Here is a 55,612-nt window from a genome sequence, read left to right on the forward strand (position 1 = left end):
GCCTAGGACGAGTTCTAACCCTTACAGGTCAAAACTTCGGACCGATGGGCACGGTGAGCGTAGATGGTAGTGTGACTGCTAGAGTTGCCTTATCTTCTTCAAATGTCACTACGCAAGCTGCTGGTTCTAATGGTGTATTAGGTGTTCGTGCCGTTCAGACGGTCACCTTGTATGATCTCAATGCGGGTGATAGTGCAACAATTGGTGGTCTGACGCTGACTGCTAATACAAACTTAACGCCCTCTGAAGTCGCTTCATTATTTGCTAGCAAAATTACTGCGGGTAGAGAGCCAGGCTCAAATCTTGGAGCCTTCAGTGGCACATTCGTAGGTGGTTTTACTGGAGTGAGTACCGGAAGTACTTTGACCTTAACGGGAACCTCCTATGGACCAATGGCAACCGTGACTGCCAGTCAGATGGTTTCTGGGCAAGCCAATGCACCCAAAGCAATCGCTTTGATCAATCAATTTATTTCACAAATCTCTTCTACCCAAGCATCTTTGTCGGCTGCTAGTACAGATCTCAATAGCGCACTAGATAAGAGCACTAAATTGGTCACCAGTTCACAGAAAACAGTGGATGATATTCAGAATATTGATTTGACTGCCTTGCAAGCTAGTTTGCAGGCTTTAAGCACGCAACAAAGTCTAGATTTTCAGGTAATCTCGCAGATGAATAACGCGGCATCCTCCTTACTAGCGATTTTTAGATAATTCGCATCCAAAATTTTTGATGCACAAGAACTATTGATTTAGTTACTCAGTCTTATCTTCAGCATCTTCATCTTGATGGGCCTCAAATTGTTCGGGCAGGCCAGCAATCTTCAAAACCGCATTAGCAGTATGGTGCGAGAGTATTTTGCTATCTAAGGGGAAGTAGACACTGGTTACTGGTGAAAACCAAATATCGTGATTCCCTCTGTGAGCTGGCGCATGATAGTGGCAGCCAGCCTCTTTGAGTATTGCAACTAAATCTGTCGAAAAAGAGTTTCCCCGATAGGATCCGATGACTTTAGCCATGATTACGCCTCAGTTGGAATGTGAGCCGTAGCACATTTACGGGCCAGCACTTCATACACAATTTCAGCTTGATCCGTCAGTTTATTTAAGAGCATTAATTCTGGAAGCATGGAAGAGAGCTTATTAAAAAGGACTTCAATTGAATCAGCTTCGGTTGCTAATCCCACCACATCATCGGAGGTGGCCGACCAAATGCTGGCATCGCTGTCCCATTCTGCGCGGATGGTAAATACTTTTTGCATGTGATCTCCAGTAACTTGCATAGGGCAGCCTCAAAACGGCATCAAGACAATGTAAAGATAATATAATAGATTGGCGCGGAAAATGAACCCTCACACCACCTAAAATACCTATATAAATTAGTCACTAAGCTATGAAACCTACCAATATTCTAATTGTTGGTGATACCGCTGAAAATATTGATTTACTAAAGGCTGTATTGGAGAGTCGTGACTATGCTGTCAAAACAGCCTCTAGTGGTGCAGAGGCTCTCAAGTTAATAGAAGAATCCATTCCCGACCTCGTGGTACTCGATGTCATGATGCCAAAGATGTCCGGATATGAAGTGTGCCAAGCTATTCGTAACAAACCACAAACTGCATTGTTGCCAGTGGTGATGCTGACAGCGCTTGATCCCACAACAGAGAAAGTCAAAGGTTTGGAGGCGGGTGCCGATGACTTTTTAAGTAAGCCCATCAATCAAGCAGAATTATTAGCCCGTGTAGATTCATTGTTACGGATCGCTGGCTTACAAAAAGAGATCGCCGATAAAAATAGAGAACTGCTACAACTGAATCAAGATTTAGAAAAAAAGGTTGCACAACAAGTTCAAGAAATTGAAAGCCTCAATAAGCTGAAGCGATCTTTACCTACTGATGTCGCTACTAAAATAGTGTCTGACAAGCAAGAGGGTCTGCTGCAGCCCCATCGCAAAGAAATTACTATTGCCTTTTTTGAGTTGCGTGGCTTTGGTAACTTAGTAATGGATAGAGAGCCAGAGGAAGTGATGATTATTTTGAGTGAGTTTCATCAAATCCTAGGTAAGCTCATTAGTCAATTTAATGGCACCGTACAGCGTTTTTCCTGTGATGAAATCGTCATCTTTTTCAACGATCCCATTCCAGTTGATAACGCTCCGATGCAGGCTATCAATCTCGCTAAACGCTTTCAAACCGCTTTTGCTAACCTCAAAGTACGATGGGGCCAAAAGGGCTATAACCCAGCCTTATCGCTAGGAGTTGGTGTTGCTACTGGTTTTGCAACTTTGGGTATGATGGGTTTTGAGGGTCGTGAAGACTATACCGCGATTGGGGCTGTCACTGAAATCGTTTCTCGCTTGTGTCGCGAAGCCAAGGCTGGTGAAATCCTCTTGGATATGCGCACTCAGTCCCGCTTAAATGCAGATTCTGGTGCTAAACCCCGTGGATCTATTATGTTTAAAGACATTGATAAGTCTATTGAAGCATTCAAAATTTCTCAGTAGCCATCTTTTGCAATTTATCTCATTAGGAGTAATTGGTGCAGACACCTGAAAATCCAAAAAATGAGTCAGAAAGACTGGCTGGATTGCGTCAGCTTGAAATTTTGGATACTGAACCTGAAGAGCGTTTTGATCGGGTTACTAAACTAGCGCGCTCAGTATTTAATGTGCCCATTGCGCTGGTTTCATTGGTTGATAAAGATCGGCAGTGGTTTAAGTCTAGCTGTGGCTTGGATGCCTCAGAAACTCCACGGGATATTTCTTTTTGTGGTCATGCAATTTTAGGTGAGGGTATTTTTCTCATTCCTAACGCACAAGAGGATAGTCGTTTTAAAGATAATCCATTGGTTGTTGGCAAGCCATTTATTCGTTTCTACGCTGGTATCCCGCTTTATCTTCCTGGCGGTCTTGCTGCTGGCACGCTTTGCATCATTGATACTGAGCCGAGAACCTTTTCCGAAAAAGAGCAAGAGCATCTCAAAGATCTTGCGCTGGTAGTAGAGCAAGAACTTATAGCCCATTTTGGTAACTAGTGCGCTAGAGCTTGAGAATATTTCCCCAGATTGCAGCCGCTCAATTGAAAAATAACCGTTCAGTCATTATTGCCTCTGGTGTTGCGTTAGGCCTATTGGTTGTTGCCATAGCCATTGCTGCTAGTTTTTATCTGAAGTTCAATGCTGAATCTGATTGGAAGCAGCAGACCGATAATATCTCTCTCACCTTGTCTGAGCATGCTGCGCAAACGTTTATTTCAGCGGAAGTCGCTCTCAATAGCATCTATAGTGCCTTACCGCAAAGTAGCTTTTCCAATGAAGCAACATTTAAGCAATATGCTGCTCAGAAATCGGTTCATCAACTGCTTTCTGAAAAGATTAGCTCCAATCCCCTAATTGATGTAGCCTCTATTGCGCTTGATGATGGTCGTTTAGTGAACTTCTCGAGATCTTATCCGCCACCTCCGATTAATTTATCTGAGCGTGATTATTTTCAGGAGCAAAGAGATCATCCCGCAGGGAAAATTTACTTCAGTCTACCCGTCAAAAATAAAGGCACTGGTAAGTGGGTGTTTTATCTTGCTAAAAGATTACAAACCCCTAGCGGTGATTTTTTAGGCACCTTGCAGGTTGGAGTATCAGCCGAAAACTTTTCCGAATTTTACAAAAAGGTGATTAGCAATCTAGGCGATGGCGCTTCTGTTTCATTGTATCGGGATGATTTTTCTTTAATGACGGCATATCCTTTCAAGGATGATTTAATCGGTAAAAAGATTTTGACTGGTAGTACTTATAAACTGCTGTCGGATCCGAAAATTGATCATGCAGTTGCAGAAGTAAATTCCCCAAGAGCCATCCAGGACAATCTTTCAGATACGCGTATCGTAGCTCCCAGACGAGTGGCTAATTTCCCCTTCATCGTTACTCCAGTAGTTGCTGACAATATTTTTCTAAAGACTTGGCTCAGGGCACTCTCTGCTATTTGGTTCATTGCTATTCTCAATTTAGTCTTGCTATTCATTTTTATCAAAATGATTCTGAATCGCAATGAGCAAATTCATAATGAATTACTACAAATTAGTAAGGCTGAAAGTGCCTTGAGGGAGTCCAATGAAATTATTGAGAGGCAGAATCGCGATTTAGATCACAAAGTACGTGAGCGTACTCAAGAGCTCGAGGATAAACAAATTCGCTTACAAGAAAGCAATCTTTTATTAGATAGTGCCAATCGGCATAAGTCTGAATTCTTAGCCAATATGTCGCATGAACTTAGAACACCTCTGAATTCTATTATTGGTTTCTCAGAACTTCTGAAAGAAAAGATTTTTGGTGAACTCAATACCAAGCAGTCAGAATATGTAAAGAATATTTTTAATTCCGGCAAACATCTGCTCGATTTAATTAACGATATTCTCGACTTATCTAAAATTGAATCCGGTGAAGTAGAAGTGTTTCGAGAGATCTTCTCGCTCAATAAAACGATTCAATCTTGCGTGGCTATAGTCTCAGAGCGAGTAAAGAAGAACAAGTTAAAGCTAAATGTCTTCATTAGCGAGGGTGAAAATCTTGTTTATGCAGATGAGCGCAAGATGAAGCAAATCTTGCTCAACTTACTGACCAATGCTGTCAAATTTACGCCTGAGGGTGGCGACATTACTGTACGAGCTGAATCTACTGATGCCGGCATCAAGATTGTTGTCAAGGACTCAGGTATTGGTATTGATCCTAAGGACCAGGAAAAGATCTTCGAAGAATTTAAGCAGGTTGAAAATGACTACACCAGAAAGATGGAAGGTACCGGTCTTGGCTTAGCGATCGTGAAGCGTCTCATTCATCTCCAAAATGGTTGGCTCAAGCTGGACTCTGTATTAGGAGAAGGTGCAAGCTTTACCTTCTTCATCCCCAAGGTAGAGTCGGGAGTTTCTGAATGAAGCATGTATTGATTGTGGATGATAGCCCTCTCAATTTAACCTTGGCCAAAGATATTTTGCAGTCCTCTGGATATGAGACTAGTGAAATTGAGTGTGGCGAGGACCTGCAAGCACAGCTTGAAAAGCAGCGCCCAGATTTGGTGTTGATGGATATCCAACTACCAGGTATGAGTGGTTTTGATTGTTTGAAATGGATGCGTGCTGATGCTCGTTATGCCGCTATACCGATTGTTGCTTTTACAGCCTCAGTGATGCAAGATGACAAGCAGGCAATCATCGATTCTGGTTTTAATGGCCTGATTGAAAAACCTATCGGATTTAAAGAGTTTCTCAATACTATTTCATCTACGCTGCAAAATTCGCTTGCTTAAGTTATACATTTCATTCGCCAGAATTTCTGCTCTAGAATGAAGTTTTGCCAAAGCGGTGGGTAAATCTATAATTCGACCTTATGACTAGCTCTAATCATTCTCCCGATATTAGTAATCAAGCGGCGAAGTTACTCGAGGATCCCTCTTTTTCCATCGTTGATCGCGAGGAATTTGTCAGGTTAGCTGGCGTCGTGATTGCAAATACAAATGATATTGTCGTAATTACAGATATTCCCACTGACGATCAAGAGCCGCGCATTGTGTATGTGAATGAAGCTTTTGTCAAAGAAACGGGTTATGCGCCACACGAAGTGTTAGGAAAAAATCCTCGCATGCTTCAAGGGCCAAGATCTGACCCGGAGACCAAAAACAGAATTTTTAAAGCTCTGGGAGAGTGGAAGCATATTCGTGAAGAAATCTTAAATTACAGAAAAAATGGTGAAGAGTTCTGGCAAGAGCTCAATATTTTTCCGATTGCTAATGAATCCGGTTGGTTTACCCATTGGGTTTCTATTCAGCGTGATATCACAGAGCGCAAAGTATCCGAAAAGATTATTTTTGAAACCAAGAATCGCTTAGAGCTAGCAGCTCGTGCGGGTGGTGTCGGTATTTGGGAATACGACTTCTTTAACAATCGCTTGGTTTGGGATGGGCAAATGCTCAAGCTCTACGGCATTACTCGGGATCAGTTTACCGGTACCTATGCTGATTGGGCTGAAAGGCTTCACCGGGATGATAGGGGGAGTGCGGAGTCGGCAATTACCAAGGCTCTTGAGGGGGCTAGTGAATTTAATACTCAATTTAGAACGATTTGGCCCGACGGTAGCATCCACTTTATTCGTGGTTTAGCACTTGTAGAAAGAGACGCTGACAATAAACCACTACGGATGGTCGGCACTAATTGGGAAATTACTGAGCTAGTGCAGGCAAAGACCGATGCTGAGTCTGCACTCAATATTAAAACCCAGTTTTTAATGAATATGTCTCATGAGATTCGCACTCCTATGACGGGGATTATTGGCTTATCTGCTTTGGCCTTATATGAGCCTTTAAGCCCGGTAGTTCAAGAGTATTTGCAAGGCATTGAATCTTCAGCCAAGTTACTCCTTGAGATTGTGAACGATATTCTGGATTTCTCTAAATTAGAAGCTGATAAGGCGCACATTAATACTGCGCCATTCACCATTGAAGACCTCTTTACTAGGGTGCGTGCTTTATTTTTAGAAAGTGCCAAGGCTAAGGGCTTGCAATTGAATCTTATTTGCAACTTAGAACCTAAAACACAATTGATTGGTGATTTTTTTAATCTCAGTCTTGTAGTTAATAATCTTGTTGGTAACGCAATCAAGTTTACTGAACAAGGTTCAGTAGATCTATCGATTAAGACGCTTAAGCTAGAGAATTCCACATTGACTTTGCGCTTTACCGTCAAAGATAGCGGGATTGGTATTTCACAAGAGGCTCAACAAAAAGTACTTGAGCCATTTGCTCAAGCCGATGGTTCAATCTCTCGGCGCTTTGGAGGTACGGGCTTGGGCTTGACGATTGGCAATCGTATTTTGGAGTTGATGGGTAGTAAGCTCAATATCCAGAGTATTGAAGGGCAGGGATCAAGCTTTAGTTTTGACTTGGTATTGATCCAAGAGCGTCGTAAATAAAGAATATCTAAACAAACTTACTAGCTTATTTGGGTCTGCACAAATAAGTAAACGCTTTGAAATTTAATACATTGGGTGGAATGCTGATCCAATTTTCTGGTTTGTTAGATGAAAAGATACGATCACCTTCCCCATTCTTTTCGGTATAGGCATATTTTTCTAGAAATCGGACTTTATTTTCTGTGCAGTCATATTCGTAAAGCGCTACCCCAGAATAAAAATCTCTATCGCCTTCAAAGATTTGTTGTGGTTTCTTAAGGTCGTATAAAACCCAAGCTTGAATGGAGTAGGGGTTACGTTTAATCGTGCTGGTATCGATCTTGATCACGGCGGTATCGTTGCTACCCAGTTCTAACCAATTAGCCATAGCTACAGAACTAAAACAACACAGCATGATGATGACTAATTTTTTCATTGAGGCGCTCTCATTCAATTAAAGAATTGGATACTTCAAAATATTTTATTCTGTATTTTATGATCAATGTAGTCCTCATCTTTGATTTGGGTCCAAGCCATTCCCTGGAAGAGGGTATCAAGCCAATCTGGATATGACCTCAAAGAGGAAAAGGGTTCGGATTTAGTGCAGATAAACGGCTAAATTATGAGCCAATTGTGGTAAAAATGAGGTTAATGCTTTACTCGTTTTTATTACTTTAGTTATGGCACTCTTCAAGAAAAAAGCGCAATCTGAACCAATTCAGGCTCCCAAGGGGCCTGAGAAAATTGCGCCTGAAAATCCTTATCTTGGACGTGAGCCCATCATCAATAGAGAACAAGCGATTATTGGGTATGAGCTTTTCTTTCGACCGTGTACCACACTCAAAGCTAAACGGCTGAACGATCGTAATGAGGTATTGGCACAAATTGCTAAACGCCTAGCTGAGGACCCTAAAGCCGAAGTAAGTTACCCAGAAGAGGTGACTGACGCCAACCTGAGAGATGACGATGGCAAAGAGGTGACCCAGGTCACTCTCCCCGAAATCTTTTATTCCCTCAAGACCAAGGGCGTCACCCAATCTCTAGGTCAGCATTTAGGTTTTATTGATATTCGCGTCGATCAACTAGGTGATGAACTCAGAGGTTTTCCGGCGATTAAGTTTCCGCTACAAATTCATCTTGCAGAGATCTTAGAGGTAATCAAGACAGAAGCAAGTCAGGTTACAGAAACTGTAGAAGATCCCGAGGTCAAGAAAGATCTTGATGATTCTGGCGAGCCCCCCGTTCCTGAAGTTTTACAAAAGCTCGAGAGACTGAGAAGCGCTGGCTATAAATTTGTATTAACGGGACTGACCGAAGTCTTTGATGGCCTTGATGACATATTGCCCAAATTTCGTTATATCAAATTGGATCTACAAAAAGTCGCTAAGCCATCCAGTCTGATTGATTACTGCAAAGGCATTCCACTGCCGCGCGATGAAAAGTCCAAGGGCGCTACTAATGTATTACAAATTATTGCAGTGAACGTTCATGAGCCAGAAGAATTTCATCAGGCGCGTGATGTAGGTTGTGATGCATTTGAAGGTTTTTACTTTGTTAAGCCCGATCCTGAGCTTTCTTTGCATCGAGGTGAGGAGTATCGCAAGTTATTACAGCTCTTGACCTTGTTGCTTTCTTCTCCAGAGTTAAAAGACTTAGTGACTGCAATTGAGGCTAACCCAGTTGTTTCTAAGCATCTGATGGTAATTGCTGAGATTGACTCGCGTCGTAAGCGCGATAAGCCTGAAAATATCCGAGACGCTGCTGTGATCTCTGGCGTCAAGCGGATTACTCGCTGGACGCAGCTTTTGCTTTATGCGGATGCTAAAGCCAAGGTAGCTTTGGATGCTACGCCTTTGTTGCAACTGGTTTGTGTGCGAGCTTTCTTCATGGAATCTCTGTCAACCAAGTTGGGTGCAGGTGGCGGTTTAGGCTCTAGCGACTTAGCCTTCTTGGTAGGCGGCTTATCTTTAATTGATAATCTGTTTGATGAGTCAGCACGTGAGTTGCTATCGCACTTCAATCTTCCCGGTGTGGTCGTAGACGCCATTGTTGATCGGTCAGGCATTTTGGGTCAGTTGCTCTCTCTAGCTGAAGCGGCAGAAGTGGGTGATCTGGAAAAATGTCGTCACCTGTGCGCCGATGAGTTAAAGACGGTGACCTTGGATGATGTTACCCAAGATTCATTATTGGCAATTAAGAACTTCGTCTCCCAAACCCAGTTTGCACCTGAAGAGGATGTTTGGGAAAACGCCAATTCGGTGCCTGAGGAATCAAGCCAAGAGCTATGAGGCTCTTGAACGCCCGATCACTCATGCTGAACCTAAAAATTGTCATCCAATTGAAATACTTGCATTGTGACAATTAGTGTATACACTATCCTAAGTTCATGATTGTTATGGGCAATGTGCAGCAGGATCCGGTTTTCCATATCCACTATTGATGGTCATGATTGCTAAAAATATGTTTCGACATCAGTTGATTTAGCGATGGCGTTGTTGGGCAAGCAATCGATGATTTGCTAACCCTTTAAGGAGATTTTGTTGTCCGACAAGCAGAAAAATCCATTGCCCAAAATCCTGGGAGAGCGTTTTAAGGATGCTAGAGAAACTCTAGGCTTGTCGGTCGAGGAGTTAGCAAAAAAAGCCATTCTGTCGAATAGTCAAATTCGGCAAATTGAAGGTAAAGAGCAGGGCGCATTTTATTCACCGCTCATCAAGTATTCGAGCGCTCAAAAGGTTGCCAAAATTCTGGGGCTACCTGAAGATCAAGCATTTGATGCAAGCCAAGCAGTGCTAGAAGATGAACAAACACTCCAAGAGCAAAAAGAGCTTAAAGAGATTGAAGCTATGTTGGCTCAAAAAATGATCAATGAGCTTAAATTTGAAAAACCTAGCTTGATTCAAAAGATCATTGGCAAGCAAACCTCTGCGCAATTGCCAATCCAAGGCATTGAGGTGCCCAAAACTACTCCATCTAAATCATTTATTAAGCTCGCCGTCTTTATAGTATTGTTGATTGCAGCGCTGGGATTTGGATATTGGTTTCTCAACCCCTACTTAAATATCTCTTAAGCAAAAACTCATGCTAGGTATCTTCAATACATTAGGGAGTCATTTCTGCGAAGGGTTGGCACGTGATTAAACGATTTTTGTTGCTTGTATTGATGATGTTTGCTGGCCTGGCCTACGCTGATTGGACTAAGGTGACCGCCAATCAAGATATTTCTGTTTATATAGATGCTCAGGCTATACAAAGGAATAAAGGCCTAGTCAAGGTCAAAGTATTAGTCAATGAAGCTAAGGAATTAGTTGTCGATAAAGACAAGTATTCCTACCAATCTTTTAGAACTTACATTGAGTACAACTGCAAAAAAGACCTCCAAAGAGCGCTTTCGACTAAATGGTTTTCTGAGCCAATGGGGGAGGGCAATATGATTTATCAAGATAAGCACCCTTATCCCTTTGCGCCTGTAGCTGAAGGCACCCTTGGCCTAGTTGTAATGAAGCGTGTTTGTAAGGGAAGTTGATGCGTAATCCCTTGCCAGTTGAACTCCAGACTGCTCTGATATTTAATCCATTAACATCTTCTGATTCTTTTTATTTCTGCTAAAACATGCAAACACCAGTCAATCTATACCTCCCCATTGGCATTGCAATTGGAATTCTTCTCATCGCTGCCTTTTTGTATTGGTCTTGGTCAAAGGTTATTTCTCAATCTAGCACTGAAATTAAAGATCTTGCTACTGGGCTTAATGGCAAGGATGCCGCCGGCAGGGATATTTTCACAACAGCTATTGGGTCGACAAGCAATACGCGTATCATCGATTTACTCCAAGAGAGTCAAAGAAATCTCATTACGATTCGAGGGGATTTGGGGTCTAAAAAATACTGCCTGAAACCCTACTCAGATATTTGGACTGCCAGAAACATCCTAGCGGGAAAAATTAATCTCTCGCTCTATGAAACCATGCCTAATATATTGATTGGTGTGGGCTTGATGTTTACCTTCATATTCCTGGCATTAGCATTAAATGATGCAGGTCAGGCAATGACAGGCAATCAAGAATCTCGTGATGCAGCGCTCAAGGGCTTGATTGCTACGGCAGGTGGTAAGTTTATTACCTCGATTGCCGGCTTGCTGTCTTCCTTAGTCTGGAACTGGGCTGCCAAGCTCATGCTGGAAAAGTTAGAAGCGTCCATTGATGATTTACAGACTCAGCTTAGAACTATCGTTCCTGATAATGCCCCGCAAGCAGTCATTCAAGCACAGCTAGGTATGTTCCATGAAATGCTGCAGCAAAACCGTGAACAAGTAAATCAATTAAAACGTTTTGAAACAGATTTTGCACTCTCGATCTCTAAAGCAATCGGTAATGCATTCGAGCCTTTATTTAACGATCTCAGTGTCAAGCTGATTGATGCTTTTGATAACTTAACGGAGCGGATTAGTCGCATTAATGAAGAAGCTCTCAAAAATATTATGGAGAAATTCTTAGAGGCGATTAAAGGTGACTCTGCAAAAGAGATGGAGCAGTTCAGAAAAACCCTGGTTGAAGTGACTGAAAAACTCAATACTGCTGGGGTAGGCGCTGGAGTCTCCCTTGCCCAGGCTGGCGATTCTTTTGGAAGCGCCATTAATGCCCTCGAAAAAACGGTTACCAAGACCAATGAAACCATGCTTGGCTTAGAGTCTGGTTTGCAAAGAGCAAAAGAGTTCACCAGTGAAGGGGCTACCAAATTAGAGTTTGTCTTGGGTGGATTAATCGGTTCGGTAAACGGTATTGATAAAGTCATTGTAAATGTTGACTCTTTTGTGAAAAAAATTCAGTCGAGCACAGAGTCTCTTGGTTTAATAGCCCGCAGTTTAGATGGCACAGTGGCCTCGCAAGAAGTCATTAGTAAAGAGTTTGGGGTGGGTATTCCTGCGATGTCGAGCGCCTTAAAAGATGCTGTTAATGAAATTAAACTAGGCACTGACGCTTCTCGTGCAGCGCTCAGTTCTTTGCGCACCGAGTTTGAGGCGACTAAGAGTTCGATTGATCAAACCGTCAATCATTTAACTAGCGGAGTATCAGATTATTCCAATAAGGTAGTGCAGCTGCACTTTAAGTTAGATGAAAAATTAGCCCAGGCCATTACATCGATCCACACCACCATTACGACCCTAGAGCAAACGATGGACGATTTTGTTGAATCATTGCCCAAAACCTAATCAAATCTAAAGTAAAGTTAGAGTATCGCAATGATCTTTTTGCCATCTAGTCATAATAAGCAAGCTGAACGGGTTGAAGAGGCGGGTTATCTCGCCTCTGCGAGTGATTTGATGATCGGTCTATTGTTTGTGTTCATCATCATGGTAGTGATGCTCTCTCAAAGAGTGGATTCTATTCAAAGAGGTGAGAGTGTGAATGATCCGCTGGCTAGTGCTGTGCTGATCATTGGGCAAAAGTTTAAAGAAGCAGGTTTGAATGTGGTGATTGACCCGCAATCAGGCGTTATTGGTCTACCAGCAGATGCCTTGTTTGGATTTAATAGTGCTGTCCTGAATGACAATTCAACTCAAACCTTAAAAAAGGCTAGAGAGTCCCTCATTAAGATTCTGCCTTGCTATGTTCACTCTGAAAGAGCAGCTAGACCACTAGACTGCCCACCAAATGATGAGCAAGCCGAAATTGAAACTATATTCATTGAGGGGCACACTGACTCTAAGCCACTTCAACAAGGCAATTACACTAACTGGCACTTAGGCCTAGATCGTGCGCGGGCGGTATACGAAGTTCTTACTGAAGGTAAGCCTCAGTCCTATCAAAATGAACGCAAGTTAGATGTCTTTGGTATTAGTTCTTATGCCGATAAGCGGGTAGTCAAAAGCTTTGGTTTAGAAGATGCAGAAAAAAGCCGGCGGGTAGAGTTGCGCTTTATCTTGGCGTTCAAACCCGATTCTAAAAAAGGCAAAGCGGCGAGAGATGCTTTGGATGCCGCTAGCAGTTCATCGGCTCCCCTAACTCAAACAGCGCCCATCATGCCCGCAACTTCTATTGCTCCCGGCTCTAATACCAAGCCTATTACTTTACCAAAATGAACTTAGCGGCGTTACCAGAAGATTTTCCTCTGCTAGCTAGTGCTGTTCAAAGTATTGCTTCACAAAAAATATCAATCGAAAGAATTGGTCTGCCACCGGATATTTTTGCAGTGGGTGAGCGCACTTTTATTCGTTTTTCCTTAGCGCAGCTCTCGGGCCATCAAGTCGATCAACGCTATTGGCGTTATTTTCCCTATGCGATTTGGCTGGAGCCAGAGCGCAGCTTATCCACCCGAGCTGATTATTTAAACGAATACTTCGAGATGCATCTTCCTCGTTCTCTGAAGATTGCCAAAAGAGCGATGAAATGGGCTGAGCCCCTGTTCTATGTTTATCTCTACCATTTCAAGCCGAATGATCCCGTGTTTGAAAAGCTGGCTCAAACAGCACAGCGTTTTTTTACCAGCGGTGCCATTAAATTTGGTTCTCCACTGAAATCCTTAGCGCATGAGTTAAATTGTTTTAATACTGCTGATGGCCCGCGTTTGGTAGCTGAGTCGATCCTTAAAACAAAACGCGGATTAATGGGGTGGATCAATCAATTTGATCTCTGGCCCGGATTTACAACCACTCCCTTTGCTAAAAGTGCCTTCATTGAATTGCTGAAATTTCCTAAAGAAAAAAGACGGCAAACAGACTATATCCATCTAGCATTTGATTGGGGCATTGATGCACAAAATCAATTTCGCTATCCTGAAGTGAAAGCACTCTTTACTGATGCCTTACTATTAGCTTGGAAGGGAGTTAAGCCGCCAGAGGATTTGAAGATAGCTATGAGTGCAAAACTGACCAGTGTGATTGGTGACCCCAGGGTTGATCAAGAAGCCTGGCTTGGTACTAGTAATGAGGCAGTGCAGGTACTCGTGGGCTGGGTGAATACGAAAACAAGCCAAGAATCTTCAGTAAGTGGTCAAAATTGAATCATGATGATGATTTAAATCACATGCTGACATGATTTCTCCGCATACTAAAGGTATGCTGAGCTAGTTACTTTTTATCAATTGTGGAGAGCGTTATGACAAAAGCATCAAAATCGGAATCAAAATCAGAGTTAGGCCCTGATGGCCTGCCAGGTCACGATTATTTCCTAGATGCCGTCAATCATATTGATGAAGCAGTAGCCAACCAGTCGATTGCAATTGGTGCGGCAAAGGGCATTGTCTTTAGTCTAGTGGAAACATTGGGTGCCATGGTTGGAGACCCTGATTTACCAGCTCACCTCAAGTCTGGTTACATGGGAGCTCTTGATTTGGCCGTTGAGTTAGAGGCAAAACTTTCTAAATAAGTTGTAACTAATCTGCAAGGATTTTAGAGTTAGGGCAGCTTAGGCTGCCCTGATACATTTAAAATCGAGAATATAGCCATTTAATTAAAGTTAATGATCAACATTCCAAAACGCCTAGCAGTTGCTCCCATGATGGATAGTGACGCAAAACCAACAAAATAGGGCGTCTCAGGGGTGTCGTGTGCACAGGCATGTGCAGATTATCTGATTCACCATGCTGTGGGCTGCCAGGTGGGGATAAACTTTAAAAATAATAACTAATTGAAGGGGTAATCATGAGCGAACAATCAAAAGGCTTCTTTGCCGCTAACTGGTTTAAGTTGTTTTTCGTTGCCTTGAGCATCCTTGTTGTTGGCATCTATTTCAGCCGGGAGAGTGATCTCGATGGTTGCCTTGAAAACGCAACAAAGAATTACCAAACTGATTGGGCATTCCAGTGCAAGCAAGCCAAACAGGAAGCCGCATGCTCATTGCCTAGACTGATTGCCGAGGGCGTTGAGAAACATAGGGATAGACGGGCTGAGCTGTGCTTAAAGCGATATAGCTTTAGCCGCTAAATAAAACCAGGAGCCCAGCAGCTCCCGGCAAGAATAAATAAAACCAAGGGCTCCTCCTTTTTATTCAAAAGACCCTTGGTGGCTAGGTAAAAAAAAGCCAGGAATCACCCTGGCAGACTATAAGGAATTAAAGCTAAATCACACCACAGCGGCAGACTTTTGATCTTCCGCTGTCATGTTTAATGGATGGCGCAAGGTATCGCCCCCAGTAATCGTTTCAAGTCCAAGCCATGCTCTAGCCTCATTAGCCGTCACAGTGCCTGAGAGCATCACAGAGCTAATGAATGCTGCTAATTCAGCGCCGCTGCCTCTTTGTGCGTCAGACACATCGAACCCGATGAATACGCCATTTGATCTTTCGCCATTGGATAGCATCTTGGCTGCGATGGAATCGGCAATTAAAACCAATAAGCCCGACAAAGATGATTGGAGCCAGGATAAGCGCTCAGCTTGCGCTGTTGATCGATTGATGTCAGCCATCTCGCCAACCAGTGAAGCAGGCACGCCATACGCTCTGGCTATATCTAAATTGACTGCACTTTTGAGCGCTGTCAGTTGAAGATTTAAAAGATTAGGAATGTCGATTGTGTTGAGTTTGAGGCCGTTATCGAGCACCAGGGCTTTGCCCAGGGATGTGCCAGAGAATCCGGATGTAAATCGCTCACGCAAGCGCTGCGCCACTTCTGGCGTCAATGCTTTCTCAGTCTCCATCACAACGCTAGGCGCTGCCACATTGGCGAAAACAGATAATTCAGCACGCTGAATCTGCAAGCCCAGATTGATTGTCTGTGAGAGCTTTTGAATCGGGCTTTCTCCAGTCAATGCATTTTGAGCAGGCCAAAATGGTGTGTGGATGACTTCTGAATCTCTCAGTGTCATAAATTGCGTGCCCAGGATCACAGAAGCTGCTACCTGGTAAGCAATCGAGCCATCACTCATTCTTAATTTGGTCACTAAGCTTGCCGGCAAATGAGTGAGCGATGTGCCCACCATACGCAGATAGCCGTTGCCATATAAAACTAAATCGGATCCAAATGCTGCCTTATCGGCTGCAGACAGAGTCCTAAGAATCTTTTGCGCTGGATGATTCTCCAGCGGCTTTGATGTTGAATCTCCAGAGTAAACCCTGGGGAATGCTGCAGCCATCTGGCTGGCATACAGTGAGCGCACACGCTCCAGGGCAGGCAGCTTGACTGCTTGCTCTGGGCTGATGTTGATCACTGTGTTTGGCGTGGAGAGATCAGGGCCGAAATAAACCGGCTGATTCCCTCCAAGCCATCCAGAGATGACTGATCGAATGCTTAATGCCATTACTTGCCTTTAGTCAAACTGCCAACAAGCACCAAATTCGGATTCAAAACAGCGGCAGCGCCACGATTCTCGGCCAATACTGTCAAAGCATTTTGGGTGAACTGGTTGCCCGTATAGCCGAGCATTACTGACTCAACCTGGCGATCAAAGAATGCAACGGATGCAGGCTCGAATGCCAAGATCTTGCCAGCAGGCACTGCTGCAACAGGCACAGCTGTATAAGGCAATGAAGGCAAGCCCAAGTATTCACCGGAGCCAGATGCTTTGGCTGTCATTGTCACAAAGTAATCGGATGGATTAACTGCAACAATCACGCCCTGAGCACCTTGTGAAGTCAGTGCAAAACCAGCTTCTGCGATTTGATCTGCGCCAACAGTTGCAGATGGCACAAATGGTGTGCTGTTAGCTGCAATCTCAGCCCACAATTCAGCTTCAATCTTTGCAGATAAGCCCAAAATCATTTGGCTTGAGAGCAAAGCCTGGAGGCCTGCATCATCATCCAAAATTTGCTTACTCACGGAAATATGATGCGCAAATGTTGAAATCTGCTTTGTCACCAGCTCAGCTGATGGAGTGCTCTCTGGCTTATTGCCAAGCTCTTTCACATTTGCCGCTGCACTGGTGATGCCAATGCGTGCAAAGGAAACTGCCTGGCCGTTAGCTGCATAAGAGCTCACTAAGCTGCGCAATAAATTCGGGATCTGACGATTGATGCCAATATTGCCAACAAACTGAGCAGGCAAGCCCAATTGTGCGCCAGTGGTGGCATCCGTATTAGTGCCGCTTAATGCTTTGGTTGCTGTGAAGTTTTGACCGGCTTTAATTGTTGCCAGGTTGTCTTTCACTTGAGCAAAAATGCTCTTTTCTTGATTGCCGATAACGGCTGCAATGTCTAAGGTTTCCATTTGATTCTCCGAATTAGGAAGTTGATTGGTGGAGTCGAGCTGAGCCGTTTGAGGGCCACAATCAAGCGGCGCAGCTGGCTCGACTCCGTTGGATTTAATACGCAATGCATCTGGGTTTGCTGGGACAGCAACAATGCTGATCTCCAGTAATTCATTCGACGACAAGTCCATGCCACCTTTTGAATTCTCTTGGGCCTGCCCAGGGGCAAAGCCAATTGACACAGCACGCAAGGTGCCATGATCGATAAGGGTTTTAATTTCTTGGCCTTTAGCCGTTGGCGCCAGCTCGATGTCAGCAATCAGATTGCCGTTTTCATATCTGGCTGATGTGCACTTCCCGATGGGCGCAGAGTGATCATGACCAAAGAGCACCACAGGATTTTGCATATATTTTTCAAGATTGAAATCTTGAGAGACAGAATCACCAACACGATCAATTGATGGTGTCGATGCAATGAAAGAAAAACCAGATTCTGATTTTGTGATTTCAGCTTGAAAATTATTCATACCTGCAAAATATCAAAATCCGGCAATATTTCATCCAATATTTTTCTCTTTTTGAAAATTTAGCTATGAAGATTTATCAAGATGCATCAAGATCAATCAATATGCGATTTTCAAAAAATCAATCACGCTAAAAGTGACTCATCATCGCCAATCAGTTTGCGTGCTTCTTCTTCTGCTCTGCGAGCTGGCATCAGTGTCCTGATCTCTGCGATTGCACCTAGTTGCAGCAGCCGCATGTTGGAGCCCACACGCTTGATCGCCATGTCTAAGAGCTTGTGCGCAGGATGGGGATTTAAATCGCCTCTGTGATTGGGGATTACATCGCCATCTTTTGCGATGAGCTTGCGCATGCGATTGATCACCACAGAATCAGCGGCCACCTGGGCAGCCAGGTTGAGCTGCGCCGGTGTCCATTCTTGATGGGCTTTGCTCAGCACCAGGGCATCGAAAAAGGGCTTTGCTGCTTTGTCCATTGCAGGCGTTGGCAAGCCTTTATCCAGGTTTTGAAAGATGGCAATCTGGCCATCGATTGAATTGCACATTGTTTTTTTGTTGCTTTGTGTCATGGTTGTTTTTCCTACTTGTCGTTAAATTACTTGTCCACAGAGCGGTGCGGGCATGTGAGGCTTTGGGAAGTTTTGCCCCCTGCCCATCAGTGGAGATCACCAGGGATGTGCATGCCAGGCAAGAATGGCTCAATGGATGACTCATACACAATGCGAGCCATCTTCATCACACGCTCATGCGCCTCTTTGCCAGCGTCTGGCCACATCGCCATCAAGCCAATGGCCATTGAGTCAGGTATGGTCACATCAACATCCTGGGGCGATCTGATTGGATTGCCATTCATTCCCATCTTGACGCCAATGAGGAAGATGGCTGCAAACAATTGAGCAGTCTCTGGATGAAGCTGTGGCAATTGCGATTCATTCATTGTTTGATTCATCTGCTCCCCCCTGCCACATAGTGACCACAAACTGCATCATCACCAAATACTGCAGGGCGCACTGACGCAGTCAATACATCATGGTGATCAAAGCCAGGCATAAGCAGCGCAGGCAGTATGGATGGGGGCATGGCATGGCAATCGCCAATGCTCTCGTCTCCGTTGTATCTGATGCAGCTGCTGCATGTTGGATTGACTCTTTGTTTGTCGCTCATTTCTTTTTCCTTCTCTTTGATAGGTTTAGTAAGATCTCATCCGATCTCTCTTTCGCTTCTCTGGCCATATTTACAGCCTCTTTGATCACTCTGTTGGTGTAAAGCTCTGCCTGATACACCACAGTGTCAAGATCCTCCTCAGTGATGCCTGGATACATCTCCATGAGCTTGTCCTTGAGCCTTCTCATCCACAGTCTTGGCGCTCCTGGATGCCAGCCGATCTCATACATCAGCAGCAGCCCTGCGACCTCTGTGGCTCGTTTAAATTCATCTGGTGTGAGGCTACTCATGGGGCTTTCTTTCTTCATGGATCTCATTCTTGATTTCATCTAATTGCTGCATCCTGTGCATCAGTGACTCATACACGCCCACTGTGTTGGCTATGCCTCGATAACGCTCTTTGATCAGATGCGTGCTCATTGATTCGCCAATGAGGATCACACGCTCAAGCGCCTCATGCGTAATCGTTGGATACATCTCCAGCATCTTGTTTTTGACACGCTGTTTCCATGCCTTGGGCACACCTGGTTTGGCGCCCATCTCATAAAAGAGCAATAGGCCGGAAACGATAGAGGCATCAATCTCCTCTTTTCGTGTTTCAAAGGTGTCAGTCCTAAAAATGAATGTCTGCATTCTTTCTCCTAAAAAAATATTTAAAGACACAAAAGCCACCACACCACACACTCTCCTAGAGTGTTGTGGTGTGGTGTGGCGTTTGTAGTGTCCGGCTGTGGCTTTTGTGGCCACAATGTGGCGTTTGTGGCGTTTATTTGTGGCGGCAATGTGGCGGTTTTAGAAAACGCCACAATTGCATTTGTGGCGTTTTGTGTTGTGATTTTTGTCAATCGCATACTTTCTCCACTTCTGGAGATGTTGCAATTGGCAGCCTGTAAGAGCGATGAATTTCTGCATCAATCACCATCTTTGAGCCTAGCAATAATTTTTTGGCTCTGCGAAAAGCCTCACCCTTTGCCTTTGTATTCCTATCGCCCAAAAACTTATAAGACTCCCTGCGCCACTCTCTGTCTGTCACCAGCTCCTTTGTGCTGGCGCATAAAACAAATGCGTCAAACACAATCCTGGTGTCTCCACCAATCTCATCTGAGTTGTTTTCGATTGATTTCTCAGCATGTATGGCCACGACTGAGACAGCCTTATTGCCAAAGTTGTCATCAAAGCTATCAAGCTCAACCCTTTTGAGATCGAAATAGACTGGCTCAAATCCGCCGCCCCTAAACTTTGATGAGTGCCAGAATTTAATTTGCTTAGTGAATGGATCCTGCCATGCAAGTAATTCACCATCGACTTGGCCAGCAAATGCACCTCCGCCCCTGCTGCGCAAAGTATCTTGTGTGGCGCCCTGGGTGGGGTGCATGAATACCATCATTGCTGATTCACTAAAGTCATTGGCCATCTCTCGCATCGCTACTGCCACTTTATGCATCTTGCTATTGGCGTTTTCTTCCTCAATCTCTGAGTGAGCCGGGCCTGTATCAACAAAGATCAAATCCACACTGGTGATCTTCTTGACCTCTGTGACAAATTCATCTTTGATTGGTTTGTCATTGATGGCAAAAGACTTCTCACTGAAATAGATCCAATCCTTAATGTCCGATGGATTGATGCCATATTCCTTGCAGATGGTGATGGTGCGTAGCTGCACATCAGCCGGATTCTCGCCAGCTAGATAAAGCACCTTTGACCTTTTGACCTGGAATCCAGCAAAGTCAATCCCGGCTGCAATATGCATCGCCATAGTGAGGCCCAGAGCTGTTTTGCCATGACCCCATTTAGCTGTGAATGTGTAGATCTGACCCTTTTGAATTACCTTCTCCAGGATAAACTCTGGAGCTTTGGCGCTATTCATAAACTCCAGGCCATTGCGTATCACTGGAGAATCACCAAAATGAGATGCTGAGATGCTCTGCGATAGATCAAAATTCATGGCGCCTCCTTTGAGACATTCATCAAATCATTGAAGTCAGTCCATCCAGGCTGGCGATTGCTGCCAAATTGTGGCAATAGATAACGGCCACTGACTGCTTTGGCTGCTTCGATGGCAGCTGTCTTTCCAGGATTACCTGGCGTCATCCAGTCATCGTCACCAGCAATGATGATGGGGTGATCTGGCAGCATCTTGTGAAACTCCATTGCCACCTCTTTAAGATTCCAGGAGGTGAAACTAATCACTACAAAATTGCCATCAGCTTCATGAATACTGGCGCCGGTTGCGTAACCCTCGCAGATGATCGCTGGCTTGCCTTGATCAATCATGCCAATCATGTGGCAGCCGCCAGACATCTTGCCGCCAGTCATGAATTGCTTTTTGCCATCAGTGTCGATTGTTTGCAGTGACTGCATTTTTCCGGGCACTGAATACACCGGCACCATCAATAGATTGCCGACTTGTTTTAAGCCATGCGCTTTGACTTTCTTTGCTACCAGGTAGGCATGCCCCTGATCAGCTTCTCCGGCAGCCTCAAAACGCTTCTGAGCGAGATTGGCAGCCCTGGAATAATCTTCATCACGCTCTTTCTTTGCAAGCAGCTGCGCTTTGATGATCACTTCTTTGGGGATGGGCTTGCTGCCTGATTGCCAGACATGCTGCTCACCAGTGCGCCAATCGCCAAAGACTCCGCCAGTGCAATCATCAAATAATCGCGCCCAGGCTGATTTGTTTTTTCCAAAGCGCATAATCTTGCCTGGATCAATGTGCGTGGGCGGCTCGTAACCATGCCCAGCAATGAATGCTGAAAATTCATTCATGGCGCACCTCAGACTAAATGCCAGTGCTGGATTGTTCCTAAGTCGATCCACACCTCAGAAGCAGAGTGATCATTGGCTGTGCCAGTGATCGTGCAATCTTCCAGGCGCACAAAGTTGCCAGATGTTTCTTTGACTACGCCATCGATCCTCACTGGTGATCGCAGTTGGATCATCGTGTGGCGATTGCGGTAATTTAAGAGAGGATGCTGCGCTTTTGGTTTTGGAGGATTATTTCGTTGCATCTTTATTCCTTATTCGTGTAATGGCCGACATATGCCAGGCCGCAAATCTTTTGTTTGATGGCTACATGCATCAGATCTGAATGCACAAGTGAGCCGAATCCTGTTTTGACTAATGCGCCGTTGCTCTCCAATTCCTTCCGATAAACAGTGCAGAAGTTATGAAAGCTTTTAGCGCCCTTGGGGAAGAAGCCGCCATAAATGGCCTCGTTTTCTCGCCAAAATAAATCTCTACGCCTTAGCTGCTTGATGTCTATGACATCCGGATTTGGTAGCATTGAGGTAGATCCTTGTTTTGAGTGATTTCTGGCAGGGGTTTAGAGCTGACTTGGGGTGCAACCCTTGTCGGCTCGTTTTGATTTGAGATCTCATAAAATTCCTTTGAGCTGTGCAGTGCCTCCTGGGCGAGTGCGCTCAGCAATAAACACCTCAACATCTTTGACTCGATACAGAATCTGATTGCCAACCTTTGACCACGCTGGCGCCATGCCTCGATAGCGCCATGCTCTGCATGTGCTTTCTTCTACTTTCATCATCTGGGCAAGTTGCGCCTCAGTGATCAATCCTATCGAATTGAATACTTCCATATTTGTCGCTCCTTTTTAAAAAAATAATTTCGTGCTACTGGGTGAAATGTAATGAATTCTTATATTTTTGGTAAGCAAATTCATACTGGAGGATTTTTTTTATTTCTAAAATGTGATGAGATTAGTTGTGAATATCACAACATTATTTTTTTCATTACATTCATCTGATTGCATTTGTTTGCATTTGTGTGATTCTGTGAATTCATGTGTTGTGATATTCGTAACTTTTTAGAATATTTTTAATTAAAAAAAATCCGCCAACATGTGGCGGATCCGCAACGAAACTGATTGAATCTATATTTTTTTAGCGAGATCAGCAGCTTTGAGATTCACATATCGCTTGAGCATGTCATAAGACTTATGGCCGGATATGAGTGAGAGCTCTGGCAGTGAGAGCCCCTTATTTGCAAAGTTGGTGAGCGCATGATGGCGCAAATCGTGAAAGTGCAAATCAATAATCTGAGGATCTACTTGCTGGCAGCTGCGTGTGAATCTAGCGCTCACAGAGCGATGATTGAGCCCTGGGAATACTCTGCCATCACTGCGCTTGCCTGCGTGGCTCTTGAGCAGATCTATGGCCGCCTGTGTCACTGGAATGGTTTGATCATTGCCATGCTTATCCGTTGGTGATTTGCGATCTCTGATCATTACAGTGCGAGCTTTCCAATTGCAATCCTCAATGAGAAGATGGCAAATCTCAGCCAGGCGCATTCCAGTTTCAATCGCCAGGGTGGTGATGTCGGCCATTGGGATTTGCAGCTGCTCAGATTTATCTTTCCAGTGTTTGAATAGGGCAGCCAGCTCTGCTTTTGTTGGAGTCCTGGAGCGCTGCTTGCCTCTAGTTTTGACACCAGTGTGTGAGAGCGCTGCTTTGGCACTCTTTGCCAGGTTTGGATCTATATTGATCCTCCTGGAGTGATGGGCCCAGCCCAGGACAGATCCCAGGGTTGAGAGATAGCCGGCCAGTGTCACACCGGCAGCGCCAGACTTGGTGAGTTTGTCTAAGAATTCTCTGATGTGCACCTGGTTAAATGATCGCACTGGCACAGCTGCAAACTCTTTTGATAATCGTTTGAGATTGGCTGTCTTTGTGCGGCCCCATTTGATTTTTGGCTCTAGTAGGGCATAAGCATCAATAACCTGGGAGATCATCAAGCCTCTGGGTGGTGCAATCAATCCTGCGCTGCCAGTGCCTTCAATTTGCGATTCGATTTCAGCTGCCCATTTAGCTGCTTGAGTTTTGCTGGCAAATGTAGCTGCTCGATAGATTCCCTTTTTGCGGATCTGTGCTTGATAATTGCCAGAGGGTAGTTTGCTGATTGTGCTCATCAATCGCCTTTAAAATGGGGGTCGTATGCAAATAACTACTAAATCCTATGCATAAATCATACACATTTTATGCAGATCATATGCAATATGTATGCAATTTACATCCAAATTAACTAAATGACAGACAGCAAACCTATATCCAGTATGAAGCGCCTAGCCGTTGCACCGATGATGGAGTGGACTGATCGTCACTGCCGATCTTTTCATCGGACGCTCACTCAAGAGGCTGTTTTATATACCGAAATGGTCACAACAGGAGCGCTGATGCATGGCGATGTGCCACGTCACTTGGATTATTCACAGGATCAACATCCAGTGGTACTTCAGTTAGGTGGCTCAGAGCCTAATGATTTAGCAAGGTCAGCTGAGTTGGCACAGCAGTGGGGCTATGATGAGATTGATCTCAATTGCGGTTGCCCCTCAGAGCGAGTGCAACGCGGAGCCTTTGGTGCTTGCTTGATGGCTGAGCCTAATTTAGTGGCTGAGTGCGTTAAAGCAATGAAGAACGCGGTGGATATTCCGATCTCAGTGAAGCATCGCTTGGGTTTGGATTCGATGGATGCAGCGAGTTCACAAAAGGATTACCAATTTGCCTTAGATTTCATATTGGCGGTTGCTGACGCAGGTGCGAGTCAAGTCACCATTCATGCACGTAATGCGGTGCTCAAGGGACTTTCGCCGAAAGAGAATCGCAGCAAACCACCGCTACATTATGAAGTGGCTGCCAAACTCAGATTGGATGCTCAAAAACAATTTCCTGATCTTAAAGTCTTGCTGAATGGCGGCCTAGAAACCAATGAACAGGTTGCTGGACATTGGGATGACTTTGATGGCTTCATGGTGGGTAGGGCGGCGTATCACTTCCCGGCAATGTTGTTGGGTTGGGATGACCTGATAAATACGAATGGAGATGCCGCTGGTTATCTCTTTAGTGAAACTGAATGGCATAGAATTCAGATTGCACTGGTAAGGCAAGTACAGTCATGGTTTGAGGAATGCCAAGCAAAACAAAAACCGTTTTATATAGGCGCATTCACAAGACATATTTTGGGTTTAGCTCACGGCAGAGCAGGGTCGCGCTACTGGCGTCAACGCCTCTCGGATCATCATGCTTTAGCTAAAGTGCAGAGCAAAGCAGCCATTGCAGATTTCTTTCTAGATGCCAGCTTATGCCTTGGCGATTGGGCTGCTTTTGAGTTAGAAACCGCAGATTAAGGCTGTTTTAGTGGGATTTCTCCTAAAAAGGATATAATTTCTTCTTCTACAACGGCGGACGTAGCTCAGTTGGTAGAGTCCCAGATTGTGATTCTGGTTGTCGCGGGTTCGAGCCCCGTCGTTCGCCCCAAAAAATTCCCTGAGAGCCTCCATGAGGGGTTTTATTCAAAAGGGTGACCTAATCAGTATTGGCTGGCCTTTCATTTTCTGACATCAAATAGTCGATTCGCTCATGTGTAAGTCGTTGGTACCAATTGATCATTTGATTTTTAAATTTTGAATGCATCTACGATTTTTTGGCTACCACCCAGAAAAACTGAACGTTGACGAACAGGCGCTAAATCTGTTTTTAATTTAGACGCGGTACGGGCATCAATCAGAACTTCTCCTGCTTCTGCCTCATGGCATAACTTCAAAGCAAATTCTCTGACATCTCCAAGTACGGTATAAAACTCTTTATCTTGAATTTTTGTCATCTTTAGCGTGGCATAACCTGTAGCTATACCTATACTCAAAAATAAAGGCTCACTGTAGCCCTTTTGAGCCCAGCGCATTTTGAGATTGGTGAATGCTGTATTAAACCGTTTGGCTAAACTTGCTGCATTTAACATGGGGTTATCGATGGGGGTAGGATCATTAAAAAGGATCACGAATTCATCGCATGAGAAGCGTTGAACTTTACCAAAAAACTGACCAATCAGTTTACCGAGAACTTGATGCACCTCACTTAAAATGATTGCCACTTCTTCGGTTTGGCTACCTGTTACAAACTGACCGAAGTTGTGTAACTCAATGACAACCATCGTCACCTCACTGCGATGCGATTCCTCGGTATTGACTTGGTTTTCATCAACCATGATATCTGAGATTTCGGGTGACAAAGATAGCTTGAGGTTATTCAAATTTTCAATTTCATTTCCCTGTAGTGCAACTTTTTGCTCTAATTCTTTGCGTATATTAGAAATTCTCAGTAAGGAGTCAATCCTGGCAAATAATTCAGCTTGGTTCAGGGGCTTACCTAAAAAATCATCTGCTCCAGCCTCCAAACCTTTGACTTTTTCAAGGGCTGGATCGAGCGCTGATAGCATGACTACCGGCAGTAACATCGTCGTTGGGTCTTGTCGAATGGCTTGGCATACCTCATAGCCAGACATCTCCGGCATCATCACATCGAGCACTACCAAATCGGGAATCGATTCTTTAATGGATGCAAGTGCTTGGAGGCCGCTGGAGGCTGTTTTGATTTCATAGCTGTGACTTTCCAATACCGCTTTTAGTAAATCGATATTTTCAGGTGTGTCATCGACTATTAAAATAGTGCCAAGCTTCATGCCGTATCCGCTCTTTGTTTAAAAATTAAAATTAGGCAGCAATTTGATTGCGACCATTTTGTTTCGCTGCATACATGGACATATCAGCCTGATTAACTAGATCACTAAGTAGAACATCTTGAGCTATATTTAGATGATGATTTGGATTGAGCATTGCTAATCCAATACTCATCGTAATTTGCATTGGTATGGATAAGCTTGTTTTAAATGTTGCTTTAGCGACATCAGATCTAAGGCGCTCAGCAATTTCTATTGCACCCTCAATATTGGTTTCTGGCAAAAGAATGAGAAACTCTTCTCCACCAATACGGCCCATGGAATCAGTAGAGCGAAGGGTTGTGTGGATATGTCTCACGAGGCTAACTAAAACTTCGTCTCCTACTTGATGTCCATATTGATCATTTATATTTTTGAAGTAATCAATATCCATGACCATTAAAGATAAATAGTGTTTATTTCTTTGTGAGCGATCAATCTCAATAGAGAGTTGATGAAGGATTTCGGTGCGACTGAAGGATTTTGTTAATGGATCGTATTTGGTCAGGGTTTCCAAAAGATTTAGATTTTTTTCGGATTCTTTATGGATATTGGCAATTCTGAGTAAGGAACTAATCTTGGCGAACAATTCCGCTTGACGAATTGGTTTACTTAAAAAGTCATCTGCGCCAGCCTCTAGGCCCTTGACCTTTTCAAGGTCTGGATCAAGCGCTGATAGCATGACCACTGGCAATAACATTGTCTTTGGGTCTTGCCGAATGGCTTGGCATACCTCGTAGCCCGACATTTCTGGCATCATCACATCGAGCACTACCAAATCTGGTATCGAGTCTTTAATTGCTGCAAGAGCTTGAGCACCACTAGAGGCTGTTATGACTTTATAGTGACGACTTTCCAGCAAGGCTTTTAATAATTCAAGATTTGCAGGGGCATCATCGACTATCAGAATTGAAGCGTTTTGCATATATTTAACACCGCTTCTCACTATACATACTTACTTGATTGATACTAACTTATATATGTATTAAATAGTTTTATATTTTTGTAATACCGGCTTATTTTTTTACGTAGGTAATCAATAACCCTTTGTTTTAGGCTTTAAAGGGCATTTAAATCATTTTTAGGGAATTTTTGTTCGGCTTTAGGAGGGTCTGCTATCAAATCCCAAGCAGCTTAATCAGGCTGAGGTTTATTGTTTAAAACGACAAAACAAGACCACAAAGTAGTATTCTCGATGATTATAAATTTTGGATAAATTCTTTTGTATTTTTCAGTTAAGAGCAAGTTTTTCTTAGCCCTCATTTTTGCCCTATCTTGGATGGGTTTTTCCTTTTGGTATTCCCAGCCCTGGTATGAAGACCTTAGTAATGCAATAGGAGTATTTGCAGCCTATTTCATCATTACTTTCATAGCGATTATTCCCGGTTTTATGAATGCCTTTGTGGCAATGGCATTACTCATAGATAAAAGACCTAAGGTAATGGATCAGCAAAAGTATCCACCCGTAACGATATTGATTGCTGCCTACAACGAAGAAAAATCAATTGCCTCAACCTTATCAGGAATTTTTTTACAGGATTATCCAGAGAGTATTCGCATTATTGTTATTAATGATGGCTCAAGTGATAAAACCGTTGATTCTGTTCGCAATCTTCAGGCTTCGCACCAAAATTTAGAATTGATTGATTTAGGTCACAATGGGGGTAAGGCTTCTGCACTTAATCATGGTTTAAGAGAATGCAAAACAGACATCATTATTTCTATTGATGCAGATAGCTATATTCTGCAAGATGGAGTGAGGAATCTGGTTGGTCGCTATCTTTCTGATCCAGTGAATACCAAAGCAGTTGCTGGCGAGATCTTAATAAGAAACTCTCGAGAAAATTGGATTACCAAGGCGCAGGAGTGGGATTATTTTTTGGGGATTGCTACGATCAAGCGAATTCAGTCCTTATTTCAGGGGACCTTGGTGGCCCAAGGCGCATTTTCTTTGTATGACCGAGAAACAGTGATGGACTTGGGTGGGTGGCCTGAAATGGTTGGTGAGGATATTGTGCTTACCTGGAAAATCCTTGCTGCTGGCTATAGGGTAGGGCATGCCGAGAATGCCCTAGCATTTACGGATTGCCCAGATACCTTAAGTAAATTTATTCATCAACGGCGCCGTTGGTCTAGAGGCTTAATTGAAGCTTTCAAAGAAAATCCATCTATCTTATTTAAGCCAAGATATTCAACTCTTTACGTGTGGTGGAACACCTTATTTCCATTCATGGATATTGCCTTTACCTTTGGATTTATACCCGGAATTATATTGGCTTGTTTTGGTGTTTACTGGATTGTTGGCCCGATGACTTTGTCTCTCTTGCCGATGGCATTTCTTCTTAACTGGCAAATGTATTTGAAGGGAAAGACAATGTTCAACGAACAGAACCTTAAAGTGAGGGCTAATATTTTAGGTTTTATGTTCTATGTATTAGCCTACGGCTTAATTTTGCAGCCTGCATGTGTGTACGGCTATTTTTCTGAAATTTTTAAGCTGCGTAAATCTTGGGGAACCAAATGAAATCTTTTGTAATGGTTGCCCAGTCATCTTTAAGTATCTTATTAATCATATCTGTTGCTAATGCTGAAGGGTTGCCTTCAGCTAAGATGGCAATATCAGCTCCTAATACTTATATTGCCTCAGATAGTGAAGGCTTCTCTACCTATAAATACAATGCTGGTTTACTACCGCTTTATGAGCATGGTGAAAAATATACTGGGATTAGCTACCAACATAATTACTTTACGCAAGGTGGCTGGGATTCTTCAGCAGAGGTGTACACCATACTCACTAAAGCGATTAACCCAAGAACGGGACTTGGTTATAACGCTAATCTTGGCTACAACCTAGAGAATGGTCATAAACTCATTACCACTGATAGTAATTACGGATTTAGGGTGACTGATTCTACCAAGGCAGAGTTATTTATAAATCGTGATCGCGTAGAAACTCAAAATTCTCTCAATAATGGCATCTACTACACTATAGGTGGAGCCAGCATAGAGCAGCAAGTCACTGAGCGCTTTACGGCAGTGCTCATGGGTGCCAATATGTACTTCTCAGATACCAATACTAGACCAATAGCACGGGCTAAATTAATTTACGACTTGGTTCCGGAGTATGGCATAACGGCTCAACTGCGCTACCGACAATACTGGGATACCAATACAAGCGTAGTCAATAACTACTTTAATCCCAATCAATATATTGAAAACATGTTTGCATTCGGTACTCGCAAGCGCATCGAAGGTTGGATGTTTAGCGGCACTGCAGGCGTTGGTAGGCAATCGATTAATCAAGGACCCAGTACCACGACTCAACTGTATGAACTTGCGGCTACTAGTCCAGTAGCCTCCAATGATTATTACTTTAAAACGCGTGCAGGATATGGCAAGTCAGCAGGTTTTTTAGGACCCAATTACTTCTATCGCTACATCATGGAGGAGTTGATTTTTCCGTTCTAAGCCGATTTAACTTCTGAAATAGCAAATCTTTTTTCTGCGAACAGCTTAAATAGACAACTACTAACTTTGTATCATAGAGCGTGCCATGATGCTGTTTGATTTTAGTAACAGCAGTATCAATCACATCTGAGAAAGTAATAATTATTGATATAAGTTAAAATTCTCATGAGAATAAGATTTAAACTTAAATAATAACTGCCACCCTATGATTAAGTTTCAAATGAAAAAAATAGTAACGACTGATGATGAGATAGCACATATGGCTGCTGATCTTGTTATTGCCAATAAAGAGCTACTTTTCCAAAACGAAGAGAAGGCTAAACGTGTAGCTGAATTGGTTCTTGCCAATATCGAAAAGGCTAAGCTTGTGGCGGAGCTTGTGATTGCGAATAGTGATAAAGCGAAAAGAGCTGCAGAATTAGTCATTGCCAACGAAGAGCTCGCCTTTCAAAATAAAGAAAAAGCTAAACGAGTAGCAGAGCTAATTATTGCCAATGAAGAGAAGGCTAAACGTGCAGCAGAGTTAGTCATTGCTAACGAAGAGAAAGCCAGGAGAGCAGCTGAGTTAGTAGTCACTATGGATGATAAGGCCAAAATTGTTGCTGAATTAGTAATCTCTAAACTTGAAGCTATCCACAATGAAAAGCTACAACTGTCTTTAATGGAAACCATAGACATCACAAGACAGTTAGTGGAATTACGAGATCCGTATACTGCTGGACACGAAAAGCATGTAGGTGATTTGGCTAAAGCTATTGCTCAGGAGATGGGTTTAGATAGCATTCATCAAGAGGGTCTCATGGTGGCTGGTTACTTGCATGATCTTGGCAAGATTATTGTTCCTGTTGAGATCCTATGTAAGCCTGCCAAGATTTCGCCAGAAGAATATAATTTGGTGAAAAATCATGTTCAAGCGGGCTATGACTTACTGAAAAATGTAACTTTCCCTTGGCCTATTGCTCACTCTGTATTGGAGCATCACGAAAGGCTTGATGGTAGTGGTTATCCCAATGGATTGAAGGGAGATCAAATCAGTATAGAAGGCCGCATCTTAGCTGTATCTGATGTCATGGACGCAATGTCCTGCAACCGTCCTTACCGTACTTCGCCTGGAATTGAAGAGGCATTGGCCGAAATTGAAGGGGGTAGTGGCAGAATCTATGACGAGAGGGTCGTCCATGCTTGCCTGACCTTGTTTCGCGAGAAGGGTTACAAAATTCCGACTGCTTTAGCTTAACCTTTTAATTAGAGTCAGACATTCTGATTTCTGGTTGATTCCATCAAGGCCCGCTAGGAATCACGATACTTGCATTACAGTGTTAGTAAGCGGTCTTCATAAAATTAATATGACCCAATTCCACATCGGTCGATACCAGCTTCACGCGTAACTTGTTCCCGATCGAGGCATCTCGTGGAAGCTTTAATAACATGCCTTCTGCTGGCGGATTAAAAATTCTGACCCAGCCATAATTGGGAGTAATCCCAGTTATCACGCCATCAAAATCTTTGCCAATATAGGGTTCCAGAAAGAGAGCTGCCTCAGATTTTCGAACTCTGCGCTCGACTTTGCGGATAGCATCTTCTTGGGTCGTGCAGTGAAGTGCTAAGGAATACAGTTCCTGATGATCATAAGGGCTGGGGCGATTGGCAATAGCATGCTTGAGCATACGCAAAGTAATCAGGTCAGGATAGCGGCGATTTGGAGCGGTGGAGTGCATGTAGTCTTGCACTGCGAGTCCAAAATGACCTATCGGTTCGGTACCAGGGTTCTCAAGAACATATTCACCAGGACCCATGAGTTTGACTACGATTAATGAAAGATCAGGAAAGCGTAGGGGGTCAGCAAGATGCCGCTTCGCTAAAAACTCAGAGAGGGCCTTAGAGTCTGGATCGTTTGGGAGCGCCTCTCCATATTGCTTCGCAAGCTCAACAATTCTGAGCCAACGATCTGGGCTACGGACAATTCTACGAAGGGATGGAATCCCCTTTTTTTGCAGAAAATGAGCAGTCGATTCATTCGTAGCAATCATGAATTCTTCAATCAGTTGTCTGCCTCGGTTATGTTCTTGCTCTGCGATGCCAATAATTCTTTCGCCTTCAAAAATGGCTTTAGGTTGAAATATTTCCAATTGCAATGATCCCGCTTGATGTCGCTTGACTCTCAGTTTTTGCGCAATCTGGTCTTGGTTTTTGATCTGGATATCCATACCTGGCACAGAGGTGATGCCTAGGGGTGCAGGTGCGCTTCCGATAATCCAACTAGAGACAGCATCATAGGCCAACTTCGCTTTGTTCAATACTTTGGCGCGATAAATGGTAGAACCCTGTACATCACCATCATTACCAATCACTATCTCTGTAACCAGGGCTAAGCGAGGCTCATTAAAATTCAGTGAAGTTAAATTGGTTGACAGCTTTTCCGGAAGCATCGGGAAAATACGTGCTGATGTATAGACTGATGCGGTATTAAATTGCGCATGCTCATCGATGGGCGTATTCTTCTTAATGAGCACATCGACATCAGCGATTGCGATGAATATTTTATAAGAGCCATTACCGATTTCAGTACAGGTGGTCAGCTGGTCTAGATCTCGAGAGTCATCGTTATCCAGGGAGCACCATAGCAGGTGAGTCAGATCTTGTATCTTCGGGTCATCATCAACGCCAGGTGCATTGATAGTACTTAATTGAGCATGTACTTCTTTTGAAAAATCAGGCTCAAGACCTTTCTCTTTCATCACAATGACAGCAATTCTGGATAAATCAGAGCGTGTATATTGTTTTTGCTGATGCATCTCTTATAAATATATTAATGATGCGTTATAGGACACAGCTGCAATTTCTACCAGAGTCCTTTGCCAGATACATAGCTTGATCTGCTTTGTGAACTAATTCTTTTAAGAGTTCTTGCTTATTGCTGCCAATACAAGCAGAAATTTTAAAGCTAGTAATACCAATACTCACCGTGATTTGTATGGGCTCGCTCCAGCTGGTGTGATGTGAGATGCTAGCTATATGGGCACGAATGCGTTCGGCTACCTGTAGAGCTTCAATTTCTTTCGTTTCAGGCAGCAAGATTAAGAATTCTTCCCCCCCAATTCTGCCCAGAATATCCAGATCACGCAATGATTCTTGAATATGCTTGACTAGGCTAATTAGTATCTCATCGCCAACTTGATGGCCAAACTGATCATTCACTTTTTTAAAATAATCAATATCAATCTCCAGGATTGAAAAAGTATTACCCGTTCTAAGAGTGCGCTCAATCTCATTGGCAATTTTTGAAAATATTTCCGTACGAGAAAGACAATTCGTCAGAGGATCTAAAGCAGATAGCAATGAAAGGACTTGATTTTTAGTTTTTTCTGATTCAATGAGTTTGGTGATGCCGTATATGCCACCAGATATGCAAATTGAGATTGCTAATGCAAAAAAGGCGTCTATTAGCTTGAAGTTACCGCTTGTATAGATATCAATCACCGGGAATATCCTTCTTGATAGCATCAAGGTAAGTCCAATCGTAAGGCAGACCCATGCCCAACGAAACGCTCCGGCAATCTTAAAGGTGAGAGTAATGCAGATATATACCGCAACTATTTGAAACAGAAAGGAGAGTACATAGCATATTAATGCCAATAATTGCATGAGTTCCTCCTTATAGTCCCAAATACTAGATGATTTAAAATTAAACCCTTTTTAGATCACTTCGTAAAAAGAATGAGATTCATTGAATGTAAATACTGAAATCATTTTGATTGGTATCAAAAAAAGTAACCCTTAAGAATGATTTAAGATTAAGTTGCCTACCTTAAGCAGAAGACATTAGACTTTTCTTTTTTCAAAGTCCTCAGGATAAGTAGGCGCCGCCCCTTTTTTAGAATTATGCTTTTCTCTTAGGAAGGCAGAATCTAAAAACTCAAATATCGGCTTTCTGGAGACGAATTCAATATGACGATTAGTGGATTTGATGGCGCCCACTTTTTCTAATTGGGTAATAGAGCGACTTAAAGTTTCAATTTTCACGCCTAAATAACTTGCTAAATCAACCCGATTCATTGGTAAGGTGAAATTATCACGATCAAAGCCAACGGTACTAATTCGGTTCGCATATTCAATTAAGAAATCAGCCAACTTTTCTGTGGCATTCAGATTCACTAGATCAAAAATATGGACATTAGTGGTATTGAGTAGGGCGCTTAAAGAATTCTCGAGATTATTCATCAGCGCTGGAAATTCGCTAGTCAATTTTTTCAAGTTGGTATACGTTATTGAACACACTTCACTATTACTAATGCTCACTGTATCTACTTGATGCTTACCATTGGCAATCCCATCTAGTCCAAGAAGCTCACCAGGTAATGAAAAATGGGTGACTTGTCTCATGCCATTGGACATAATTATTTCGCTCTTTAACGATCCAAATCTCAAGTTATAAACATGAGTGAGGGATTCTCCTTTGCGATAGAGAAATTGCCCCTCCAGTAAGGTTGAGCGGATAATAAAATTTGCTGGCAGACTATTGACTTCCTCTGTAGTCAATTTGCCATTCAGACACTGGCTTCGAGTGCTGCAGTTCACGCACACTGCCTTCGGGTGTTGGGAGACTTTAGAGAGACCATTGAGTGCAGAGTTCATAGTTCATTATAGTTTTTAAATTAAATAATCTATAATTATTTTTACCACTGGTGTGCTGTGTAGGAATTCAGTTTTGGGGTATGAAATAAATGGCCCTGGAACTGTGAAATACCGATGCTGGTCAAATATTGAAAGTCATTTTCATGTTCAATGCCTTCAGCTACTACCGAAATCGCTAAACTATCAGCGCAGTCATGTATGGCTCTGACAATAGACTGCTTAGGACCGCTTGATGAGATCGATCCGATCAGGCCACTATCGATTTTAAGTATGTCTGGCTGAAATTGAGCTAAAAGTGAGAGACCCGCATAACCGGCGCCAAAATCATCGACCGCTAATTTAACGCCACTGGCCCTTAATTTTGCAATGATATTTGGAGCTAGATGATGATTTCCAATGAAGTCTGACTCAGTAATCTCAGCTACCAATTGATTAGGATTAAACCCATACCGCTCAAGCATCGCTCCTAGCTTATCTGCGGTATCAATCGATTGAAAGATGGTATTTGGACTAAAGTTCACTGAGAGTTTCTCAATGCCAAGTTGCGCGGCAAGACTGATGGCATCTTCGGTTGAGTGCATGTCATAGTGTGCGAATTCAGCCTGACTCATGCTAGAAAGATACTCTTTAGCGCCCTGACCATCAGGCCCTCTAGCAAGTGCTTCTACGAATACTGTTTTTCTTTGACGGCAGTCGATCACTGACTGGAAGGCAAATGCATAGCCATTTGGAGGCTCTGCTATAGAGTTTGAATGTTCTTGTATAACGGGATAAGAAAATTGTTTCAATCCGTTAGCGATTGCATGACGCAGATTGCTTTTGTATTTGTACTCTATGAACTGGCAAATAAACTTCTCAATTTTAGAATCAAAATTATTATTTGCTGGATTCAAATGATTTTTCTCGCGATATTCTGCTAACGACAAATCGATACTTTTTATCTTCTCAATATCCAGGAAATGCATTCCCAGGTTCGGATATTGACGTGCTTTAATCGTTTCATCTACAAGTAACACCACATTGCTGTGTCTTGGGTCTTGCAAGATTTTCCTGTACAAGGCTTTGATGGATTCTTGAGGGCCTTCAAGCACCTGAAAGAAAAAAGGCGCATCAAAAAAAAGCAGACCTGAAATCTCCCGCTTTTTATTGCGATGATTAGCATTTTTAACCACTTCCAAAATCATCTCTTTATCTACATTCTCGATAATTTGGCTGCGGTATATCAAGCTAGCTAGCATGTTTTTCCTGATCTTTTGAATTTAGTCGTTGATTGGTAAATGCTGGCGTTAATACTGTTTAATGCTCGTTAATGCTCACTGTCTAAGGATGCATTTTCTAACGAGAAATAGACCCGTTTTTGATTTAAATCAAAAAAGGTTCAGTAATTACCAATAGACTGCACTGGTGTGATGAAGGAGGGCTATATCAACCTTTTATGAATCACTGTATATCAGAGCATTGCTATTTATTTTGGAGTGAAGTTATGCATACAAACCATGCAGTCATCTGGGTTGATCATCATGAAGCCCATGTCTTATTTTATGATCCAGAGCACAATCAGATCATTCGTAGTAATGCCAAGCAAGCGCACTTACACCATAAAGCCAATGTTATTGGCAGCGGTAATGCGCCCGAGGATCGTCATTTTTTCGACGAAATCCTAGCTCAAGTCGCTGATGTTAGTGAAATCTTGCTTGTGGGGCCTGGGTTTGCGAAGGGCGAGCTACAAGAATATGCTACTGAACATCATGCTGCGATAGCTAAAAAAATCATTGGCGTTAAAACAGTTGATCATCCAACCGATGGCCAGGTATTAGCCTATGCTAAGGAATGCTTTCAGCGCTTTGAGCAACTCAAAGGCTATACATGATAGCTGGGATGACATTATGAAACTGCGCATTACTCAAGGGACCTTATCCCGCAAACATGGAGCAGATGGTCAAGACCTTGGCTTCATGGTGCTATTTGCTGGAGAGTACCCTGCATCCATAGACGATTCTGGAGAGCTAGAGATCAAGATTGGCGAAGAGCAGTGCGCCTATCTTTCCTTGCGCAAGATGGAAGAGAAGATTCAGCAAGGTGAGTTGGTTGTGATTGAAGCGTAATGACTCTTGATCTCCATGATTAGCAACTAAACAATAAACTAGGAAAATATTATGAAAATACTTGTAGCTGTGGATGGTTCATCGAATTCTTTGAGGGCTGTGAAGTCTGCAGTCAATTTAGTTAAAGATCTGCGCTCTAAATCCTCTATTACCTTGATTAATGTCCATGACGATGATCCGCTGGGTATGGTAAAGCGCTATGTCGGCAGTCAAGTAGTGAAAGATCATACAATTGAGATGAGTCAAAAGGAATTGAAGTCTGCACTTAAAATTCTAGATAAATCTCAAGTTAAGCATAGCTGCATCATCGAATTAGGGCATGTTCCCACGATGATTTGTAACATCGCCAAAGCTGAAAAGTCTGACATGATTATTATGGGCGCCAAAGGCCGTTCCAGCGTTAGTGGTATCGTCCTTGGTTCTGTTTCTCAAAGAGTCTCTGTTTTAGCCAAGCAAGCAGTGCTACTGGTCAAATAAATGCGTGCTAAAAAATACTGGTGTTGTCATTGAGCGTGTAATGGGTCTTCATCGGTATTAACCTTCATTAAATTACCCTAACTAGTGCGTTTTGGAAGGCTTAACTACTTCCTACAACTTAAATGGTTATTTCGCAAAGGTTTCGGCGAGCATTGGGGTCGCTATTTATCTGGTAGATAATGTCAGCTCTGCCTATGAATTAATTGCCCATGCAGATGAGGCGATGTGTAAGGCTAAAGAATTGGGTAAAAATCGCTCTTATTTTTATTGCTAAACATTGAGCTAATGCGTTGGAATACCGGCGCACAAGCTATTTTCTTTGATGATCACTTGATGTGCTAACGAGATTCTTTCATTAGAATAGTTTCTTTGCCCTAGCTCACATCCCTATATGAAAAAGTTTGATATTTACCAAATCCTTTTCGGTCTATTACTCACAGTCATTGCTCTGTATTTCATGCTGCGTCCCTCTAGTGGTCAAAGTACTCCTGCATCCTCTATTCCTACTGTGCAAATTGGTAATCTCATTTGGGATCAAACCGAGATGAATATCGCTGATGTCAAAGTCTTTGCTGCTACCGGATTTGTGAGTGCTGCCGAGAAGAATGGTGGGGGTCTTGCTTATGAAGGCGGCTTTGTGCAAAAGCCAGGTTGGACGTGGAAGACACCTTATGGTGTTCCTGCAGGGGATTTTGAGCCTGCAGTGCATCTCAATCAAAAAGAAGCAGAGTCAATTTGTCGTTACTACGGCAAACGTTTGCCAACAGAGGCTGAGTGGATTTCAGCGGCATTCCTAGAGCAAAGAGCGAATCCGCCAGCTGGATATACCAAAGGACAGCGTTACCCATTTCCAGGTGGCAGTACACCAGCAGTTTCTCATTGCCTAAGCGGCTGTGGTGACTATAAGGGTTTAGCTCCTGCTGGGGCTCTGAATCGCGGTACAGGGCATGTCACCACTAAAACGACTAACCCTGGTGTCAATGGTATGTATGACATGGGCGGTAACGTTTGGGAGTGGACTGCTACTGAGCGTAACGGTGGATACATCACCCGCGGTTCTTCATGGTGGTATGGCCCAGAAAGACAGCAAGAGTCTGATATCGAATCTAAATCAGGTGATATTGCCGTGGTGTATATCGGATTTCGGTGTGTAGCCGATGCCGTGAAACAATAGGGGATGACTAGTCCTGTAGTAGATTCATCCGAAATTGAAGTTACCCCCGATTACGAGGCGGTAATAGAGGCCATTGAGCGTCATGATCCTTATATCTTTGTCAGCGGTAAAGCCGGCACTGGTAAGACAACTCTGATTGGTTACCTCCGAGAAACGATTTCTGGCAACGTTGTCGTGGTGGCGCCAACAGGCGTTGCAGCACTCCAGGTAAAAGGAGTGACGATTCATTCCTTCTTTCGTTTACCACCCCGTTTAATTTTTCCGGAAGAAGATATCAAGCCATTGCGCGATAAGCGTCTTTATAAAGATATCCGCTTACTCATTATTGATGAGATTTCAATGGTACGCGCCGATGTGGTCGATGCGATGGACTTGTTCTTACGTGAGAACGGTCCGCAAAAAGGCAAACCTTTTGGGGGTATTCAGGTGATGTTTGTCGGGGACTTATTTCAACTACCGCCAGTCGTATCGAGCGGTGATATGCAAGTCCTGGCTGATCGTGGCTACGAGGGGCCGTATTTCTTTTGCGCAATGGCTCTGCATCGCAAAGAAGTCACTATGGTGGAATTGTCTAAGATCTTTCGTCAAAAAGATGAGCACTTTGCCAGCCTTCTGAATCGCATCCGTATTAATCAAGATGTCGATGAAGCTATTGATACGCTCAATGCTCAGTGTTATCGAGCAAATCAAGCAGTAGATGAAGAAACGATCACACTGACCACCACCAATGCAAGAGCAGATCAAATCAATGGAGCAGGATTACGCGCCATTGATTCAGATATCAAGGTGTATATCGGTAAAACGACTGGTAAGTTTAATGTTGATGAGCGTAACTTACCTTCAGCAAATAACCTAGCGCTAAAGGTGGGTGCCAAGGTGATGTTTACTGCAACTGACTCAGTTTTTCCGAAGCGTTGGGTGAATGGCACGATTGGGGTTGTTAGAGAATTGCTTGCCGATAAAGTCAAGGTGATGGTTAAAAACGGACCATATTCCAATACGGTTGAAGTTACTGTTCATCAATGGGAATCGTATCGCTACGATCATGACATGATGTCTGGCAAGATCACTCCCAGCATTATTGGTACCTATGTACAGATTCCCTTAATGCTCGCTTGGGCAGTCACTATTCATAAAAGCCAGGGTAAGACGCTTGATAAGGTGAAGGTAGACTTATCTTCTGGCGCCTTTGCATCAGGGCAGGTCTACGTAGCACTCAGTCGCTGTAAAACGATTGAAGGGATTTCTCTGCAAAGACCGATTGAGCCCAGAGACGTCAGCTGTGATCAAGAGATCAAACGGTTTTATATGAACTGCTTGCCCTCTAAATAGGGGTATTCGCTCTTATTTGACCTCTTTCGATTTATGTAATAACATTGTTATTACTATGAATAAAAGCTATAAATCTAATGTTGCAACCAGAGTACCACTACAGGTGGCTATTAGGGCTATTGGCAACTCTAAAGGCGTGGTCATTCCAAAGATTATTCTTGAGCAATCTGGAATACAGGAGCTCGTTGAGATGTCGGTCGATGGAGAAAAAATCATTCTAAGCAAGCCAAAAAATACCGTGAGAGAAAATTGGTCTCAGGATGCGCAAAGTCTTGCAAAATCTGGCGAGGATAAATTAGTGCTTGGAGATTTTTCTAATGATGAAGATGGAGATTGGGTTTGGTAAGAAGTATTGTTTCTCGTGGAGAAATTTGGCTTATCAATTTAGACCCAACAATTGGGAGTGAAATTAAAAAAACACGCCCATGTATCGTGGTGTCACCTCAAGAGTTAAATGACCATTTGCGAACAGTCATTATTGCTCCCATGACAAGCAAGGGCAGGGCGGCAGGATTTCGAGTGCCTATTACGCATGATGGCAAGAAGGGTCTTATTCTTTTGGATCAAATTAGAGCTGTTGATAAAGCACGCTTAGTCAAAAAGGTGGGGAAGGCTAATCCCAAAACCTTAACTACTAGTCTTGGCGTACTGCAAGAGGCTTTTGCGATTTAGCGAAAACTTAAAACCCAGCCGCTAATCCATCTCGGCGGTGGTCACTACCAGCGATATAGACAGAGTCAATCTCTTCGCTTAACTTCGCAATCGCTTGAGCGCTACCAAAGTCCAAACTATTAGCGGGTTGTATAGCAACTTCATGACCCATTGCGATTAGTCCATCTACTACGCTTTGAGGCATGGATGCTTCTACCGTAAGCTTGCCTAAGTCATCTATACGCCAACGTGGAGTATCAGAACAAGCTTGGGGATTGAGATATTCATCGACAAAGCGCATGACAAATTGAATATGACCTTGTGGTTGCATATTGCCACCCATCACCCCAAATGCCATGCTAGGCTTACCAGCCTTGGTGAGGAATGCAGGCAAGATCGTATGGAAAGGGCGCTTACCAGGTGCCACTTGATTGGGGTGACCAGCAACCAAGCTAAAGCTCATACCGCGATTATGAAAGGCAATGCCACCAGGAGCAACAACACCAGAACCAAAGCCTTTGAAGTTCGACTGAATATAAGAAATCATCATGCCCGATTCATCAGCAGCGCAAAGATAGACGGTGCCTCCAGAGTGCGGGTCACCAGCACCATAACTACCAGCTTTAGTGTGATCAATCATGGCGGCACGGCTTGCGAGGTAATCTCTATCTAATAGGCTAGATACCGGCACCTCCATTGAGCGTGCATCTGATACATAGGCATAAGCATCGGCAAATGCCAGGCGCATAGCTTCAATCTGTAGATGAATACGTTGTGCTGAATTGGCAGGATATTGCTTGACATTGGCAGCTTGCAAAATTCCTAAAGCCATTTGTGCGGCAATGCCAGAACCATTTGGGGGAATTTCTAAGAGCGTGTAGTCACCATAATCAAAGGCGAGGGGCTCAACCCATTCTGGCCGGTTATCAGCAAAGTCTTGCATGGAAAAGCATCCGCCGGTTGCTTTAGCAAACTCGACCATGCTTTGGGCGAGAGGGCCTTTATAAAAAGATTCACCTTCGGTAGCGGCAATGTCTTTTAAGGTTTTTGCTTGAGCGTGGTATTTCCAAATTTGTCCTGCTGCAGGTGCTTTACCATCGATTAAAAATGATTCACTAAATCCCGGTTGATTTTTCAGAATCGGAATGGCTTCGCGCCATTGACGCGCGATTACTGGAGAAACCGGAAAACCATTTTCTGCGTAATTAATGGCGCGCTTAAATAATTGTGCAAAGGGAAGCTTGCCAAATTTTCTAGAGAGTTCAATCCAGCCAGCGACCATGCCTGGCACTGTGACCGTATTCCAACCAATGAGATCCATCGCAGTCTTACCTGCAAAATATTCTGGAGTCCATGCTGCAGGTGCACGACCTGAAGCATTGAGGCCATGAATTTTCGTACCATCCCACAAAATTGCGAAGCTGTCACCACCAAGACCGTTCATAGTAGGCTCAACAACGGTCAGCGTAATGGCAGTTGCTAGAGCGGCATCAACGGCGTTGCCGCCATTTTGCAGCGCCTCAATACCTGCTTGAGTGGCTAAGGGCTGAGAGCTTGCAACAGTATTTCTGGCGAGAACAGGGGCGCGACCGCCACCAAAAGGAGGGGAAATAAGCATGGATTTAGTAGTCAGAATAAAAGGTCAATCAACTTTGATATTGGCTGACTTTACTACTTTCCCCCACTTGTTCGCTTCGTTGGCTGTAATTTCAGTAAGTTTTTCTGAGTTAGCAAACTCTGGATGAATACCTTGTGCCGCCATACGCGCCTTAAAGTCAGGGTTAGTCAGAATCTTGCGAATCTCTCTTTCTAACTTGGCAACAATGGCTGGGGACGTTCCTTTCGGAACATAAACAGCATAGAAATTTTCCACGTCAAATTGCTTCATACCGTCTTGCCCTAGTGTTGGGACATTGGGCATCAATGGTGAGCGCTCTGCAGCAGCAATGGCAATGGGGCGCAGTTTGCCACTCTGAATATGGGGCAAAGAAGCCGTGACACTGTCAAACATCATGAGTGTGTTACCAGCAATCAAGTCGGGCAGAGCAAAGCTGCTGCCTTTATATGGAATATGGGTACCCTTAGCACCAATGCGTTGCATAAACAAAGTGGACTCTAAATGCGAGAGGCTGCCATTACCTTGCGAGGCGTAATTGAAGTCACCCTTCTTGGATTTAATATAGGCAATTAATTCAGGCAGATTTTTTGCAGGAACAGTTGGGTTGATCACAATTAAGTGAGGCACCGTTCCAATCAAAGCTACTGGTACAAAATCCTTTTGTAAATCAGCGGGCGGGTTTTTAAATAGCGCCGAAGAAATCGATTGGTTGGTGAGGGCGCTAATGTGAATCGTGTAGCCATCTGGCACTGCTTTCGAGGCGGCTTGTAAGCCAATCATGCCGCCAGCACCAGGTTTGTTTTCTACTACGATAGATTGGCCAAGCGCTTCAGCTAAGGGGGCGGTTACGCTGCGTGCAAAGATATCTGTAGAGCCGCCAGCTGGAAAAGCGAGGATAGCGACGATCGGTTTTTTAGGCCAATCGGTCTCTGGAGCCGCGAAAGCAGAGCTGAGAAAGCCAAGCAGGGTACAACTGATCAACAGAAGGAATTTAAAGATAGTCATTTCATGGTCCGTAAGGAGTCTATGGTGTTAATGGGTAATATAGTATGGGATATTCAAATAATGTTTCAACCAGACTCTAAGAGACGCTCATGACAGCAGCAAATCAAACTGTAAATGGTGTAGATATGTCAGCTTACTGGCTGCCATTTACACCAAATCGCTATTTTCATCAGCACCCCAAGATCATGCAGTCTGCCAAGGGAGCTTACTACTATGACGACCATGGGCGGAAGCTGTTTGATGGCCTTTCTGGGTTGTGGTGCTCCCCCTTGGGGCATGCTGATCCACGTATTGGTGCAGCGATCTCCAAACAATATGAAACCATGGACTATTGCCCAGCTTTTCAGATGGCAAGTGAGGCTACTTTTAGTCTGGCCACTCGCATTGCCAAAATGGCACCGGCCGGCTTAGATAAAGTCTTTTTTACGAACTCCGGTTCTGAGGCAGTAGATACTGCACTCAAAATTGCGATCGGCTATCACCGGGTGATGGGAAATGCCTCACGCATTCGGATGATCGGTCGTGATCGTGCCTATCACGGTGTTGGTATCGGTGGCATCTCTGTTGGTGGGATGGTATCGAATCGCAAAATGTTTGCGAGCATGATGATGCCCGGTGTCGATCATTTGCCACATACCCTCAATCTCTCACAAATGGCTTTTTCAAAAGGTCAGCCCACTTGGGGTGCACACCTTGCAGATGAATTAGAAAAGATCGTAGCTTTGCAGGATGCCAATACGATTGCTGCCGTCATTCTTGAGCCGGTGCAAGGATCTACTGGTGTGATCGTTCCGCCAGAAGGCTACCTACAAAAAATCCGTGAGATCTGTACTAAGCATGGCATCTTGTTAATCTTTGATGAGGTCATTACTGGCTTTGGCCGTCTAGGTACAAATTTTGGAGCTGATCGATTTGGCGTAGTCCCTGACATGATTACCTTTGCCAAAGCCATTACGAATGGTGTGATTCCATTGGGTGGTGTGATTGTCCGCGGCGATATCTATGACAGCATTATTGCCGCTGGTGGACAAGATCAAGCGATTGAATTTTTTCATGGCTATACCTATTCAGGGCACCCCATTCCAACGGCTGCTGGTCACGCAGTGCTGGATATTTTTGAATCAGATGATTTAGTCAATCGCGCAAAAGCATTGGAACCCATTTTAGAAAATGGCCTACATGCCATGAAAGGCAAAACAGGGTTGCTCGATATTCGTAACTTCGGATTATCTGGCGCAGTAGAGCTAGACCCCATCCCAGGCAAGCCCGGACTGCGCGCTCTTAAAGTCCTGGAAGCCTGTATTGAAAGAGGTGCCTTAGTGCGTGTTGCAGGAGACGTTATCGCAGTAGGCCCCCCATTCATATCAGAGCCTAAAGAAGTGGAGTTCTTGTGTAGTGTATTGGGTGATGCAGTTGATGCTGCCATGAAGATCAATGCTTAACAATCAATTGGCAATGAGACCAATATAGCAATCGGGAGATACATGACTACGCAAAGAGCTTTATTTAATGAGCGATTAAGCAAACCAGGCTTAATTGTTGCACCTGGAGTTTATGAGATGGTTTCATTGAGGCTTGCTGATCGTATGAACTTTGATGCTCTCTACATGACAGGTTATGGCACCGTTGCCTCATTATTGGGTTTGCCAGATGCTGGCTTTGCAACCTACACCGAGATGGTTGGTCGAGTCACTGCAATGGCTGGTATGGCAAAGACTCCCTTAATCGCGGATGGCGATACTGGTTACGGTGGATTACTTAATGTGCGTCACACCATTCATGGATATGAAGCTGCTGGCGCAGTTGCTATTCAACTTGAAGATCAAGAGTTCCCTAAGAAATGTGGACATACGCCTGGTCGTCGAGTAATTCCGTTAGAGGACATGGTAAAGAAGATCGAGGTTGCAGTCGCAACGCGCACTGACCCTCATTTCAAAATTATTGCCAGGACAGACGCAAGAACTACCCTCGGATTGGATGAGGCGCTAAGACGTGGCGAGGCTTATGCACGTGCTGGTGCTGATATCTTATTTATTGAGTCTCCTGAGACCCAAGAAGAAATGCAACAGATAGGGAAAACTTTCCCTAACCATCCTTTGATTGCGAATATGGTGGAAAAGGGTAGAACACCCGTCTTGTCTAAAGCGGAATTAGAGCAATTAGGCTACAAGATTGCTATCTTTCCAGTCACTGCTTTGCTCGCTTCTGTGCAAGCAATGACCCAGGTTTATGAGCACTTTAAAGACTCAGGATCATCTATCAATAATCCAGTAGATTTATATGACTTTGGAGATTTATCAAAGTTAATGGGCTTTGAGGACGTTTGGGAATTCGAAAAACGTTTTGTAGAAACGAAGTAAAACTCAATAAAGGGTCAGCATGAAATTGCATCGTTACCTATCATCAGCTATTTTTTTACTTACAGTACTTGTTTCGACTGCTAGCTTTGCTCAATTGAATTACCCCAATCGCCCGATACGCTTAATTATTCCCTTTACTCCAGGTGGTGTCACCGATACCTCGGGCCGTTTTATTGCTGAGCAACTTTCATTAAAGCTAGGCCAGCAAGTAATTGCGGATAACAAGCCAGGCGCCTCTGGAAATATCGGCTCACAAATGGTTGCATCCGCCGAGCCTGATGGTTATACCTTGTTATTGGGATATGCCGGTACGTTGTCGATTAATCCCTCGCTCTTTGATAAGGTCCCTTTTGATAGCGTCAAAGACTTTGCGCCAATTGGAAAAATTGGTGATGCTATTTTGATCGTGGTCGCTAACAATGATTTCCAAGGCAAAACTTTGGCCGATGTCATTGCCATCTCTAAAAAGGACCCCAACGGCCTTTCCTATGGAACCTCAGGATCAGGCGGTACACCCCATATTGCTGGCGAGTTATTCAAGCAAAAGACTGGTGCCAATTTAGTTCATGTCCCTTACAAAGGGGGAGGTCAAGCTTTATTAGATTTATTGGGTGGCAATATTCCTCTGGTCTACACAGCCGTTGCGGGAGCAAATCAATATGTTGCGACAGGGCGCATTAAAGCGATTGCAGTCTCTAGCGCAAAGAGAAGTCCCAGCATGCCCGACGTGCCTACTTTTATCGAGAGTGGCGTGAAAGACTTTGTGATTGATGATTGGGTGGGTTTACTGGCTCCAGTAAAAACGCCTAAGCCAATCATTACTAAATTGAACCAAGCATTAAATGAGATATTGAATTCACCGGAAGGTAAAGCCAAGCTTCTATCGATGGGCATCTTTCCATCTCCTGGCACTCCCGAGAAATTTGGTGAGCAAATTAAGGGTGATTTAATTCGCTTTGCACCAATTGTGAAGGCCGCTCAGATCAAATCTGAGTGATTAACCGCTGTTGCCATCTATGCATATATAGCGTTGCACTTTTCCAGGTAAGGCAGCTACCTAGAACTTGGAGACCAGCTCGCCAAGGTCTTGAACTAGGTTGATCTGGACAAGGCCTTAAATCATCTTCTCATCTTCAGTCTTGATTTTTTATGTTGCATCGCAATATATCGATTCTTGTTTAATATAAGCACAACATAAGTAGGGTATAAAAAAAACAGAGGACTTATTCTGAAAAGAAAAATTCCTGCGATCTAAAACTAATAGGAGACCGCTCATGGCTGAGTTAAATGTCAATGGTAAGAAGTACAAAGTAGATGTAGATCCAGATACCCCATTGCTGTGGGTCATCCGTGAGCAAGTTGGACTCACTGGCACTAAGTATGGATGCGGTATCGGTGTTTGCGGCGCTTGTACTGTCCTATTTGAAGGTCAAGCTTTGCGTAGTTGCTCACTCCCTGTTTCTGCAGCCTTTGGCAAAAAAATTGAGACCATTGAGAGCCTAGAAAAGAGTGGTCAGCTTTCAAAAGTACAAAAAGCATGGGTTGATAACCAGGTGCCACAGTGTGGCTATTGCCAGTCCGGTATGGTGATGGCAACCACTGCTTTGTTACGTAACAACCCCAAGCCAACGGATGCGCAAATCGATGAGTCGATTACCAATATCTGCCGTTGTGGCACATTCCAACAAGTGCGTGCAGCGATTCATGCTGCTAGCAAGGCTTAAGGAGGCATCATGACTACTACTATTAATACCTCCCGCCGCCACTTTGTGGTTGGCTCCAGTGCAATTGCAACAGGTCTTGCAATTGGTTTTGATCTGACATTGATGTCTTCGGCTAATGCTGCTGTAGGAACAGGTACTACTGCTATGGCACCGCTGGCCAACCCTGAGATTGGTGTTTGGGTTGTTGTGAAGCCGAACGATGATGTGATCGTCCGTATTGTTCGCTCAGAAATGGGTCAGGGCACGATTACTGGTCTGGCACAAATGGTTGCCGAAGAACTCGAGTGCGATTGGAAAAAAGTGTCATATGACTACCCATCTCCAGCTGAGAATCTAAAACGAAACAAAGTATGGGGTAGTTACTCCACCGGTGGTAGCCGCGGTATTCGCACCTCTGAACAGTACGTTCGTAAAGGCGGTGCAGCGGCACGCATGATGCTGATTCAGGCGGCGGCCAATCAGTGGAATGTGCCAGTAACAGAGTGCGTAGCAGCCAATAGCGTGATTACACATACTCCTTCTGGCCGTAAGACCACTTTCGGTAAAGTTTCTGTTGCGGCATCCCAGTTACCTGTACCTACTGAAGTTCCATTGAAAGATCCTAAAGAGTGGAAGCTCATTGGCAAATCAGTTAATCGTATTGATGGAACAGCTGATAAGGTGACTGGCCGTCAGGTCTATGCCATCGACTTGAAGATGCCTGGCATGTTGGTTGCCAACATTAAAGAATCACCTGTGTTTGGTGGTAAGGTCAAAAGCTACGACGCCGCTAAAGCACAGAGTATGAAGGGTGTTAAAAAAGTGGTTCAGGTTGGTGACTCTGCTGTTGCGGTTGTAGCAGAAACTTTCTGGCAGGCTAAGACTGCCTTAGATCAAGTCAATATCGTTTGGGATAACGGCGCCAATGGGAATGTTTCAAGTGCCTCTATTAAGAAGATGCTTGAAGACGGTCTGAATGCGGATGACGCATTTGTTCACAACAGCAATGGTGATGTCAACACAGCTTTTTCTAGCGCATCTAAAAAAATCGAAGCCACTTATTTCTATCCGTTCTTGAATCATGCCACTCTAGAGCCACAAACGGCTACTGCTAAGTGGACTGCAGACTCTTGCGAAGCATGGGTACCCACTCAAGACGGTGAGGCATCATTAGCGGCAGTTATTGCAGCCTCTGGTTTACCTAGCGAGAAATGCAATGTGTACAAGGTGAACTTAGGTGGTGGCTTTGGTCGTCGCGGTGCATTCCAGGATTACACCACTCAGGCCGTCAATATTGCCAAGCAAATGCCTGGCACACCTATTAAGTTGATCTGGACTCGCGACGAGGATATGACGCAAGGTCGTTACCATCCTGTGATGATGTGCAAGATGTCTGCAGCCATTGATGACAAGAAAAATGTCACCGGCTTGAATATGCGTTTATCTGGTCAGTCGATTTTAGCTGCAGTACGTCCTGCGGTGGTGGCTGCAAATAAAGGTAAAGATCCTTTGGCATTCCAAGGTGTTGAGCCCACTGGTGAGCATGGCATTACGTATAGCTTCCCTAATCTCAATATTGATCACGCTATGCGGAATACGCATGTGCCTCCAGGATTTTGGCGTGGTGTGAACGTTAACCAAAATGCTGTCTTTATTGAAACATTTATGGATGAGTTAGCTGAAGCTACTGGCATGGATGCTGTAGAGTTCCGCCGTAAGCATATGAAAGAGTTCCCGCGCGCGGTGGCTGTACTGAATGCGGTTGCAGATGGCATTGGCTGGACTAAACCTGCTGCACCAGGCGTATATCGTGGGGTTGCGCAGATGCGCTCCTTCGGTAGTTATGTTGCTGCTGCGTGCGAGCTCTCTGTAAAAAATGGTAACGAGGTGAAGATTCATCGCATTGTTGCTGCTACTGATCCAGGCTATATTGTCAATCCTGCTCAGGTAAGTCGTCAGGTTTCTGGTTCATTTGTATATGGCCTTTCTGCCTTGTTCGAAGAAGAGATCACGATTGAAAAAGGTGCAGTAGTGCAGAAGAACTTTGATACCTTTGGTTCTATCCGTCTTGCGCAAATGCCCCCTGTTGAAACCATTGTCATTCAAGGTGGTGGTAAGGACTGGGGTGGAGTGGGTGAGCCTACGATTGCCGTTGCAGCACCAGCAGTACTCAATGCGTTCTACCGCGCTACCGGCAAACGTTTGCGCACTGTGCCATTGAAAAACAGCGGTATTAAGTTGGTCTAATTTGAGTTTAGTGACTCGACGTTTATGAGAAAGAGGTACGCACTAGCAATGCTGTTGCTAGTCGCCCTCAATTCCCATTGGGTAGTAGCGCAAACGATTGTGAATGGCGTCATTGCTGAGCCACTCACTTCAACACCAGGGGATTCGATGCGGGGACGCGCTATTGTGGCGAGTCGTCAATCGGGTTTGTGCCTCTTATGTCATAGTGGGCCCTTTCCAGAGGAGCGCTTTCAGGGTAATTTAGCCCCTGAACTCGGTAGCAGCGTTGCTCGATATACAGCACCTCAACTGAGAGCCAGAATTGTGGATGCAAGTTACTTTAATTCCAAGACCATCATGCCAGCGTATTACCGTACCGATCATTTAAATCGAGTAGCTCCGAAATTTGCAGGTCAGACTATCCTCAATGGACAAGAGATTGAGGATGTTGTGGCCTTTTTACTGACCTTAAATACCACTGTCCAATGATGCGTAAAGATTTCATCGTTCAAAAGAGTCGGCGTGCTTGGCTTAAGAAACTTCAAAAGTTTACTTTTTTAACTCTCGGTGCTTGGTTTAGTCCCTTAACTGTATTTGCTAAACCTGAAGATGCAACGAAGGCGATTACAGAGATTACGGGTGGCAAGCCAGTAATCAATGGAAAAGTGAACTTGGTTATTCCCCCGCTGGTTGAGAACGGTAACTTGGTGGTACTCAAGGTGAGTGTTGAGAGCCCCATGACGCCCAATGATTACGTAAAGGCAATTCATGTCATCGCTGAAGGTAATCCATTGCCCAATATCTTCACTGTCTACTTAACACCCCGTTCAGGTACGGCCAACATTACGACTCGTGTGCGTCTAGCGGATAGTCAGATTGTCAGAGCGATTGCGCAGATGAGTAATGGAAGTTTTTATCAAGGGCAAGCTGAGACCTTAGTTACTCTCTCTGCATGTACTGAAATGGTGTGAGGAAAGATTATGAGTAAAACTTCCCGTACCTCCATCTCTATGCCATCGAGCGCTAAGAAAGGCTCAATCATTGAGATCCGTGCGATTGCCCAGCACGACATGGAATCAGGCTTTCGTTATACAGAAGGCGGTAAGTTAATTCCACGTGACATTATTCGTGTCTTTACCTGTACCTATAACAATGTCGAAGTCTTCAAAGCAGATTTTTATTCTGGCATCGGCGCTAACCCATTAATTATTTTCACTACGCTTGCTACGGAAACAGGCACTCTAGAATTTAAGTGGACTGGTGATGATGGATATGAGGCGGTAAATCAAGCGAATCTCACTGTTACATGAAGCAGTGGCAGCTTCTTTTCACTGGCTGTTTAATCTTTAGTGCACCGATTGTTTTGGCAGCAACGGATGCTGGAAAGCAAAAACTACAGTCAAGCTATGAGCTCATGTCTGCTGAAAATAAGGCTATGCAGGATGATCCTAGTTTAAATCCAGCGATGTTTTGGGTGGGTGATGGCGAAGCTCTATGGAATAAACCTTCTGCTCAAAACAACAAATCTTGTGCTGGTTGTCATGGGAATGTCCAGAAATCAATGCGTGGCGTTGCAACAGCATTCCCGAAAATGATCAAAGGACGATTGCAGACGCTCGAGGGTCAAATCAATCAATGTAGAGTTGGTGCGCAAGGTGCTCCAGCACTTCCCTATGACAGTAAGGAGCTTCTATCGTTAACAGCCTTGATTGCAAATCAATCCAAAGGAATGCCGATTGCTGTTAGAGAAACACCTGAAAATAAAGCAGCCATGCAAAAAGGGCGTCAATCTTTTTACGAGAGAATGGGTCAGTTAAATTTGTCCTGCGCCCAATGTCATGAAGAGAGAGCTGGCTTGAAATTGGGTGGTAGTTTCATTCCCCAAGGTCATCCGAACGCTTATCCGATCTATCGCCTGGAGTGGCAAACCTTGGGTTCACTCCAGCGTCGCTTACGAAACTGCATGAGCGGTGTGAGGGCGCAGCAATACGAATATGGCTCACCAGAAATGGCTCAACTTGAATTATTTCTGATGTGGCGCGCGCGCGGTCTCCCTATGGAGTCCCCAGGGGTCAGACCTTAATTAGTCAGAGAAAACGACAGAAGTAGTGCCGTTAATTAAAACCCGATCGTGCAAGTAATAGCGCAGAGCGCGTGAGAGAACTGTGCGCTCTAAATCACGTCCTTTGCGTACTAAATCATCTGGCGTATCGCCATGAGTAACGCGAGTCACGTCTTGTTCAATAATAGGACCCTCATCTAAATCGCTCGTAACAAAATGTGAGGTCGCCCCAATTAACTTAATACCGCGGGCATGGGCTTGATGATAGGGCTTAGCACCTTTAAAGCTAGGCAGGAAAGAGTGGTGTACGTTAATGCAACGTCCTGATAATTTGGTAGACAAGTCATCCGACAAGATTTGCATATAGCGCGCCAAAATGACCATATCTACTTTAGAGTCAGCCATGATTTCTAAAAGCTTGGCTTCTTGCGCTGGCTTAGTTTCTGGCGTTACTGGCAAGTGATAAAAAGGAATGTCTGCAAAATCAATGTTGGCATAAACCTCTTGAGGATGATTAGAGACAATGCCGCAGATGATCATTGGTAATTCACCAATCCGCCAGCGATACAGAAGATCAACTAGGCAGTGATCCAATTTAGAAGCCATGATCAATACCCGCTTCAAGTCTTTCACCGCGCGCAGATTCCAGGTGAGCTCAAAACGTTTTACAATCTCCGCAAAACCAAAGCGCAAGGTATTGCCATCAGTCGGGCAGCTAAAGCTCACGCGCATGAAAAATCGTTTGGAAGCCTTATCGTCAAATTGCTGGGCTTCCTCAATATCACCGCCTGTCTGAAATATATAAGTTGAAACTGCAGCTACGATGCCAGGTTTATTAGGACAGGTAAGGGTGAGGTAATAGTTTTCTATAGTCATTACTTAAATCATTCATATTGCTGGTAATCCACCATTTTAGTCTGTGATGGCCGGTATTTAGATAATGCGATTACTGTTTGGCAGTCTCTTTAATCTTTTCTTGGGGACCTAGTAGCGGACTACTGTTATCAATAATCTTGGGCAGAACTACCTCTTCACAGATGGGCTTAGGTCCTACTATATTCATAAAGTTACATTCTTTTTTAGTGGCTGAAGAGGCAGCATGTTCTAAAGGGGATTTACCGGTAGTGGCGGTAGAGGCAATACTGGTTGCCGTTACTGGGTTTGCTACTGCAGCACTTGTTACTGCACCACCTGCTGAACTAGCTGCGGCAGTTCCGGTGCTACCGAGAGCAGCTAAGGGAGCCGCACATCCTTGCAGTAAAGCAAGGTTAAGAGATAAACAAATCCAAATCCAGGGCTGTGATGACATTCAAGAGGGAGTTACTTTGCCTTGCACACAGAATTAAATACGCCTGCCGTCCAAGTTTCACTTAATACGGGCTCAAACTTGCTATCGGGCGTATTGTTATCGGATACCACTTTACCCGTCCCTTTGCTACCAGAAAATTCTTTAAAAGCGATTGGGCGATAACTCACCGTAGGACAGTCATATTCATTCAGGCCAATGATCGAGCTGACGGGTTGTTTATTATTTGGATTAACGCCAGGCTTCTTGAAATCTAACATCGACAGGATTTGTGTTTTTTCACCCTGAGTCTGAACAGTTTCCAGATCCACATACACCACCATTAATTCATTTGCACCCAATTCTTTCCAAGCAGCATTGGCATTGCTATGAGCACATAGGAGGGTTGAAGCGGTGATGCTAGCAAGTAGAATTTTTTTCATTGGATGTCTTTCAAAAAGAGCTTTCAGGTGCTTTGGAATATTTTATACGCCTCATGACTTATGCAATCATTTATTGTTGAGCTCTAGTGTGCGTTTACTGGTTTCAGGTTTCATTTGCAAAGGGAGGTATTCATTCTTAGCCCACAGCGAGTTCATATTGCGATACAGCTTACTCTGGACCCACCCAGATTGTCCTGCCTGATAGATAAATAGTGATTTTTCGAGATCAGAAAAGTCGTAAATGGCTCGTAGGCTTGGAGCTTGCAAGGTTTGATAGGGATTGTTTGAGCGTAATAATTCTAATCTGCCGACGTTAATTGAATTACTGTCCCCTGGAAATGGCGTTTCTATATTAAATAACTTACCAAGAACAGGAATTTTGCTCAAGGGGCGATGCTCTGAGATAGCAATATGCGCTTTGCCCCATGACCATTTTTTAGGATCATTGCCATATTGATTGCTGAGATAGTCAAGCGCTTTGTTAAAGGCATCATTAGAAGACTCAAGGCAGGTTTCGATCGCATCTGTTTTTGGATTGTCACACCATGGGCTATTGGGGTTCTGAACTTGGGTAATTAAGGCACCTCGATAATTGCGCTCACCATAATTTTCAGAGAATAAATAGCTCAATCGAGAAAAGAGATTGCGTGTTAATTGATCAGCCCAGGCATTGAATATGAGTGCGGCAGCACTATCTACTCGCATGTCACCATGAAAGTCTTTTGAGATCTCCAACGCTTGTGCTGCCAATGGATGAGTTGGCGCGCTAGATTTAAATAGCTCTAAGAGTGGTGTGGCACCCAAAGAAACAGTATCCGCCTGCATTGTTTTCATGTAATCAGCATCATGCGAATTGCGAGCTTTAATTAAATCTACGATGCGGTCATAACGTGCTGATAAATCCCAGTCAGCTGTTAAGGGGTTTGGATCATTGGCGGCAATGATCCGTTGATTGGCTGTCGCTATCCAACCTTGTTCTGGATTATTGCTGGCGGGTAACTGTTCAAAAGGTACGTAGCCATTCCAGTCATACTGTTTTTCCCATCCCGGGGCTGGAGCAACGCCATATAGACCTTGATGTAATAGGCGCTTTGGAGCAATGCCAGCCGCTTGGTAGGCAATATTGCCATCGCTATCCGCCATCACTACGTTTTGCATGGGCGCATAATTTTTACGTAATGCTTGCTTAAAAGCATCTATATCTTTAGCGCGATTTATTTCCAATAAACCAGCGACCGATTGATTTTCAATGTCGAGAGCGGTCCAACGTAATGCCAGGGCATAGCGACTGGTATCAATGGCGCGTTTAGCCCGTGCATATGAATCAGAAATCACTGGACCATGACGTGTCTCTTTCACAATGAAATGGAGAGGTGGAGCACCTTTGATATCAATAATCTCTTGACGAACTTTAAATGGCAGCAAGCCATCAGGTCCGCGATACATGCCAGGATTTTTTTCATCAATCTGCTCAATATACAAATCTTGTACGTCGGGATTAGTGTTTGTAAAACTCCAAGCAAATTTATCGGCCCTCCCTAAAACTACCGCCGGAATTCCGGGAAGGGTGGCGCCCAGGACATTCAAGCCGGGGGCGTCTAGATGGGCAAAGTACCAAATGGCAGGTGCTGATAAGCCTAAATGGGGGTCATTTGCTAATAATGGTTTGCCACTGGCAGTGAGTTTGCCGCTAAGAGCCCAGTTGTTTGAGCCAACACCATCTTTCCCTCCCATTAGGTCAACATGACTTAACTCTGTTGCTGGAAGATTTTTAGATCTACTGTTGATGGGTCCAGCCTTGGGGTTAAAGACCTTAAGGTCCTGATAGATCTTGGCAAAATCCATATTGGTCACAGGCTCACCAACTTCAAATGGTGGCATGACCTCCCAAATCTGTTTAGTCGTCAAAAATTGAGATAGCTCGAGCCTTTGTAATTCTTTATGCCAGTTGCCTCCAAGATCGTAGGCCATCATCAGCATCCAGGCGACACTATCGGTCGGAGACCAGTGACCTGGCTTGGAACCAGTTAAGTAGTATTCCACTGGGAGTACCCAGCCAAGTTGTGTATTGCCAGCATTGACACCATCAGCATAGGCTTGCAGTAAGCGCTTTGCGGTCACTGGGTATTTATCGAATTGCTGTTCAGCAGCGTGCTTGACTCCAAGTGTGCGAATGAATCGATCAATGCTGACAGTTTCGCTACCTAAGATTTCAGAGAGGCGACCACTGGCGATGCGACGATTCATTTCCATTTGCCACGACCGCTCGGTAGCATGCAAATATCCTAGAGCAAATAGCGCATCGGATTGACTATTGGCTTTGATATGAGGAATATCCGCCTCATCAAAGGTGATCACCACGCCGTCCCCAAGACTCTTAATGACACGTTTACCCGATGGATTCGATTGTGCGAGATAAAGGTAACTGAGCGTGATGGCTAAAACGATCAGTAGGACGGTTCCAAGCGTCCACAGAAAAGGGCGTAAGAATCGACGTGGTCCGGTTGAATTACCAATGGGCTTCATTTAGATATTTTAGTATTTTTGGGGTGGGCTGCCCTTAGTCTTCAGCGATATGGGCTTCCCAAGGGCATTTAGGGTGTACATGCTAAAATTTCGTTTGTCTTGATTTATATAGCGCGGCAGTGACTGCTAGTGCGAGCCCGAGTGGTGAAATCGGTAGACACAGCAGATTTAAAATCTGCCGACTCAAAAAAGTCGTGCCGGTTCGATTCCGGCCTCGGGCACCAATCGTCATCAGTTCTTATTTCAAAGGGGCAATCACTATTTTGCTTCGCACGCCTAAATTTGATCAAGGTGTTAGCT

The 55,612-nt window shown here is 44.0% G+C and carries 63 protein-coding genes and 2 tRNA genes; 37 read left to right on the plus strand and 28 right to left on the minus strand.

The annotated features are described in order from the left end of the window. Positions 1 to 713, plus strand: a 713-nt coding sequence (locus ICN35_RS09970; RefSeq protein ID WP_216127267.1) for a hypothetical protein, incomplete at its 5' end; no start/stop codon positions are given. 42 nt (positions 714 to 755) lie between these two features. Here ICN35_RS09970 and ICN35_RS09975 read toward each other — a convergent pair. Continuing rightward, the gene (locus ICN35_RS09975) at positions 756 to 1,019 is read right to left on the minus strand and encodes a hypothetical protein (protein WP_088525984.1); all 264 of its coding nucleotides are present in this window, start codon (positions 1,017 to 1,019) and stop codon (positions 756 to 758) included. 2 nt (positions 1,020 to 1,021) lie between these two features. Then, entirely contained in the window at positions 1,022 to 1,261 is a 240-nt protein-coding gene (locus ICN35_RS09980; protein ID WP_216127269.1) for a DUF1902 domain-containing protein, read from the minus strand. Positions 1,262 to 1,392: 131 nt separating this feature from the next. On the opposite strand from ICN35_RS09980, the gene ICN35_RS09985 reads away from it, so the two are divergent. From ICN35_RS09985 to ICN35_RS10005, 5 genes are all read left to right on the plus strand, one after another. Further along, positions 1,393 to 2,502, plus strand: a complete 1,110-nt coding sequence (locus ICN35_RS09985) for a response regulator (protein ID WP_216127272.1) — start codon at positions 1,393 to 1,395, stop codon at positions 2,500 to 2,502. Positions 2,503 to 2,537: 35 nt separating this feature from the next. Further along, positions 2,538 to 3,032, plus strand: coding sequence for a GAF domain-containing protein (locus tag ICN35_RS09990; protein ID WP_216127275.1), 495 nt, complete (start codon positions 2,538 to 2,540; stop codon positions 3,030 to 3,032). An 11-nt stretch (positions 3,033 to 3,043) separates the two neighbouring features. After that, entirely contained in the window at positions 3,044 to 4,924 is a 1,881-nt protein-coding gene (locus tag ICN35_RS09995; protein WP_216127278.1) for an ATP-binding protein, read from the plus strand. Beyond that, a complete protein-coding gene (locus ICN35_RS10000; RefSeq protein WP_215320249.1) occupies positions 4,921 to 5,295 on the plus strand; it encodes a response regulator in 375 nt (124 codons plus the stop codon). The genes ICN35_RS09995 and ICN35_RS10000 overlap by 4 nt, the downstream gene beginning before the upstream one ends. Before the next feature lie 80 nt (positions 5,296 to 5,375). After that, entirely contained in the window at positions 5,376 to 6,953 is a 1,578-nt protein-coding gene (locus tag ICN35_RS10005; protein WP_216127280.1) for a PAS domain-containing protein, read from the plus strand. Between the two features lie 25 nt (positions 6,954 to 6,978). Here the strand turns inward: ICN35_RS10005 and ICN35_RS10010 are convergent, their stop codons facing one another. Further along, positions 6,979 to 7,368 (minus strand): surface-adhesin E family protein, encoded by a 390-nt coding sequence (locus ICN35_RS10010; RefSeq protein ID WP_216127281.1) that lies wholly within the window; start codon positions 7,366 to 7,368, stop codon positions 6,979 to 6,981. A 244-nt stretch (positions 7,369 to 7,612) separates the two neighbouring features. Between ICN35_RS10010 and ICN35_RS10015 the strand changes: the two genes are divergently transcribed. The 8 genes from ICN35_RS10015 (at position 7,613) to ICN35_RS10050 (ending at position 14,855) form a co-directional block, all read left to right on the plus strand. Further along, a complete protein-coding gene (locus ICN35_RS10015) occupies positions 7,613 to 9,220 on the plus strand; it encodes an EAL and HDOD domain-containing protein (protein ID WP_216127283.1) in 1,608 nt (535 codons plus the stop codon). Between the two features lie 252 nt (positions 9,221 to 9,472). Beyond that, the gene (locus tag ICN35_RS10020; RefSeq protein WP_215320257.1) at positions 9,473 to 10,003 is read left to right on the plus strand and encodes a helix-turn-helix domain-containing protein; all 531 of its coding nucleotides are present in this window, start codon (positions 9,473 to 9,475) and stop codon (positions 10,001 to 10,003) included. A 62-nt stretch (positions 10,004 to 10,065) separates the two neighbouring features. Then, complete coding sequence (locus tag ICN35_RS10025; protein ID WP_215320259.1) at positions 10,066 to 10,458, plus strand: surface-adhesin E family protein; 393 nt, start codon at positions 10,066 to 10,068, stop codon at positions 10,456 to 10,458. 86 nt (positions 10,459 to 10,544) lie between these two features. After that, positions 10,545 to 12,143 carry a hypothetical protein gene (locus ICN35_RS10030; RefSeq protein WP_216127285.1) on the plus strand — a complete coding sequence of 533 codons (1,599 nt, stop codon included), beginning with the start codon at positions 10,545 to 10,547 and terminating at the stop codon, positions 12,141 to 12,143. A 30-nt stretch (positions 12,144 to 12,173) separates the two neighbouring features. Beyond that, positions 12,174 to 13,013, plus strand: a complete 840-nt coding sequence (locus ICN35_RS10035; RefSeq protein ID WP_216127287.1) for an OmpA family protein — start codon at positions 12,174 to 12,176, stop codon at positions 13,011 to 13,013. After that, positions 13,010 to 13,933 (plus strand): EH signature domain-containing protein, encoded by a 924-nt coding sequence (locus ICN35_RS10040; RefSeq protein ID WP_216127289.1) that lies wholly within the window; start codon positions 13,010 to 13,012, stop codon positions 13,931 to 13,933. Before ICN35_RS10035 ends, ICN35_RS10040 begins: the two co-directional genes overlap by 4 nt. Before the next feature lie 95 nt (positions 13,934 to 14,028). Continuing rightward, positions 14,029 to 14,298 (plus strand): hypothetical protein, encoded by a 270-nt coding sequence (locus tag ICN35_RS10045; RefSeq protein WP_215296808.1) that lies wholly within the window; start codon positions 14,029 to 14,031, stop codon positions 14,296 to 14,298. A 275-nt stretch (positions 14,299 to 14,573) separates the two neighbouring features. Beyond that, a complete protein-coding gene (locus ICN35_RS10050; RefSeq protein ID WP_216127291.1) occupies positions 14,574 to 14,855 on the plus strand; it encodes a hypothetical protein in 282 nt (93 codons plus the stop codon). A 138-nt stretch (positions 14,856 to 14,993) separates the two neighbouring features. Here ICN35_RS10050 and ICN35_RS10055 read toward each other — a convergent pair whose 3' ends face one another. From ICN35_RS10055 to xerC, 13 genes are all read right to left on the minus strand, one after another. Continuing rightward, positions 14,994 to 16,166 (minus strand): phage portal protein, encoded by a 1,173-nt coding sequence (locus tag ICN35_RS10055; RefSeq protein WP_216127293.1) that lies wholly within the window; start codon positions 16,164 to 16,166, stop codon positions 14,994 to 14,996. Continuing rightward, entirely contained in the window at positions 16,166 to 17,578 is a 1,413-nt protein-coding gene (locus ICN35_RS10060; RefSeq protein ID WP_216127294.1) for a phage major capsid protein, read from the minus strand. The genes ICN35_RS10055 and ICN35_RS10060 overlap by 1 nt, the downstream gene beginning before the upstream one ends. A gap of 122 nt (positions 17,579 to 17,700) precedes the next feature. Further along, positions 17,701 to 18,144, minus strand: a complete 444-nt coding sequence (locus ICN35_RS10065; RefSeq protein WP_216127296.1) for a hypothetical protein — start codon at positions 18,142 to 18,144, stop codon at positions 17,701 to 17,703. 86 nt (positions 18,145 to 18,230) lie between these two features. After that, a complete protein-coding gene (locus ICN35_RS10070; RefSeq protein WP_216127298.1) occupies positions 18,231 to 18,524 on the minus strand; it encodes a hypothetical protein in 294 nt (97 codons plus the stop codon). Further along, positions 18,521 to 18,739 carry a hypothetical protein gene (locus tag ICN35_RS10075; protein WP_216127300.1) on the minus strand — a complete coding sequence of 73 codons (219 nt, stop codon included), beginning with the start codon at positions 18,737 to 18,739 and terminating at the stop codon, positions 18,521 to 18,523. The genes ICN35_RS10070 and ICN35_RS10075 overlap by 4 nt, the downstream gene beginning before the upstream one ends. Then, positions 18,736 to 19,029, minus strand: coding sequence for a hypothetical protein (locus ICN35_RS10080; protein ID WP_216127302.1), 294 nt, complete (start codon positions 19,027 to 19,029; stop codon positions 18,736 to 18,738). Before ICN35_RS10080 ends, ICN35_RS10075 begins: the two co-directional genes overlap by 4 nt. Next, entirely contained in the window at positions 19,022 to 19,372 is a 351-nt protein-coding gene (locus ICN35_RS10085; protein ID WP_216127305.1) for a hypothetical protein, read from the minus strand. The genes ICN35_RS10080 and ICN35_RS10085 overlap by 8 nt, the downstream gene beginning before the upstream one ends. A gap of 208 nt (positions 19,373 to 19,580) precedes the next feature. Further along, positions 19,581 to 20,684, minus strand: coding sequence for an AAA family ATPase (locus ICN35_RS10090; protein WP_216127308.1), 1,104 nt, complete (start codon positions 20,682 to 20,684; stop codon positions 19,581 to 19,583). Further along, complete coding sequence (locus ICN35_RS10095; protein WP_216127311.1) at positions 20,681 to 21,505, minus strand: toprim domain-containing protein; 825 nt, start codon at positions 21,503 to 21,505, stop codon at positions 20,681 to 20,683. The genes ICN35_RS10090 and ICN35_RS10095 overlap by 4 nt, the downstream gene beginning before the upstream one ends. An 8-nt stretch (positions 21,506 to 21,513) precedes the next feature. After that, on the minus strand, positions 21,514 to 21,747 hold the full coding sequence (locus tag ICN35_RS10100; protein WP_216127314.1) for a hypothetical protein: 234 nt from the start codon (positions 21,745 to 21,747) through the stop codon (positions 21,514 to 21,516). 2 nt (positions 21,748 to 21,749) lie between these two features. Continuing rightward, complete coding sequence (locus tag ICN35_RS10105; protein ID WP_216127317.1) at positions 21,750 to 22,022, minus strand: hypothetical protein; 273 nt, start codon at positions 22,020 to 22,022, stop codon at positions 21,750 to 21,752. Between the two features lie 90 nt (positions 22,023 to 22,112). Beyond that, a complete protein-coding gene (locus tag ICN35_RS10110; RefSeq protein WP_216127318.1) occupies positions 22,113 to 22,331 on the minus strand; it encodes a helix-turn-helix domain-containing protein in 219 nt (72 codons plus the stop codon). A gap of 294 nt (positions 22,332 to 22,625) precedes the next feature. Then, positions 22,626 to 23,660 carry a tyrosine recombinase XerC gene (gene xerC / locus ICN35_RS10115; protein WP_216127321.1) on the minus strand — a complete coding sequence of 345 codons (1,035 nt, stop codon included), beginning with the start codon at positions 23,658 to 23,660 and terminating at the stop codon, positions 22,626 to 22,628. A 117-nt stretch (positions 23,661 to 23,777) separates the two neighbouring features. Between xerC and dusA the strand changes: the two genes are divergently transcribed. Next, the gene (gene dusA, locus ICN35_RS10120) at positions 23,778 to 24,875 is read left to right on the plus strand and encodes a tRNA dihydrouridine(20/20a) synthase DusA (RefSeq protein ID WP_255535803.1); all 1,098 of its coding nucleotides are present in this window, start codon (positions 23,778 to 23,780) and stop codon (positions 24,873 to 24,875) included. A gap of 54 nt (positions 24,876 to 24,929) precedes the next feature. Further along, positions 24,930 to 25,005 (plus strand) — tRNA-His (locus tag ICN35_RS10125). Positions 25,006 to 25,144: 139 nt separating this feature from the next. Here the strand turns inward: ICN35_RS10125 and ICN35_RS10130 are convergent. Further along, complete coding sequence (locus ICN35_RS10130) at positions 25,145 to 26,206, minus strand: response regulator (RefSeq protein WP_216127324.1); 1,062 nt, start codon at positions 26,204 to 26,206, stop codon at positions 25,145 to 25,147. A 31-nt stretch (positions 26,207 to 26,237) separates the two neighbouring features. Further along, entirely contained in the window at positions 26,238 to 27,167 is a 930-nt protein-coding gene (locus ICN35_RS10135; protein WP_216127328.1) for a diguanylate cyclase, read from the minus strand. Positions 27,168 to 27,464: 297 nt separating this feature from the next. On the opposite strand from ICN35_RS10135, the gene ICN35_RS10140 reads away from it, so the two are divergent. The 3 genes from ICN35_RS10140 to ICN35_RS10150 all read left to right on the plus strand — a co-directional run bounded on the left by ICN35_RS10140 (position 27,465) and on the right by ICN35_RS10150 (position 30,947). Then, positions 27,465 to 28,766, plus strand: coding sequence for a glycosyltransferase family 2 protein (locus tag ICN35_RS10140; RefSeq protein WP_255535804.1), 1,302 nt, complete (start codon positions 27,465 to 27,467; stop codon positions 28,764 to 28,766). Beyond that, on the plus strand, positions 28,763 to 29,710 hold the full coding sequence (locus ICN35_RS10145) for a hypothetical protein (protein ID WP_216127332.1): 948 nt from the start codon (positions 28,763 to 28,765) through the stop codon (positions 29,708 to 29,710). Before ICN35_RS10140 ends, ICN35_RS10145 begins: the two co-directional genes overlap by 4 nt. Before the next feature lie 220 nt (positions 29,711 to 29,930). Then, positions 29,931 to 30,947, plus strand: a complete 1,017-nt coding sequence (locus ICN35_RS10150) for an HD-GYP domain-containing protein (RefSeq protein WP_216127335.1) — start codon at positions 29,931 to 29,933, stop codon at positions 30,945 to 30,947. 82 nt (positions 30,948 to 31,029) lie between these two features. On the opposite strand, the gene ICN35_RS10155 is transcribed toward ICN35_RS10150, so the two are convergent. The 4 genes from ICN35_RS10155 to ICN35_RS10170 form a co-directional block, all read right to left on the minus strand. Next, positions 31,030 to 32,505, minus strand: coding sequence for an RNB domain-containing ribonuclease (locus ICN35_RS10155; protein ID WP_216127338.1), 1,476 nt, complete (start codon positions 32,503 to 32,505; stop codon positions 31,030 to 31,032). 25 nt (positions 32,506 to 32,530) lie between these two features. Next, positions 32,531 to 33,355, minus strand: a complete 825-nt coding sequence (locus ICN35_RS10160) for a GGDEF domain-containing protein (RefSeq protein WP_216127341.1) — start codon at positions 33,353 to 33,355, stop codon at positions 32,531 to 32,533. Positions 33,356 to 33,532: 177 nt separating this feature from the next. Further along, on the minus strand, positions 33,533 to 34,345 hold the full coding sequence (locus tag ICN35_RS10165) for a Crp/Fnr family transcriptional regulator (RefSeq protein WP_216127344.1): 813 nt from the start codon (positions 34,343 to 34,345) through the stop codon (positions 33,533 to 33,535). Positions 34,346 to 34,386: 41 nt separating this feature from the next. After that, positions 34,387 to 35,583 carry a diguanylate phosphodiesterase gene (locus ICN35_RS10170; protein WP_216127347.1) on the minus strand — a complete coding sequence of 399 codons (1,197 nt, stop codon included), beginning with the start codon at positions 35,581 to 35,583 and terminating at the stop codon, positions 34,387 to 34,389. A gap of 245 nt (positions 35,584 to 35,828) precedes the next feature. Here ICN35_RS10170 and ICN35_RS10175 point away from each other — a divergent pair, with 245 nt between their 5' ends. The 8 genes from ICN35_RS10175 (at position 35,829) to ICN35_RS10210 (ending at position 40,105) form a co-directional block, all read left to right on the plus strand. After that, positions 35,829 to 36,215, plus strand: coding sequence for a translational machinery protein (locus ICN35_RS10175; protein ID WP_216127350.1), 387 nt, complete (start codon positions 35,829 to 35,831; stop codon positions 36,213 to 36,215). Between the two features lie 16 nt (positions 36,216 to 36,231). Then, complete coding sequence (locus ICN35_RS10180) at positions 36,232 to 36,450, plus strand: hypothetical protein (protein ID WP_216127353.1); 219 nt, start codon at positions 36,232 to 36,234, stop codon at positions 36,448 to 36,450. A 51-nt stretch (positions 36,451 to 36,501) separates the two neighbouring features. Next, positions 36,502 to 36,927 carry a universal stress protein gene (locus ICN35_RS10185; protein ID WP_216127355.1) on the plus strand — a complete coding sequence of 142 codons (426 nt, stop codon included), beginning with the start codon at positions 36,502 to 36,504 and terminating at the stop codon, positions 36,925 to 36,927. A gap of 91 nt (positions 36,928 to 37,018) precedes the next feature. Beyond that, positions 37,019 to 37,201: a diguanylate cyclase domain-containing protein gene (locus tag ICN35_RS11490; RefSeq protein WP_215320274.1), complete on the plus strand. Its 183-nt coding sequence runs from the start codon at positions 37,019 to 37,021 to the stop codon at positions 37,199 to 37,201. A gap of 117 nt (positions 37,202 to 37,318) precedes the next feature. Beyond that, a complete protein-coding gene (locus tag ICN35_RS10195) occupies positions 37,319 to 38,101 on the plus strand; it encodes an SUMF1/EgtB/PvdO family nonheme iron enzyme (protein WP_216127357.1) in 783 nt (260 codons plus the stop codon). 3 nt (positions 38,102 to 38,104) lie between these two features. Continuing rightward, a complete protein-coding gene (locus tag ICN35_RS11450) occupies positions 38,105 to 39,433 on the plus strand; it encodes an ATP-dependent RecD-like DNA helicase (protein ID WP_216127359.1) in 1,329 nt (442 codons plus the stop codon). Positions 39,434 to 39,488: 55 nt separating this feature from the next. Continuing rightward, positions 39,489 to 39,779, plus strand: coding sequence for an AbrB/MazE/SpoVT family DNA-binding domain-containing protein (locus ICN35_RS10205; protein WP_216127360.1), 291 nt, complete (start codon positions 39,489 to 39,491; stop codon positions 39,777 to 39,779). 5 nt (positions 39,780 to 39,784) lie between these two features. Next, entirely contained in the window at positions 39,785 to 40,105 is a 321-nt protein-coding gene (locus ICN35_RS10210; RefSeq protein WP_216127495.1) for a type II toxin-antitoxin system PemK/MazF family toxin, read from the plus strand. A 7-nt stretch (positions 40,106 to 40,112) separates the two neighbouring features. On the opposite strand, the gene ICN35_RS10215 is transcribed toward ICN35_RS10210, so the two are convergent. Both ICN35_RS10215 and ICN35_RS10220 read right to left on the minus strand, forming a co-directional pair. After that, positions 40,113 to 41,702, minus strand: coding sequence for a gamma-glutamyltransferase family protein (locus ICN35_RS10215; protein WP_216127361.1), 1,590 nt, complete (start codon positions 41,700 to 41,702; stop codon positions 40,113 to 40,115). A gap of 24 nt (positions 41,703 to 41,726) precedes the next feature. Beyond that, positions 41,727 to 42,707, minus strand: a complete 981-nt coding sequence (locus tag ICN35_RS10220) for a tripartite tricarboxylate transporter substrate binding protein (protein ID WP_216127362.1) — start codon at positions 42,705 to 42,707, stop codon at positions 41,727 to 41,729. An 89-nt stretch (positions 42,708 to 42,796) separates the two neighbouring features. Here ICN35_RS10220 and ICN35_RS10225 point away from each other — a divergent pair, with 89 nt between their 5' ends. From ICN35_RS10225 to soxA, 9 genes are all read left to right on the plus strand, one after another. Next, positions 42,797 to 44,149 (plus strand): aminotransferase class III-fold pyridoxal phosphate-dependent enzyme, encoded by a 1,353-nt coding sequence (locus ICN35_RS10225; RefSeq protein WP_216127364.1) that lies wholly within the window; start codon positions 42,797 to 42,799, stop codon positions 44,147 to 44,149. 42 nt (positions 44,150 to 44,191) lie between these two features. Beyond that, a complete protein-coding gene (locus tag ICN35_RS10230) occupies positions 44,192 to 45,067 on the plus strand; it encodes an oxaloacetate decarboxylase (RefSeq protein WP_216127366.1) in 876 nt (291 codons plus the stop codon). A gap of 19 nt (positions 45,068 to 45,086) precedes the next feature. Then, entirely contained in the window at positions 45,087 to 46,064 is a 978-nt protein-coding gene (locus ICN35_RS10235) for a tripartite tricarboxylate transporter substrate binding protein (RefSeq protein WP_216127368.1), read from the plus strand. 277 nt (positions 46,065 to 46,341) lie between these two features. Next, on the plus strand, positions 46,342 to 46,791 hold the full coding sequence (locus ICN35_RS10240; protein ID WP_215296849.1) for a (2Fe-2S)-binding protein: 450 nt from the start codon (positions 46,342 to 46,344) through the stop codon (positions 46,789 to 46,791). Between the two features lie 9 nt (positions 46,792 to 46,800). After that, positions 46,801 to 49,017 (plus strand): xanthine dehydrogenase family protein molybdopterin-binding subunit, encoded by a 2,217-nt coding sequence (locus ICN35_RS10245; protein ID WP_215296851.1) that lies wholly within the window; start codon positions 46,801 to 46,803, stop codon positions 49,015 to 49,017. Between the two features lie 48 nt (positions 49,018 to 49,065). Further along, the gene (gene soxX, locus ICN35_RS10250; protein ID WP_255535805.1) at positions 49,066 to 49,485 is read left to right on the plus strand and encodes a sulfur oxidation c-type cytochrome SoxX; all 420 of its coding nucleotides are present in this window, start codon (positions 49,066 to 49,068) and stop codon (positions 49,483 to 49,485) included. Then, positions 49,482 to 49,967 (plus strand): SoxY-related AACIE arm protein, encoded by a 486-nt coding sequence (locus ICN35_RS10255; RefSeq protein WP_216127372.1) that lies wholly within the window; start codon positions 49,482 to 49,484, stop codon positions 49,965 to 49,967. Before soxX ends, ICN35_RS10255 begins: the two co-directional genes overlap by 4 nt. A 9-nt stretch (positions 49,968 to 49,976) precedes the next feature. Next, positions 49,977 to 50,306 (plus strand): thiosulfate oxidation carrier complex protein SoxZ, encoded by a 330-nt coding sequence (locus ICN35_RS10260; RefSeq protein WP_215296856.1) that lies wholly within the window; start codon positions 49,977 to 49,979, stop codon positions 50,304 to 50,306. Then, positions 50,303 to 51,079: a sulfur oxidation c-type cytochrome SoxA gene (gene soxA / locus ICN35_RS10265; protein WP_216127373.1), complete on the plus strand. Its 777-nt coding sequence runs from the start codon at positions 50,303 to 50,305 to the stop codon at positions 51,077 to 51,079. The genes ICN35_RS10260 and soxA overlap by 4 nt, the downstream gene beginning before the upstream one ends. Here the strand turns inward: soxA and purU are convergent, their stop codons facing one another. From purU to ICN35_RS10285, 4 genes are all read right to left on the minus strand, one after another. After that, entirely contained in the window at positions 51,080 to 51,934 is an 855-nt protein-coding gene (purU, locus tag ICN35_RS10270; RefSeq protein ID WP_216127375.1) for a formyltetrahydrofolate deformylase, read from the minus strand. It lies immediately after the preceding gene. A 70-nt stretch (positions 51,935 to 52,004) separates the two neighbouring features. Beyond that, the gene (locus tag ICN35_RS10275; RefSeq protein WP_216127377.1) at positions 52,005 to 52,367 is read right to left on the minus strand and encodes a hypothetical protein; all 363 of its coding nucleotides are present in this window, start codon (positions 52,365 to 52,367) and stop codon (positions 52,005 to 52,007) included. Between the two features lie 11 nt (positions 52,368 to 52,378). Next, positions 52,379 to 52,786, minus strand: a complete 408-nt coding sequence (locus ICN35_RS10280) for a surface-adhesin E family protein (protein WP_215296864.1) — start codon at positions 52,784 to 52,786, stop codon at positions 52,379 to 52,381. Positions 52,787 to 52,852: 66 nt separating this feature from the next. After that, positions 52,853 to 55,312 carry a penicillin acylase family protein gene (locus ICN35_RS10285; protein WP_216127379.1) on the minus strand — a complete coding sequence of 820 codons (2,460 nt, stop codon included), beginning with the start codon at positions 55,310 to 55,312 and terminating at the stop codon, positions 52,853 to 52,855. Positions 55,313 to 55,447: 135 nt separating this feature from the next. Between ICN35_RS10285 and ICN35_RS10290 the strand changes: the two genes are divergently transcribed. Continuing rightward, positions 55,448 to 55,536, plus strand: a tRNA-Leu gene (locus ICN35_RS10290). The last annotated feature ends 76 nt before the right edge of the window (positions 55,537 to 55,612 follow it).

It is taken from the genome of Polynucleobacter sp. es-GGE-1 (assembly GCF_018882005.1).
GTDB lineage: Bacteria > Pseudomonadota > Gammaproteobacteria > Burkholderiales > Burkholderiaceae > Polynucleobacter.

What these genes read in the sequence shown, in the direction of transcription:
- ICN35_RS10245 (WP_215296851.1), top strand. Translation starts at nt 46,801, where the DNA reads ATGACTACTACTATTAATACCTCCCGCCGCCACTTTGTGGTTGGCTCC.
- ICN35_RS10195 (WP_216127357.1), top strand. Translation starts at nt 37,319, where the DNA reads ATGAAAAAGTTTGATATTTACCAAATCCTTTTCGGTCTATTACTCACA.
- ICN35_RS10180 (WP_216127353.1), top strand. Translation starts at nt 36,232, where the DNA reads ATGAAACTGCGCATTACTCAAGGGACCTTATCCCGCAAACATGGAGCA.
- ICN35_RS10130 (WP_216127324.1), bottom strand. Translation starts at nt 26,206, where the DNA reads ATGAAGCTTGGCACTATTTTAATAGTCGATGACACACCTGAAAATATC.
- ICN35_RS10155 (WP_216127338.1), bottom strand. Translation starts at nt 32,505, where the DNA reads ATGCATCAGCAAAAACAATATACACGCTCTGATTTATCCAGAATTGCT.
- ICN35_RS09980 (WP_216127269.1), bottom strand. Translation starts at nt 1,261, where the DNA reads ATGCAAAAAGTATTTACCATCCGCGCAGAATGGGACAGCGATGCCAGC.
- ICN35_RS10015 (WP_216127283.1), top strand. Translation starts at nt 7,613, where the DNA reads ATGGCACTCTTCAAGAAAAAAGCGCAATCTGAACCAATTCAGGCTCCC.
- ICN35_RS10050 (WP_216127291.1), top strand. Translation starts at nt 14,574, where the DNA reads ATGAGCGAACAATCAAAAGGCTTCTTTGCCGCTAACTGGTTTAAGTTG.
- ICN35_RS10260 (WP_215296856.1), top strand. Translation starts at nt 49,977, where the DNA reads ATGAGTAAAACTTCCCGTACCTCCATCTCTATGCCATCGAGCGCTAAG.
- ICN35_RS10065 (WP_216127296.1), bottom strand. Translation starts at nt 18,144, where the DNA reads ATGACACAAAGCAACAAAAAAACAATGTGCAATTCAATCGATGGCCAG.
- ICN35_RS10085 (WP_216127305.1), bottom strand. Translation starts at nt 19,372, where the DNA reads ATGCAGACATTCATTTTTAGGACTGACACCTTTGAAACACGAAAAGAG.
- ICN35_RS10095 (WP_216127311.1), bottom strand. Translation starts at nt 21,505, where the DNA reads ATGAATGAATTTTCAGCATTCATTGCTGGGCATGGTTACGAGCCGCCC.
- ICN35_RS10040 (WP_216127289.1), top strand. Translation starts at nt 13,010, where the DNA reads ATGAACTTAGCGGCGTTACCAGAAGATTTTCCTCTGCTAGCTAGTGCT.
- ICN35_RS09975 (WP_088525984.1), bottom strand. Translation starts at nt 1,019, where the DNA reads ATGGCTAAAGTCATCGGATCCTATCGGGGAAACTCTTTTTCGACAGAT.
- ICN35_RS10110 (WP_216127318.1), bottom strand. Translation starts at nt 22,331, where the DNA reads ATGGAAGTATTCAATTCGATAGGATTGATCACTGAGGCGCAACTTGCC.
- ICN35_RS10035 (WP_216127287.1), top strand. Translation starts at nt 12,174, where the DNA reads ATGATCTTTTTGCCATCTAGTCATAATAAGCAAGCTGAACGGGTTGAA.
- ICN35_RS10105 (WP_216127317.1), bottom strand. Translation starts at nt 22,022, where the DNA reads ATGCTACCAAATCCGGATGTCATAGACATCAAGCAGCTAAGGCGTAGA.
- ICN35_RS10280 (WP_215296864.1), bottom strand. Translation starts at nt 52,786, where the DNA reads ATGAAAAAAATTCTACTTGCTAGCATCACCGCTTCAACCCTCCTATGT.
- ICN35_RS10070 (WP_216127298.1), bottom strand. Translation starts at nt 18,524, where the DNA reads ATGAATCAAACAATGAATGAATCGCAATTGCCACAGCTTCATCCAGAG.
- soxX (WP_255535805.1), top strand. Translation starts at nt 49,066, where the DNA reads ATGCTGTTGCTAGTCGCCCTCAATTCCCATTGGGTAGTAGCGCAAACG.
- ICN35_RS10170 (WP_216127347.1), bottom strand. Translation starts at nt 35,583, where the DNA reads ATGCTAGCTAGCTTGATATACCGCAGCCAAATTATCGAGAATGTAGAT.
- ICN35_RS10215 (WP_216127361.1), bottom strand. Translation starts at nt 41,702, where the DNA reads ATGCTTATTTCCCCTCCTTTTGGTGGCGGTCGCGCCCCTGTTCTCGCC.
- ICN35_RS10010 (WP_216127281.1), bottom strand. Translation starts at nt 7,368, where the DNA reads ATGAAAAAATTAGTCATCATCATGCTGTGTTGTTTTAGTTCTGTAGCT.
- ICN35_RS10090 (WP_216127308.1), bottom strand. Translation starts at nt 20,684, where the DNA reads ATGAATTTTGATCTATCGCAGAGCATCTCAGCATCTCATTTTGGTGAT.
- ICN35_RS10255 (WP_216127372.1), top strand. Translation starts at nt 49,482, where the DNA reads ATGATGCGTAAAGATTTCATCGTTCAAAAGAGTCGGCGTGCTTGGCTT.
- ICN35_RS10205 (WP_216127360.1), top strand. Translation starts at nt 39,489, where the DNA reads ATGAATAAAAGCTATAAATCTAATGTTGCAACCAGAGTACCACTACAG.
- ICN35_RS10080 (WP_216127302.1), bottom strand. Translation starts at nt 19,029, where the DNA reads ATGAGTAGCCTCACACCAGATGAATTTAAACGAGCCACAGAGGTCGCA.
- ICN35_RS10230 (WP_216127366.1), top strand. Translation starts at nt 44,192, where the DNA reads ATGACTACGCAAAGAGCTTTATTTAATGAGCGATTAAGCAAACCAGGC.
- ICN35_RS10275 (WP_216127377.1), bottom strand. Translation starts at nt 52,367, where the DNA reads ATGTCATCACAGCCCTGGATTTGGATTTGTTTATCTCTTAACCTTGCT.
- ICN35_RS10160 (WP_216127341.1), bottom strand. Translation starts at nt 33,355, where the DNA reads ATGCAATTATTGGCATTAATATGCTATGTACTCTCCTTTCTGTTTCAA.
- dusA (WP_255535803.1), top strand. Translation starts at nt 23,778, where the DNA reads ATGACAGACAGCAAACCTATATCCAGTATGAAGCGCCTAGCCGTTGCA.
- ICN35_RS10005 (WP_216127280.1), top strand. Translation starts at nt 5,376, where the DNA reads ATGACTAGCTCTAATCATTCTCCCGATATTAGTAATCAAGCGGCGAAG.
- ICN35_RS10100 (WP_216127314.1), bottom strand. Translation starts at nt 21,747, where the DNA reads ATGCAACGAAATAATCCTCCAAAACCAAAAGCGCAGCATCCTCTCTTA.
- ICN35_RS10225 (WP_216127364.1), top strand. Translation starts at nt 42,797, where the DNA reads ATGACAGCAGCAAATCAAACTGTAAATGGTGTAGATATGTCAGCTTAC.
- ICN35_RS10060 (WP_216127294.1), bottom strand. Translation starts at nt 17,578, where the DNA reads ATGAATAATTTTCAAGCTGAAATCACAAAATCAGAATCTGGTTTTTCT.
- ICN35_RS10185 (WP_216127355.1), top strand. Translation starts at nt 36,502, where the DNA reads ATGAAAATACTTGTAGCTGTGGATGGTTCATCGAATTCTTTGAGGGCT.
- ICN35_RS10000 (WP_215320249.1), top strand. Translation starts at nt 4,921, where the DNA reads ATGAAGCATGTATTGATTGTGGATGATAGCCCTCTCAATTTAACCTTG.
- purU (WP_216127375.1), bottom strand. Translation starts at nt 51,934, where the DNA reads ATGACTATAGAAAACTATTACCTCACCCTTACCTGTCCTAATAAACCT.
- ICN35_RS10150 (WP_216127335.1), top strand. Translation starts at nt 29,931, where the DNA reads ATGAAAAAAATAGTAACGACTGATGATGAGATAGCACATATGGCTGCT.
- ICN35_RS11450 (WP_216127359.1), top strand. Translation starts at nt 38,105, where the DNA reads ATGACTAGTCCTGTAGTAGATTCATCCGAAATTGAAGTTACCCCCGAT.
- ICN35_RS10045 (WP_215296808.1), top strand. Translation starts at nt 14,029, where the DNA reads ATGACAAAAGCATCAAAATCGGAATCAAAATCAGAGTTAGGCCCTGAT.
- ICN35_RS10030 (WP_216127285.1), top strand. Translation starts at nt 10,545, where the DNA reads ATGCAAACACCAGTCAATCTATACCTCCCCATTGGCATTGCAATTGGA.
- ICN35_RS10165 (WP_216127344.1), bottom strand. Translation starts at nt 34,345, where the DNA reads ATGAACTCTGCACTCAATGGTCTCTCTAAAGTCTCCCAACACCCGAAG.
- ICN35_RS10235 (WP_216127368.1), top strand. Translation starts at nt 45,087, where the DNA reads ATGAAATTGCATCGTTACCTATCATCAGCTATTTTTTTACTTACAGTA.
- ICN35_RS10075 (WP_216127300.1), bottom strand. Translation starts at nt 18,739, where the DNA reads ATGAGCGACAAACAAAGAGTCAATCCAACATGCAGCAGCTGCATCAGA.
- ICN35_RS10135 (WP_216127328.1), bottom strand. Translation starts at nt 27,167, where the DNA reads ATGCAAAACGCTTCAATTCTGATAGTCGATGATGCCCCTGCAAATCTT.
- ICN35_RS09985 (WP_216127272.1), top strand. Translation starts at nt 1,393, where the DNA reads ATGAAACCTACCAATATTCTAATTGTTGGTGATACCGCTGAAAATATT.
- xerC (WP_216127321.1), bottom strand. Translation starts at nt 23,660, where the DNA reads ATGAGCACAATCAGCAAACTACCCTCTGGCAATTATCAAGCACAGATC.
- ICN35_RS10220 (WP_216127362.1), bottom strand. Translation starts at nt 42,707, where the DNA reads ATGACTATCTTTAAATTCCTTCTGTTGATCAGTTGTACCCTGCTTGGC.
- ICN35_RS10285 (WP_216127379.1), bottom strand. Translation starts at nt 55,312, where the DNA reads ATGAAGCCCATTGGTAATTCAACCGGACCACGTCGATTCTTACGCCCT.
- ICN35_RS10055 (WP_216127293.1), bottom strand. Translation starts at nt 16,166, where the DNA reads ATGGCATTAAGCATTCGATCAGTCATCTCTGGATGGCTTGGAGGGAAT.
- soxA (WP_216127373.1), top strand. Translation starts at nt 50,303, where the DNA reads ATGAAGCAGTGGCAGCTTCTTTTCACTGGCTGTTTAATCTTTAGTGCA.
- ICN35_RS10240 (WP_215296849.1), top strand. Translation starts at nt 46,342, where the DNA reads ATGGCTGAGTTAAATGTCAATGGTAAGAAGTACAAAGTAGATGTAGAT.
- ICN35_RS10145 (WP_216127332.1), top strand. Translation starts at nt 28,763, where the DNA reads ATGAAATCTTTTGTAATGGTTGCCCAGTCATCTTTAAGTATCTTATTA.
- ICN35_RS10175 (WP_216127350.1), top strand. Translation starts at nt 35,829, where the DNA reads ATGCATACAAACCATGCAGTCATCTGGGTTGATCATCATGAAGCCCAT.